This is a genomic window from Bradyrhizobium sp. P3_C3, from assembly GCF_056402655.1.
In genome coordinates, this window is record NZ_JBFUGY010000042.1 from 1 (window position 1) to 57,671 (window position 57,671).

Annotated in this window: 50 protein-coding genes and 2 pseudogenes (1 of these 52 running past the window's edge); 22 read left to right on the forward strand and 30 right to left on the reverse strand. The window is 63.5% G+C overall.

All coding sequences use genetic code 11. The features are described 5' to 3' along the window. The coding region (locus AC1DW2_RS34465) for a DUF736 domain-containing protein (RefSeq protein ID WP_477008218.1) at positions 1–181 on the forward strand (181 nt) is incomplete at its 5' end. 97 nt (positions 182–278) lie between these two features. Here the strand turns inward: AC1DW2_RS34465 and AC1DW2_RS34470 are convergent. Both AC1DW2_RS34470 and AC1DW2_RS34475 read right to left on the reverse strand, forming a co-directional pair. Then, positions 279–851, reverse strand: coding sequence for a GrpB family protein (locus AC1DW2_RS34470; RefSeq protein ID WP_477008219.1), 573 nt, complete (start codon positions 849–851; stop codon positions 279–281). A gap of 156 nt (positions 852–1,007) precedes the next feature. After that, positions 1,008–1,163 (reverse strand): annotated as a pseudogene (locus tag AC1DW2_RS34475) (DUF736 family protein); the annotation flags it as partial. A 418-nt stretch (positions 1,164–1,581) separates the two neighbouring features. Here AC1DW2_RS34475 and AC1DW2_RS34480 point away from each other — a divergent pair. Then, a complete protein-coding gene (locus AC1DW2_RS34480; protein ID WP_477008237.1) occupies positions 1,582–1,707 on the forward strand; it encodes a DUF736 family protein in 126 nt (41 codons plus the stop codon). 13 nt (positions 1,708–1,720) lie between these two features. On the opposite strand, the gene AC1DW2_RS34485 is transcribed toward AC1DW2_RS34480, so the two are convergent. The 6 genes from AC1DW2_RS34485 to AC1DW2_RS34510 all read right to left on the reverse strand — a co-directional run bounded on the left by AC1DW2_RS34485 (position 1,721) and on the right by AC1DW2_RS34510 (position 12,330). Continuing rightward, a complete protein-coding gene (locus tag AC1DW2_RS34485) occupies positions 1,721–2,203 on the reverse strand; it encodes a hypothetical protein (protein ID WP_477008220.1) in 483 nt (160 codons plus the stop codon). Between the two features lie 133 nt (positions 2,204–2,336). Further along, positions 2,337–3,260 carry a DUF2493 domain-containing protein gene (locus tag AC1DW2_RS34490; RefSeq protein ID WP_477008221.1) on the reverse strand — a complete coding sequence of 308 codons (924 nt, stop codon included), beginning with the start codon at positions 3,258–3,260 and terminating at the stop codon, positions 2,337–2,339. 332 nt (positions 3,261–3,592) lie between these two features. Then, positions 3,593–4,654 (reverse strand): DUF7146 domain-containing protein, encoded by a 1,062-nt coding sequence (locus tag AC1DW2_RS34495; protein ID WP_477008222.1) that lies wholly within the window; start codon positions 4,652–4,654, stop codon positions 3,593–3,595. Beyond that, positions 4,654–8,976 (reverse strand): strawberry notch-like NTP hydrolase domain-containing protein, encoded by a 4,323-nt coding sequence (locus AC1DW2_RS34500; RefSeq protein ID WP_477008223.1) that lies wholly within the window; start codon positions 8,974–8,976, stop codon positions 4,654–4,656. Before AC1DW2_RS34500 ends, AC1DW2_RS34495 begins: the two co-directional genes overlap by 1 nt. 184 nt (positions 8,977–9,160) lie before the next feature. Then, positions 9,161–11,278 (reverse strand): ParB/RepB/Spo0J family partition protein, encoded by a 2,118-nt coding sequence (locus tag AC1DW2_RS34505; RefSeq protein ID WP_477008224.1) that lies wholly within the window; start codon positions 11,276–11,278, stop codon positions 9,161–9,163. 107 nt (positions 11,279–11,385) lie between these two features. Then, a complete protein-coding gene (locus AC1DW2_RS34510) occupies positions 11,386–12,330 on the reverse strand; it encodes an ArdC family protein (RefSeq protein WP_477008238.1) in 945 nt (314 codons plus the stop codon). A 1,030-nt stretch (positions 12,331–13,360) separates the two neighbouring features. On the opposite strand from AC1DW2_RS34510, the gene ltrA reads away from it, so the two are divergent. Then, positions 13,361–14,944 (forward strand): group II intron reverse transcriptase/maturase, encoded by a 1,584-nt coding sequence (gene ltrA, locus AC1DW2_RS34515; RefSeq protein ID WP_477008225.1) that lies wholly within the window; start codon positions 13,361–13,363, stop codon positions 14,942–14,944. 72 nt (positions 14,945–15,016) lie between these two features. After that, positions 15,017–15,256 (forward strand): HNH endonuclease, encoded by a 240-nt coding sequence (locus tag AC1DW2_RS34520; RefSeq protein WP_477008239.1) that lies wholly within the window; start codon positions 15,017–15,019, stop codon positions 15,254–15,256. Between the two features lie 341 nt (positions 15,257–15,597). Here the strand turns inward: AC1DW2_RS34520 and AC1DW2_RS34525 are convergent. After that, positions 15,598–16,643: pseudogene (locus tag AC1DW2_RS34525) on the reverse strand (IS110 family RNA-guided transposase). Positions 16,644–17,746: 1,103 nt separating this feature from the next. On the opposite strand from AC1DW2_RS34525, the gene AC1DW2_RS34530 reads away from it, so the two are divergent. Then, complete coding sequence (locus tag AC1DW2_RS34530) at positions 17,747–18,856, forward strand: hypothetical protein (RefSeq protein WP_477008226.1); 1,110 nt, start codon at positions 17,747–17,749, stop codon at positions 18,854–18,856. Positions 18,857–18,906: 50 nt separating this feature from the next. Here AC1DW2_RS34530 and AC1DW2_RS34535 read toward each other — a convergent pair whose 3' ends face one another. Further along, positions 18,907–19,689 (reverse strand): enoyl-CoA hydratase/isomerase family protein, encoded by a 783-nt coding sequence (locus AC1DW2_RS34535; protein ID WP_477008227.1) that lies wholly within the window; start codon positions 19,687–19,689, stop codon positions 18,907–18,909. A gap of 87 nt (positions 19,690–19,776) precedes the next feature. Continuing rightward, positions 19,777–21,909: a molybdopterin oxidoreductase family protein gene (locus AC1DW2_RS34540; RefSeq protein ID WP_477008228.1), complete on the reverse strand. Its 2,133-nt coding sequence runs from the start codon at positions 21,907–21,909 to the stop codon at positions 19,777–19,779. Positions 21,910–22,146: 237 nt separating this feature from the next. On the opposite strand from AC1DW2_RS34540, the gene AC1DW2_RS34545 reads away from it, so the two are divergent. Genes AC1DW2_RS34545 through AC1DW2_RS34560 form a run of 4 tightly spaced genes read left to right on the forward strand, consistent with a single transcriptional unit; the run spans position 22,147 to position 26,428 of the window. Continuing rightward, on the forward strand, positions 22,147–23,118 hold the full coding sequence (locus tag AC1DW2_RS34545) for a Bug family tripartite tricarboxylate transporter substrate binding protein (RefSeq protein ID WP_477008229.1): 972 nt from the start codon (positions 22,147–22,149) through the stop codon (positions 23,116–23,118). Positions 23,119–23,133: 15 nt separating this feature from the next. Then, a complete protein-coding gene (locus tag AC1DW2_RS34550; protein WP_063982107.1) occupies positions 23,134–23,604 on the forward strand; it encodes a (2Fe-2S)-binding protein in 471 nt (156 codons plus the stop codon). A 2-nt stretch (positions 23,605–23,606) separates the two neighbouring features. Further along, the gene (locus tag AC1DW2_RS34555; protein WP_477008240.1) at positions 23,607–25,733 is read left to right on the forward strand and encodes a xanthine dehydrogenase family protein molybdopterin-binding subunit; all 2,127 of its coding nucleotides are present in this window, start codon (positions 23,607–23,609) and stop codon (positions 25,731–25,733) included. Next, positions 25,730–26,428, forward strand: a complete 699-nt coding sequence (locus AC1DW2_RS34560; RefSeq protein ID WP_439035315.1) for a molybdate ABC transporter substrate-binding protein — start codon at positions 25,730–25,732, stop codon at positions 26,426–26,428. The genes AC1DW2_RS34555 and AC1DW2_RS34560 overlap by 4 nt, the downstream gene beginning before the upstream one ends. Before the next feature lie 15 nt (positions 26,429–26,443). Here AC1DW2_RS34560 and AC1DW2_RS34565 read toward each other — a convergent pair whose 3' ends face one another. The 5 genes from AC1DW2_RS34565 to AC1DW2_RS34585 form a co-directional block, all read right to left on the reverse strand. Next, on the reverse strand, positions 26,444–27,250 hold the full coding sequence (locus tag AC1DW2_RS34565) for an SDR family NAD(P)-dependent oxidoreductase (RefSeq protein ID WP_247303232.1): 807 nt from the start codon (positions 27,248–27,250) through the stop codon (positions 26,444–26,446). Positions 27,251–27,272: 22 nt separating this feature from the next. After that, complete coding sequence (locus AC1DW2_RS34570; RefSeq protein ID WP_014493780.1) at positions 27,273–28,565, reverse strand: TRAP transporter large permease; 1,293 nt, start codon at positions 28,563–28,565, stop codon at positions 27,273–27,275. Further along, positions 28,556–29,104 (reverse strand): TRAP transporter small permease, encoded by a 549-nt coding sequence (locus tag AC1DW2_RS34575; RefSeq protein ID WP_014493779.1) that lies wholly within the window; start codon positions 29,102–29,104, stop codon positions 28,556–28,558. The genes AC1DW2_RS34570 and AC1DW2_RS34575 overlap by 10 nt, the downstream gene beginning before the upstream one ends. Positions 29,105–29,179: 75 nt before the next feature. Next, a complete protein-coding gene (locus AC1DW2_RS34580; protein ID WP_439035316.1) occupies positions 29,180–30,151 on the reverse strand; it encodes a TRAP transporter substrate-binding protein in 972 nt (323 codons plus the stop codon). Positions 30,152–30,173: 22 nt separating this feature from the next. Then, complete coding sequence (locus AC1DW2_RS34585; RefSeq protein WP_439035317.1) at positions 30,174–30,332, reverse strand: hypothetical protein; 159 nt, start codon at positions 30,330–30,332, stop codon at positions 30,174–30,176. 429 nt (positions 30,333–30,761) lie between these two features. Here AC1DW2_RS34585 and AC1DW2_RS34590 point away from each other — a divergent pair, with 429 nt between their 5' ends. After that, positions 30,762–31,544, forward strand: a complete 783-nt coding sequence (locus AC1DW2_RS34590; RefSeq protein ID WP_028149679.1) for a cyclase family protein — start codon at positions 30,762–30,764, stop codon at positions 31,542–31,544. Positions 31,545–31,548: 4 nt separating this feature from the next. Here the strand turns inward: AC1DW2_RS34590 and AC1DW2_RS34595 are convergent, their stop codons facing one another. From AC1DW2_RS34595 to AC1DW2_RS34620, 6 genes are all read right to left on the reverse strand, one after another. After that, complete coding sequence (locus AC1DW2_RS34595; RefSeq protein ID WP_028149678.1) at positions 31,549–32,277, reverse strand: Crp/Fnr family transcriptional regulator; 729 nt, start codon at positions 32,275–32,277, stop codon at positions 31,549–31,551. A gap of 280 nt (positions 32,278–32,557) precedes the next feature. Next, positions 32,558–32,683 carry a hypothetical protein gene (locus AC1DW2_RS34600; RefSeq protein WP_256376474.1) on the reverse strand — a complete coding sequence of 42 codons (126 nt, stop codon included), beginning with the start codon at positions 32,681–32,683 and terminating at the stop codon, positions 32,558–32,560. An 83-nt stretch (positions 32,684–32,766) separates the two neighbouring features. Beyond that, positions 32,767–33,480 carry a helix-turn-helix domain-containing protein gene (locus AC1DW2_RS34605; protein ID WP_477008230.1) on the reverse strand — a complete coding sequence of 238 codons (714 nt, stop codon included), beginning with the start codon at positions 33,478–33,480 and terminating at the stop codon, positions 32,767–32,769. A gap of 127 nt (positions 33,481–33,607) precedes the next feature. Further along, positions 33,608–34,711: an ABC-type transport auxiliary lipoprotein family protein gene (locus AC1DW2_RS34610; protein ID WP_439035318.1), complete on the reverse strand. Its 1,104-nt coding sequence runs from the start codon at positions 34,709–34,711 to the stop codon at positions 33,608–33,610. Between the two features lie 3 nt (positions 34,712–34,714). Next, complete coding sequence (locus AC1DW2_RS34615; protein ID WP_167768084.1) at positions 34,715–35,482, reverse strand: ABC transporter ATP-binding protein; 768 nt, start codon at positions 35,480–35,482, stop codon at positions 34,715–34,717. A 2-nt stretch (positions 35,483–35,484) separates the two neighbouring features. Then, the gene (locus AC1DW2_RS34620; protein WP_135215101.1) at positions 35,485–36,621 is read right to left on the reverse strand and encodes an ABC transporter permease; all 1,137 of its coding nucleotides are present in this window, start codon (positions 36,619–36,621) and stop codon (positions 35,485–35,487) included. A 176-nt stretch (positions 36,622–36,797) separates the two neighbouring features. On the opposite strand from AC1DW2_RS34620, the gene AC1DW2_RS34625 reads away from it, so the two are divergent. Further along, positions 36,798–37,073 (forward strand): hypothetical protein, encoded by a 276-nt coding sequence (locus AC1DW2_RS34625; protein ID WP_354134238.1) that lies wholly within the window; start codon positions 36,798–36,800, stop codon positions 37,071–37,073. Then, positions 37,074–37,556 (forward strand): phage holin family protein, encoded by a 483-nt coding sequence (locus AC1DW2_RS34630; RefSeq protein ID WP_439035319.1) that lies wholly within the window; start codon positions 37,074–37,076, stop codon positions 37,554–37,556. Positions 37,557–37,565: 9 nt separating this feature from the next. Here AC1DW2_RS34630 and AC1DW2_RS34635 read toward each other — a convergent pair whose 3' ends face one another. Together AC1DW2_RS34635 and AC1DW2_RS34640 are read right to left on the reverse strand one after the other, a co-directional pair. Continuing rightward, a complete protein-coding gene (locus AC1DW2_RS34635; protein WP_477008231.1) occupies positions 37,566–40,259 on the reverse strand; it encodes a bifunctional acetate--CoA ligase family protein/GNAT family N-acetyltransferase in 2,694 nt (897 codons plus the stop codon). Between the two features lie 68 nt (positions 40,260–40,327). Then, positions 40,328–41,167: a universal stress protein gene (locus AC1DW2_RS34640; protein WP_135215105.1), complete on the reverse strand. Its 840-nt coding sequence runs from the start codon at positions 41,165–41,167 to the stop codon at positions 40,328–40,330. Between the two features lie 183 nt (positions 41,168–41,350). On the opposite strand from AC1DW2_RS34640, the gene AC1DW2_RS34645 reads away from it, so the two are divergent. From AC1DW2_RS34645 to AC1DW2_RS34655, 3 genes are all read left to right on the forward strand, one after another. Continuing rightward, positions 41,351–42,874, forward strand: coding sequence for a bifunctional aminoglycoside phosphotransferase/ATP-binding protein (locus AC1DW2_RS34645; protein WP_354126133.1), 1,524 nt, complete (start codon positions 41,351–41,353; stop codon positions 42,872–42,874). 25 nt (positions 42,875–42,899) lie between these two features. Beyond that, positions 42,900–43,874: a CHAD domain-containing protein gene (locus tag AC1DW2_RS34650; protein WP_135215107.1), complete on the forward strand. Its 975-nt coding sequence runs from the start codon at positions 42,900–42,902 to the stop codon at positions 43,872–43,874. 91 nt (positions 43,875–43,965) lie between these two features. Then, a complete protein-coding gene (locus AC1DW2_RS34655; RefSeq protein ID WP_439035324.1) occupies positions 43,966–44,694 on the forward strand; it encodes a CBS domain-containing protein in 729 nt (242 codons plus the stop codon). Between the two features lie 18 nt (positions 44,695–44,712). Here the strand turns inward: AC1DW2_RS34655 and AC1DW2_RS34660 are convergent, their stop codons facing one another. The 3 genes from AC1DW2_RS34660 to AC1DW2_RS34670 form a co-directional block, all read right to left on the reverse strand. After that, positions 44,713–45,171 (reverse strand): RidA family protein, encoded by a 459-nt coding sequence (locus tag AC1DW2_RS34660; RefSeq protein ID WP_354123911.1) that lies wholly within the window; start codon positions 45,169–45,171, stop codon positions 44,713–44,715. A gap of 21 nt (positions 45,172–45,192) precedes the next feature. Next, complete coding sequence (locus tag AC1DW2_RS34665) at positions 45,193–46,884, reverse strand: benzoate-CoA ligase family protein (protein ID WP_439035325.1); 1,692 nt, start codon at positions 46,882–46,884, stop codon at positions 45,193–45,195. A 151-nt stretch (positions 46,885–47,035) separates the two neighbouring features. Then, positions 47,036–47,545: a MarR family winged helix-turn-helix transcriptional regulator gene (locus tag AC1DW2_RS34670; RefSeq protein WP_231142628.1), complete on the reverse strand. Its 510-nt coding sequence runs from the start codon at positions 47,543–47,545 to the stop codon at positions 47,036–47,038. Positions 47,546–47,803: 258 nt separating this feature from the next. On the opposite strand from AC1DW2_RS34670, the gene AC1DW2_RS34675 reads away from it, so the two are divergent. Beyond that, positions 47,804–48,979, forward strand: a complete 1,176-nt coding sequence (locus AC1DW2_RS34675) for an ABC transporter substrate-binding protein (protein ID WP_477008232.1) — start codon at positions 47,804–47,806, stop codon at positions 48,977–48,979. A gap of 27 nt (positions 48,980–49,006) precedes the next feature. After that, positions 49,007–49,462 (forward strand): cupin domain-containing protein, encoded by a 456-nt coding sequence (locus AC1DW2_RS34680; protein WP_007601580.1) that lies wholly within the window; start codon positions 49,007–49,009, stop codon positions 49,460–49,462. Positions 49,463–49,471: 9 nt separating this feature from the next. Here AC1DW2_RS34680 and AC1DW2_RS34685 read toward each other — a convergent pair whose 3' ends face one another. From AC1DW2_RS34685 to AC1DW2_RS34695, 3 genes are all read right to left on the reverse strand, one after another. After that, positions 49,472–50,722 carry a flavin-dependent oxidoreductase gene (locus AC1DW2_RS34685; RefSeq protein ID WP_477008233.1) on the reverse strand — a complete coding sequence of 417 codons (1,251 nt, stop codon included), beginning with the start codon at positions 50,720–50,722 and terminating at the stop codon, positions 49,472–49,474. 241 nt (positions 50,723–50,963) lie between these two features. Beyond that, positions 50,964–51,800 carry an enoyl-CoA hydratase family protein gene (locus AC1DW2_RS34690; RefSeq protein ID WP_014493756.1) on the reverse strand — a complete coding sequence of 279 codons (837 nt, stop codon included), beginning with the start codon at positions 51,798–51,800 and terminating at the stop codon, positions 50,964–50,966. Between the two features lie 31 nt (positions 51,801–51,831). Continuing rightward, positions 51,832–52,593 (reverse strand): SDR family NAD(P)-dependent oxidoreductase, encoded by a 762-nt coding sequence (locus AC1DW2_RS34695; RefSeq protein ID WP_085405773.1) that lies wholly within the window; start codon positions 52,591–52,593, stop codon positions 51,832–51,834. A gap of 210 nt (positions 52,594–52,803) precedes the next feature. Between AC1DW2_RS34695 and AC1DW2_RS34700 the strand changes: the two genes are divergently transcribed. The 5 genes in view from AC1DW2_RS34700 to AC1DW2_RS34720 are tightly spaced (at most 12 nt apart) and all read left to right on the forward strand, a layout consistent with a single transcriptional unit that may run on beyond the window. Further along, complete coding sequence (locus AC1DW2_RS34700; RefSeq protein ID WP_439035329.1) at positions 52,804–53,601, forward strand: alpha/beta fold hydrolase; 798 nt, start codon at positions 52,804–52,806, stop codon at positions 53,599–53,601. A 12-nt stretch (positions 53,602–53,613) separates the two neighbouring features. Further along, complete coding sequence (locus AC1DW2_RS34705; RefSeq protein ID WP_085405771.1) at positions 53,614–54,903, forward strand: acyl-CoA dehydrogenase family protein; 1,290 nt, start codon at positions 53,614–53,616, stop codon at positions 54,901–54,903. 2 nt (positions 54,904–54,905) lie between these two features. Further along, the gene (locus AC1DW2_RS34710) at positions 54,906–56,432 is read left to right on the forward strand and encodes a class I adenylate-forming enzyme family protein (protein WP_477008234.1); all 1,527 of its coding nucleotides are present in this window, start codon (positions 54,906–54,908) and stop codon (positions 56,430–56,432) included. After that, positions 56,429–57,517 (forward strand): NAD/NADP octopine/nopaline dehydrogenase family protein, encoded by a 1,089-nt coding sequence (locus tag AC1DW2_RS34715; RefSeq protein ID WP_439036983.1) that lies wholly within the window; start codon positions 56,429–56,431, stop codon positions 57,515–57,517. The genes AC1DW2_RS34710 and AC1DW2_RS34715 overlap by 4 nt, the downstream gene beginning before the upstream one ends. Before the next feature lie 3 nt (positions 57,518–57,520). After that, positions 57,521–57,671: the 5' end (the start) of a 3-hydroxybutyryl-CoA dehydrogenase gene (locus tag AC1DW2_RS34720; protein WP_439036984.1), read on the forward strand. The gene runs 842 nt beyond the window's last position; 151 of the gene's 993 nt are visible here — the first part of the coding sequence; the start codon lies at positions 57,521–57,523; its stop codon lies off the right edge, out of view.

Genomic DNA, 57,671 nt, shown 5'->3' on the forward strand with positions numbered 1-57,671 from the left:
GGCGCCGGACCTCAGGGTCGTCGTCTCGGGCGTCGAGATCGGTGCCGCATGGCGCCGCACCTCGAAGGACGACCGGGTCTATCACTCGGTCAAGCTCGACGATCCGTCGTTCACCGCCCCCATCTACGCCAACCTCTTCGAAGGCGAAGATGGCGAACATGCGCTGATCTGGTCGCGGTGACCGCAGCGCCCGCGGCGCCCCGCCACCCGGCGAGGCGCCGCGGCACCACCGCTGATATTATGTGGAGCAATGTCGCCGACAACTATCGACGCTGGCCTTAGTCTGCGGGTGGCTCGCTCCATCCGATCCGCGCGGCCCACTCGTTCGCACCCTCCATGATGATATCGAACACCGGGTCCTTGATCTCGTAATATGCATCCTGGTCGTTGGGCGTCCGATCGGCGAGCCGTTCCTTGATCAAGACATATGCACCGGCCGCAACGGGGTGAGAGCGCAGGTATTCGCGGCAGAGAAGTGCATAGCGCTGGTTAAAACGGCCAACTTCACGAACATGAAGATTAGCTGGTCGGCTCTGACTTCTATAGAAGCGCTTTTTCAGATCGTTCTCGCCCAGCTCTAAACCCGGTGGGCAGTGGTCGGACAAGCCGTCGATACGCTTAAATCCTGCCGCTTCGAAAGCCATGTCATCAAGGTTACCCAAGGACTCGACGGTAAGTTGGATGTCGATCACGTCTTTTGCGGCAAGCCCTGGAACGGCGGTTGAGCCGATGTGATGGAAGTACGATCCAAGACGTGCGGCCCGCATTAAGGCAATCTTTAACGCCTCGAAGTCGCTTCGCCAGCTTGGCTGCGCAGGCACTATCTCTATACGCGAAGGCATTACCCACATACGCCTAGAACCCGCGAATTGACAATGGACTGAGCGCGCGCGTTCTGTTTGTCAGCGGGACCAAGCATCGCGATTATGCGAAGCGCTATCACCACCAATAGGCCGGAAAACCAGCACTTTCGCTACCAGACTCCGCATAATCACGCGCTACGCATAATCCGCGCGGCCCACGTAGATTCGGTGGCTGGGAGCGTTGTCGTTGGAGCGGTTAGTCTCGGCGACGATACGGACGCCCTTGGCTTGCAGGCTCAGGGTGACAATCTCACCCTGGAAATCGTTGCCGACTTTCTTGAAAGAACCGATGTTAGCCATGTCACTTCTCCTGTTGTGTTTCGAGCCCGCGACCACCGCGGCCTCGATGGCGATCTAGAGGCCGAGGACGATTGGCGACGCACCCGCTTGCGGGCCGGAGCGCAGCGGAGGACGCCGTTGTTGCGACTTTCTTGCCTCGCGAGGAATGGGCGTAAGCCCAGGGGAAGAAAGTCGCATCAACGGCGTTGCGGCTCAGACGATCGAGGCGCAGCCGGTCTTCGGCCAGATCAAGCCATCAAAGAGGCCACGTGCGTCCGCGTGCTGAACCGCAATCTTAAGGAGAAGACTTGGCGAAGCTCGGTTGAACTGCACAAGAGGTCGATACGGTTCGGCGCAGAAAGAGAAACGTTCTGCCGCAAAGGGCGGTATCGTCCCGGAAGGAATTATTGAGCGAGGCGCGTCGCTCTACCGCAACTATGTGGACCAGACAGAGATTGGTCCGGCTTGCTTAAAGCGCTCCGAGGAGAAGTGCGGTTACCTCTCGCTCAAGCTCGACGACCCCTCGTTCAACGTAACGCGTCCTGCGGTCTTGCTCGACCGATGATGGCGACGAAGCTTCATCGCTCGTGCGTGGCGGCTGTAAGCACTGGTCGAGGCGTATTCTCCACCACCCCGGCAGACTCCGACGGGCGGGTTTTTGCGAAAACGGTCAAACGCGCCCATGCCGTGCCACCGATGCAAACTGCACCCAGGCAAGCGAAGGCCTCACGCCAAGCCAGCGAAGGCATCCCGATCAGCGACATTGCAAACACCATGTGATAGCCCGCGATTGCCGCGGGGACCGCGAATGCGGTCGCGATCGCGATGCGCAAGGTCCAGGATCGACTAGCGGCAACGGCAACCTGACCGATCGCGAGCGTCAGCGCGGCAGAGGCCATGCCGACGAGTAGTGCGCCGACTATCCCGGCACCACTCTGAAAGGCCATCATCCCGACGGTGAGCGCAATGAAGAACGGCAGGGCATACACAGCGAGCACAAAGATCGCCCAGCAGAACAAGCCAATGCCGAGTGTGTTGAGAGCAAGCCCAAGGGCGAGCATGGTGGTGGCTCCAATGCATAGATGTACTGGTCGCGCCTTCCACCACCACCGCGGCGCGGCTTCGGCGTAAAATCGAAACGAGGCGGAGTTGCGGCGTGCAACTCAACATTGCCTAGAGGCGAGCAGACGGCGCTCATGCGCCGCCGAACTTCCAGACGGGCATGCCGAGCCGCTTCGCCTTGTCGGCCAGGTTGTCCTGGATCCCCGTGCCCGGAAAGTGCATGACGCCGATCGGCAGGAGTTCGAGCATCGCGTCGTTGCGCTTGAATGGTGCTGCCTTGGCATGCTTGGTCCAGTCGGGCTTGAAGGCGATTTGTGGCACTTTGCGGTTGGTCGCCCATTTCGAGGCGATCAGTTCGGCGCCTTTCGGGGAGCCGCCATGGAGGAGGACCATGTCGGGGTGCTTGGCATGAACCTTGTCGAGACGGTCCCAGATGAGGTGGTGGTCATTGAAGTCGAGCCCACCGGTGAGTGCGATTTTCGGCCCTGGTGGCAACAAGACCTCCGTCTCGGAACGACGCTTGGCGGCGATGAAGTCGCGGGAGTCGATCATTGCCGCGGTGAGCGTGCGGTGATTGACCAACGATCCTGACCGCGGACGCCAGGACGCGCCGGTGTGGACCTCAAATCGGTCAATGGCCTGGTCGCGGAAGAGCTCCAGGCAATTGCGGCGCTCGATCAGCGAGATGCCTTCAGCCGTCAGGCGCTCGAGTTCGACCGATCGCACTTCCGAGCCATTCTGCTCGCGCTGGCTCTTGTGCTGAGCCTGCTCGTTGTCGTCGAGCTGGCGTTCGATGCGGTCGACGGCGCGATGGAACAGGTTGACTGTCGACCAGAGCAGATCGTCAAGGTCCGGCTCAAGCCGCGTGTCGTTCAGGGTCGCAACCAAGGCGTCAAAGATATCGATCACGGCGCCGACGATCATCTTGCCCTCGGGGAGCGGTCTCGGATCGGGTTGATCGTCGAAGGGACGGTAGCCGAAGAGCTGTAATTCGGTGAGGACGTGGTCGGTCGGAGATGTGGCGTGCGGCGGTTCGATGTCGTCATGGTCGGTCATGGGAAGAGGTCCTTTGCCGGATCGGCCGCGACCATCGCGGCCTTCGGGGCGATCCTCTGACGGCAGACGGAACGGACCAGAACCCGACAGGGCCGAAGCGGCAGCGGAGGATGGCGGAGGCCGGCTATTTTGCTTCGCGATGCAAAGCGCGCTGGCCAAACGTACGATGTTTCTTCACATCGCCGGCGCGCGGCGGAAAATAGCCGGACGCAGCCATTGCCGGCCCGGGCCGCTTGCCGTCCGATCGCCCTCTAGAAGGCCGAGGTCGCGCCCTCTTCCGCTATCGGCCTCGCCCATGAGCGACCTGTCGCCGTCGATCGAACAGTCGTGACCTACTCGGCGGGCACCGTCGACGAATGCAGGAAGCGGACGACATCCTCAGGTACGAGCTGACTCCGCAAGGCCGCACGGAGATCGTCAAGACCGAAGACGTGCAGATCTTCGTTGAAATCGCCCAACCGTGGCGACAGCGCGATCGCTTCAATGCCGGAGTCTGCTGCGCGCTGGGTCAGAACGGCGAGCACCGTATCACCGGCGGCATCGGCATCGCGAGCGATATAGAGCCGGCGAAGGCCCGACGGCAGCAACATGGCAGCGAGGTGATTAGCCGAAAGCGCAGCGGCCATCGGCATCGTCGGCAGCACGTAGCGCAGCGAGAGCATGGTCTCGATGCCCTCGCCGGCGGCGAGCACGTCGTCCACTACGCCGAAACGAACAGCATTGCAGAGAAGGTCGCCCATCGCGCGTCGCGGCGTATCGATCGGAGCCTTGCCCAGTCGAACGCGATCAAAGCCGTCCGGGTCGAGCCAGGTACGGTGTACGCCGGTGATCCTGCCATCGAGGTCAGTGACAGAAGCGATCATCGCCGGCCAGGTCTCCGTCGGCAGGTGCTCGTCCGGCCGATAGTAGCAGCGTGGGTGGAAACGTAAGCTGCCATCATGATGTACGCGGGCGATCCCGCGACGCTGCAGATATGTCTCAACCACGGTCCCGTGGATCGGGCTGGATATCGCAAAGAGCCGGCGGGCGGCCTCTTGGGATCCGGCTGGCACCGCTGGACGATCGGCTTTCGAGACCAATTCAGGCTCGATACGAGGCAACTTCAGAAAGCGCTCTGCCTCCTGGGCGGCTTCGCGGAAATCGCGAAAACCGAGGCTTTCGCGGATGACGTCCAGGAGATCGCCATGCTCGCCAGTCGCAGCGTCCGTCCATTTGCCCGCAGGGCCCTTCGGCGATTCCTGAAGCCGCACGAACAGTGAGCGGCCTGGCGTATTGTGGACGTCGCCGACCACCCAGTACCGCCCCGCCCGCTTGCCGTGGGAGAGATAATGTCGGCACACCGCCTCGGCCTCGCGCGCGAGGCGCCGTGCCAGTTCGCTGGCATCGCGGGGCATCAGGCGGCCTCCCGCTCACTGATGCGCGCGACCGGATAGCGGTCGAGCACCTTCGCCAGGATCTCGACACTGCTCACGTCCGCGGGCACGAACATGCGCAACTTCCAGGAGATGATCTCTCCGAAGAGGCCGTAAGCCCGCAGTCTATCGCGCATCTTGTCGTTGAAGCCCGAGAGTTCAATGCGATGTGCGCCCATCACCCGGACACGGCGAAGCCGGAGCCCCTCCACAAGCTCGAGGACAGTCCGACCCTCCATGAGCGCGGCGAAGGCAGCCTCGGGCGTCAACGCCGGCGCATCAGCCGCAAGGACGTTCGCGACCCAGGTCGCCGAGACCTTGCGGCCAATGATCCGCTCGCCCGCGTCCGTCTGCAGTCGATACACCCGGGTCGACTCATTCGGCAGCCGCTTCCAGATGGGCAGCAGCAAGCCGGCCACGACGTGGATCGTGCTTTCCGTGAACTCGGGGATCTCGGCAAGCTCCGCCAGCCAGACTGCGGCAAAACGCTTACTATCCGCCTCGGCCCAATGGCTTTCCGCCATGATCTTCAAGGGAACGCTATGCTGTTCCATGGGCCGGATCAGGCGGACGCGCTGCTCGATCTCACCGTCATCAAGCATGAAGCTCAGGGCTGAGACCTGCACCGCGGCTCGTCCCGAGCGCTCATTGATCAACAGGATTGCGCGAGGATCGGAAAGACGACCAAGGGCGTCATCCAGGCTCACAGGATGATTGCGCTGGCACTGGCTGATCGTGAGCAGCCGGGTCTCGGCGCTAGTGCCCGGATGGACGTAAATGGTCCGCCGGTCGGCGACGGCAAAGCTCTCGGCGCGGAGCGTTTCCAGTCCGGCGTCATAGGTGCCAGACGCGACCGCGCCCTCGATCCGAGCGGTCAATAGCTGCTCGAAGACGGTGAACAAGATATTCTGAAGCTCAATCGTGAGCGCGAGCAACCTGTTCAGGAAAGTCGTGATCGGCGGCAGGTCATCCCTGAGCCCATTGGCATCCGTGAGCTTCAGGCCGGTCGCATCCTCGAACCTATCGAGCGTGCAGCCCTCGACCTTGCCGCGCGCGAGTAGCGTATAGAGCTGACGCAACGCGTCGCGGCCATACTGACTCTCGAGATTGTCCTCGGGCCGGAACAGGCCCTGCCCTCCGGTCTGGCGCTGGCCGCGCGTGATGGCTCCCAAGGTGTCGAGCCGGCGGGCAATGGTGCTGAGGAAGCGCTTTTCGGCCTTCACGTCGGTCGCAATGGGACGAAACAGCGGCGGCTGCGCCTGGTTGGTCCGGTTGGTGCGGCCGAGCCCCTGGATCGCGGCGTCCGCCTTCCAGCCGGGCTCGAGCAAATAGTGGACCCGCAGGCGGCGATTCCGCGCCGACAGTTCGGCATGGTAGCTCCTCCCCGTGCCGCCCGCGTCGGAGAACACAAGGATGCGCTTGGCGTCATCCATGAAGGCCGAGGTCTCGGCGAGATTGGCCGAACCGGCCCGGTTTTCGACCACCAGACAGTCGCCCTTGCGAACGATGCGGCGCGAGCGGCCGGTCACTTCGGCGACCATATCGGTACCAAAGCGCTGGACGATCTGATCCAGCGCCCCAGGCACCGGCGGCAGCGAGGCCAGCTTCTCGATGAGGCGGTCGCGGCGGGCGACCGCCTCCCGGCTCTCGACCGGCTGCCCATCACGGTAGACAGGCCGGGAGCAGAGGTTACCCTCCGAGTCCGTGAAGGGCTCATAGAGCTGGACCGGAAAGGCATGGGCGAGATAGTCGAGCACATACTCGCGCGGGGTGATGTCGGCCTGGACGTCGCCCCAGTCCTCCGTTGGTATCTCGACCAGCCGGCGCTCCATCAGCGCTTCACCGGTCGAAACGATCTGGATGACGGCGGCATGGCCGGCGTCGAGATCGCACTCGATCGAGCGGACCAGCGACGGCGTCTTCATCGAAGTCAGGAGGTGGCCAAAAAAGCGCTGCTTGGCACTCTCGAAAGCGGATCGCGCCGCCGATTTAGCCTGGCCGTTCAGCGTGCCGATCTCGCCGGTGATGTTCGCGGCCCGCATTGCCGCATCGAGATTGTTATGGATGACGCTGAACGCGCCGGCGTAGGCGTCATAGATGCGTACTTGCTCTGGCGTGAGCTGGTGCTCGATGAGCTCGTACTCGACGCCCTCGTAAGATAGAGACCTCGCCGCGTAGAGACCGAGCGCCTTAAGGTCGCGCGCAAGTACCTCCATCGTCGCGACGCCGCCCTCCTCGATCGCCTCGACGAACTCGGCGCGGGTGGCAAACGGGAAATCGGTGCCGCCCCACAACCCTAGGCGCTGTGCATAAGCCAGATTGTGCACGGTCGTGGCACCGGTCGCCGAGACGTAGACAACGCGGGCATGCGCCAATGCGTGCTGGAGCCTAAGCCCCGCCCGCCCCTGCTGGGAGGCCGCCTGGTCGCCGCGCTCGCCCTTCTGGCCTGCCGCGTTCTGCATGGCGTGGCTCTCGTCGAAGACGATCACTCCGTCGAAGTCGGAGCCCAACCATTCAACGATCTGCCGCACGCGCGAAAGCTTCTCGTCCCGCTCGTCGGTGCGCAGCGTAGCGTAGGTGGTGAAAAGGACGCCTTCCGCGAGCCGGATCGGTGTGCCCTGCCGGAAACGTGACAGCGGCGTCACGAGCAACCGCTCCATTCCGAGCGCGGACCAGTCGCGCTGCGCATCCTCGATTAGCTTGTCGGACTTACTGATCCAGACCGCGCGACGGCGGCCCTTGAGCCAGTTGTCGAGCAGGATGCCGGCGACCTGCCGCCCCTTGCCCGCACCAGTGCCGTCGCCCAAAAACCAGCCCCGGCGAAAGCGGACAGCATTATCTGCATCGTCGCGTGCGGCCGCCACAACATCAAAGGTCGCATCGACCGTCCAGGTACCCGCAAGAAACTCGGAATGCGCCTCGCCCGCATAGATGACGCTCTCAAGCTGGGCGTCGGACAGGATGCCATCCGCCACGACATTGGCCGGCAGATGTGGCCGGTAAGATGGCTTCGGCGGAGCGACCGAGGCCATCGCGGCGGACTGCACGAGTTTGGTCGGATGCGCATGCACGTCCCGAATACGGATCGCCTGCAGCGCGTATTCCTCATAAAGCGCGTCGGTGAGCCCAGCGCCTTCCGGAGGCGTCCACGCGACCGTCTTGTAGGTGAGTTCGACGCCCTCTGGCGCGCCGTCTCCCGAAGTGGACGATGGGCGTGGTGCAAAGGCGCCTGCCGGCCGCGACGCAGCGGGGCGTCTGATGACGTCGACCACGACAGGATTGGCAATGCGCAGCCTCGGGGGCACACGCTGGCTCACCCAGTCGAGCAACGTGGCGACATCGCCCGCCATGCCCAGCGAGGCCTCAAAGACCTTCGGATCTGCGGCAGGCTGCTTGTCAATCACAAGCAGCCTTGTGTCGGTCTGCGTTCCGTGTTTCGCATAGATCGCGCCATCGATGGCGGCAGAAAACACCACCCGCCCGCGCTCCTGGAGGCGAACGAAGGCGTCGCGCCATACCGGATTGTCTGGCGCAAGACTTGCGGCGGTGATGGCGACCAGACGCCCACCGTCGCAAAGACGCGCCAAGGATGAGGCGATGTGCCGGAAAGCCGCTTCCGCCATCCGTCGATCGACGTTCGCCAATGCCGAGAACGGCGGGTTCATCAGGACGACGCTCGGCATGACACCCGCATCGAGATGATCATCGATCTGGGCAGCGTCGAACCGCGTCACCTCAACGTTGAGGAACAGTTGATCGAGCAAGGCCGCGCGACCCACGGCCAGTTCGTTCAACACCAAGGCGCCGCCAGCAAGCTCGGCAAAGACGGCGAGCAAGCCGGTTCCCGCGGAGGGCTCCAAAACCCGGTCGGACGGCGTGACGCCGGCCGCGGTGCATGCGGTGAGCCCAAGCGGGATCGGCGTCGAGAATTGTTGAAGGGCTTGGCTGTCCTCGGAGCGCCGCGTGTGGGTCGGCAGACAGCGCGCGATTCTCGCGAGCATCGGCAGCATCGCGGCCGTCGAGCCGGCCTTGACACGGATAGCCGGGCCAAACTTGCGAAGGAACAGAACGGTTGCCGCCTCGCAGACATCATAGGCGGTCTTCCAGTTCCAGACGCCAGTGGCGTCGGAAGCGCCGAAGGCAACTTCCATGGCGTTACGCAGGACAGCGGCATCGATGCGACGGCCGCGCTCGAGATCAATCACGAGCTGTCGCGCGGCCTTGACGGCGGCGGAGGTGAGAGTTGCAGCGGCGCGCATCGAGAGCGGCGCGGCGGCAGCGCCGCCGGCGAGAGATTCGGTCATGACAGGGTTCTTTCGGAGAGCAGGAATGGGTCGAACCGCCCGTCGCTCTCCTTAAGACCACGGCGATTCAAACCCTTCCCGGTCCGGCTCTCCCTCTCAGCCCTCGCCCATAAGAATGGGGACCGGCGCGACACACCGGTCCCCAAGCAATTGCCGGACGGCCGGAGCCGTCCCTTCTACGATGTCACTCAGCCGCGTCGAGTTGTTGCGGATCATCGTCGTTCGCGTTGTCCCGATCCTCGTCCTCGCCGAGGAATTCGGGCAGCGGGCCCGCTTCACTTTCCTGCTCCTCTGACACCGCATTGGGATCGACGAGACGGAGCGGCTCCGGCAACCAGCCCGAACCATCGAGAAGACGCTCGGCCTCCCTGGCCATGTCGGCTTTCTTCAGGTGGTCGATCAATTGCACGGACGACTCGCCCTTGGCTTCCCGCACCGCCTCCAGAATGCGCGGCTTGGTGACCCGGCCGAGATAGTTGTCGACGGAAGGCCTCCAGCCCGCTCGAACCATGTCGAGCTCGACAGCGCGCGCCAGCACATCGGCCTGGTCGAGTCGGGTGCGGACGCCTTGGGCGGAGACGCGGCCCTGATTGTAGCGGTTGGCCGGCTCATAGACGGCGTTGACCGCAAATGACGCGCAGTGAGCAAACAGGGATGCCTGTGCGTCGCCATCGAGGGCTGAAAGAGCATCCCAGAGATCGTTCTCGCCCTTCGGCAAACGTGCCTTCCAGGACTCATGCCGCGCCTCAACGGCCTTCGCTGAGGCACTTTCCCTCAGGCCGGGAGCTTGAGCCGGAAAGGCCGGCGTGCGAAGTCCGATCTCGAGGCAGCTCCCGGACGATGCGAACCGGTAAAAGGCCGTCAGTACGAAGTTGTGCAGCACCGCTTGAAACGTGATCGCAGGATTTTTTGCCAGCGCATCCCGCAACGTCAGTGTGCGATGCGCTGTCAGCTCGGTGATCAGCCGATCAGGCAGAGGTTTTGTCCCGTCTTCGTCATCTTCTTCCGCGTCGGCGGCGCCGCCGGCCACCGCGATGGACGTGCGCTGGACGGAAGTCCCAGCCGCGTTCCCCTCGATCGACTGTGTATCGCCGCCCTGCCCGACATCAGGATCGTCTGCCGACACGTCGTCTTCCGGACGGACGTAACCCCGATCTACCGAAAGGCGGCCTTCGGAATCGATGCTGACGAAGACGCCGGCGCGGACGATATCGGCCGGATCGTAAATCATCGGCCGCTCTTCGAACGCCACCAGAGCCGCCTCGATTTCCCCCAGACGCTGATCGACCTCATCGGGCAGCTCGTCGGCATCCTGATAATCGGATTCAAGCTTGGCTTGCTCGGCGTTGAGTGCGTCGATGGTGGTCTGCTCCTCTGGGGAGAGATCGACAGGTTTGCCCTCCAGCTCACGCAGGCCATCCGTGTGGCCGTAGGGGAATTCGACGGCGAGCGAAATCCACTTCCAGCCCTCGGCTGCAATCGTCTCGGCTTCGGCTTTGAGCTTTTCTGTAACGAGACGATCGAGCAAAGCAACGTCCTGTAGCCAGCCGCCATCATCGTGCTCGAACAGATCCCGCAAAACGCCACCACCAGCCTGCTCGTAAGCATCCAGTCCAATGAACTGAACGCGGCGATCGGACGCGCGCACGGTATTTTCCGTGAGCATTCGCCGGATCTGATAGGGTTCATCATAGCCGGATCGGCTGACGTTCTCCCAGACCTGCTCCTGCCTGGCGTGGTCGGCTGTCACAGAGAAGGCCATGAGTTGCTCGAGAGTCATGCCGTCTTCGGCATAGACGTCGTGTAGCTTTGGCGACACGGACGCCAGCCGGAGTCGTTGCTTCACGACGGCCGGTGTCACGAAGTGCCGGGCAGCGATATCCTCGTCGGATAAACCGGCGCCACTCAATGTCTGGAATGCTCGGAACTGATCGAGCGGATGAAGCCCTACCCGCTCGTCATTCTCTGCAAGCGAGTCGTCTTCAGCGATGCCCCCCTCGCGCACGACACAAGGAACCGCCTGCGTCTTCGCCATGCGCTTCTGCTTTACGAGAAGTTCCAGCGCGCGATAGCGCCGGCCGCCTGCCGGGACCTCGAACATGCCGGTCTCATTGCCTTCGGCGTCCACAACCGCCCGCACGTTGAGACTTTGCAGGAGCGTACGCTGCGCGATGCTTTCGGCGAGTTGCTCGATGGAAATGCCCGCCTTCACATGCCGGACGTTGGACTGGCTGAGGATCAGTTTGTTGAACGGAATGTCTCGCGAGGGGGACAGCGTGATCTTTTGGACAGCCTTCGTCATATCGATTCTCCACGACGGGCAGCCGAGAGCCTCTCTCTCGGCCTCCAACCCGTCATGGAAACGCCCCTGCCCTCTCACTCTCGTGCCCGCGGCCACCGAGCAGAACCTCAGGCCGCCTGCTGGTCCTCCGGCATATCGACAGCGGGTTCTGGGAGAAAGCCAAGGAGATAGTCCGCGACCTTGCTCGCCTGGGAAGCGGCCCGGATAATTGCACGATTGTCCTCGCGCAGCACGTCAAGCCACGAGGCGATATAGTCGGCGTGCCGCACCGTGGGCACGATACCGAGCGAAGCACAACCGAACGCAGACGAGATCTCCGCAACCAGCTCCTCAAACGCGTACTTCTTGGTACCAAAGCTGCCCGACAAGTCGCGATTGAGACGTGATGGATGGCCGCTGGCATGCGCCAACTCGTGGAGGGCCGTGCGATGCCAATTGATCGGTTCGAAATAGGCTTGCGGTGGCGGCACCTGCACATAATCTTCTGTGGGCGCATAGAAGGCCCGGTTACCACCGATGCGGAAGTCGATGCCGGTCGCCTTGATCAGGTATTCGACCCGTGGCTCGATCAGGCCTGGCGGCGGAGGCGGCGCCGTTGTTGCGATCTCTGGAGGCAGGCCGTCGCATTGATCGCTGTTGAAGACCGTGAAGCGCTTGAGGAACGGAACGGCCTGCGCTTCCTCGCCGTTCTCGTGTGCGCGGCGCTGTTCGTCGACTGGGACAAACCGGTCGGCATAGACGACGGTCGTGCCGCGCTCGCCCTTGCGGACGTGACCGCCGAGCGATAGCGCTTGGCGGAAGGTAAGCCAGCTCTGACCGGTGAATGCGCGCTCAGTGGCGGCCCCCCAGAGGATCAGAATGTTGATGCCGCTATATTGACGGCCGGTCGCTGCGCTCTTCGGCAGTGCCAAAGGCGCCTTCGCCGCCGTGCCCCAAGGCTGCACCCACGGCACTCGGCCAGCCTCCAGCTCGGCGATGATCTTGTTGGTGATGTCGTCATAAAGGCTTGTCCGGTCCTCACCGGTGCGCGCCCGATAATATTGTCTGGACATCGCGGATCTCCGCGACGGGCGCCGCGAGCCTCTCTCGCAGCCTGTCACCCGTCACGGCAAAACCGCGCGACACTCTTACTCTCAGCCTCTAAGTGAGAATGCGAAATCGGCGACGCGGCCCGCCTTCCGTCCAATTTTTCATGGCACTTGGCATTAAGGTGCCCAGGGCCGAAGGCCCGACCAGGCGTGCGCCCAGGGCGCATCGCCTCAACGGGAAATGGCACCCGGAGAGCGTGAGCATAGCGACCCGAAGGGGCACGCGGGTCCGAGTGCAGCGACGAGACCGGTTAACAGCGGCACCCGGGAACGGGGCAGTGATAGCGATCGCCGAAGGCGAGCCCCTTTCACGAGTGCCCCCGGCGAGGAGCTCCGAAAGTCCTTGCGCGAGGGATCGAAGCCGGATGGCGTGCGCCGTTGTGGCGTGAAGAAGAAGGGAGTGTTCGAAAGAATAGAGCCTACTGGTTTGGCTCTTATCTGCCCGACTTACCGGTGTCGGAAACGACTGAGACCTCGAAAGAGGAACGGGACCAGAGCATGTCGGGAAACGTCTCGAAATCGGGCGCCGCAGCCCGGTGGAGAGCACAAGGTAAGGTGTGCATGGTTAAAGCTGTATTGCCTGAATCCCAGTTTCCAGTTGCCAAAGGGCTGGCGGTAGCGAACGCGGCTGACACGCTACGCCACGCGGGGCAAATCGCACCGGCCAGTGCGATCCGCCACCAGTCTGCGTGGGACGACCTCCGTCGGAGGGTCAAGGAAGCGAATGGGACACCTAAACACACCGTAACTCCCTACACACGCAACTACGGGATCGCCTGCAGCAGGTTCGTTCGCGAACCTGTATGGCGACGGAGCCGTCGTAGTACCCAAATGCCCGGCGTAACGGCCGGGACAGCCGCCGCGAGGCGGACGATCACGCGTATAAGGCCGGGTGACCGGTTCGAAAGCGCCTCCGATCGGGGGAAGGACGATGCCGCTAACAACGGCATATGCAGTATGCGTAGAAGAGATTCTTCACGGAGAGGTTCTGCTGATGCAGGCCGTTACCATCCAGAGGAGAATTGAATCACTTCCGACCTTGTCGCGGTCGGGCAAGCGGATCAATGGCCTTCACCGCCTGATGAGATCTCCATTTCTCTTCGAGCGGGCCTACGAAAAGGTCTCCCAAAATAAGGGAGCCTTGACGCCCGGTGTTGACGGCAAGACCTTCGACGGCATGTCGCTGGCGAAGCTCGCCGACCTCGCTTGTCGCGTGGCAGAGGGCACATATCGCTTCCGACCTGTCCGCCGGGTTTACATCCCGAAGGGCAACGGCAAGACACGACCGCTGGGAATTCCCACGGTGGAGGACCGACTCGTTCAGGAGGCGGTCAGGACCATCCTCCAGGCAATCTATGAACCTGTGTTCCTGGATGAGTCGCATGGGTTCCGCCCCAGGCGGTCCTGTCACACCGCGCTAAATCTCATCAAGAAGACTTGGACGGGTTGCAAGTGGCTGATCGAAGTGGACGTGCGTGGGTTCTTTGACAACATCGACCATGACGTCCTGCTCAGGCTTCTCAAGAAGCGGATCGATGATGACAGATTCATCGGTCTGATCGAAGGAATGCTGAAAGCGGGCTACATGGAAGATTGGGTCTATGGACGCACATACAGCGGTACACCACAGGGCGGAGTCGTATCGCCCTTGCTCGCCAACATCTATCTGCATGAGCTGGATCAGCACATGCAGGCGTTGAGGGCGGGATTCGATAGAGGCCGCGACCGACGCGCATTCCCGCCCTATGCGGCGTTGCAAAGGCGCGTCCTTGGCCTCCGCCGGAAGATTGAGCGGCTGCGCGCCAACGGCGCGGAACTGGCCGAGATCAATGCCGCAATGGCAGAGATCAAAGCCATTAATAAGGAGAGACGGAAACTACCTTCCGTCGATCCCATGGACCCCAACTTCAAAAGGCTCCGCTACTGTCGATACGCCGACGACTTCCTGATCGGCATCATCGGCAGCAAGGAGGAGGCTCGTGAGACCATGGCCTCTGTCGAGCGATTCTTGACAGAGACGCTGAAGCTCGCGATCTCGCCCGAGAAGAGTGGGATTCAGGCCGCCTCAAAGGGAGTGACCTTCCTCGGCTACCGCATTGTGGCGTACACGTCCTACGGGGGTGGACGAAAGTCCAACCGCAAGGGACCGGCAGCACGGACATGGCGCGTTACGCGTCGGCCGACTACCGGCAATATCAGTCTGCGTGTGCCACGCAAGCGGATAACCGAGTTCTGCAAACGGCATGGCTATGGCGACCTCGCCAGGAAGACCGGCCGCGCTCGTGAGCAGTTCTTGGTCACCAGCGACACTGCGACCGTGCTCGCCTATAACTCAGAGTTCCGTGGTTTTGCCAACTACTACTCGTTTGCCGATGACAACAAACGTGCCTTGGGAGTGCTGGAGCTCGTTGTGTTCCGCAGCCTCATCAAGACGCTGCCGTTGCGCCATCGAACGACGAGGGCACAGATCATGGCCCGTCTGTGGAAAGGGTCGGATTACGAGGTGTCCTCCGTAGTCCGAGGCAAGCTTCGCACGATCAAACTGTGGAGACTGAAGCACCTCACGCGAACCTTTTGAATAAGTCAAGGAATTGACGATCTCACAAGAGGCGCGTGGTGGGTCACAAACTCGAATGACCTAATCGATCGCCTGCATGCTCGCCGATGCGAAGCATGTGGCGGTACGACAGGACCATTCGAGATGCATCACCTCCGCCGCGTGCGAGACCTGCAGAGTGGGTCGCTGATAGTCTGGAAACGGTCCGGTTGGCGGCGCAAGACGATCGTCCTGTGCCCGTCGTGCCGGGTGGCCGTCTCCAATCGAGAGCATACGCATATGGAAAGCCGTGTGCATCGCAAAGGTGCCCGCACGGTTTGGGGGGAGGCGTAGGGACATCCTCCGCGGAGGTGTCCCACGCCTACCCTACCGAGACGCAAGGCGGCTCGGTTCATATGTGGACGGCCCCCGACTTGCAAGGATTGGCTCGGGCAGCATGTTCGGATCGCTTGCGCTCATATGTCCGGCCTACGATTGGGTCTGCGACCACTGGCCAAGATGGGCTTCGCGGACAGTGAGTTCCAAACACGAGAGCGGCATTTGCTACCGGTAAACCGAGCGGAAACTCTCCCTGTTCGGCTTGCGCCGATCACACCACCTCTTCCTATCCTGCAAGTTCCGGCCTCAGCGTCAGTCCTGCGGGGCTGACACCAAACTTTGCATTTCGTTTATGCCTATGTCGGTGTCGCCATTGGAACAGCGTTGCCAATGGATCGATAACGTTCCCCGCTGATCATCAATTTCCAAGCGATCCGCGCCATCTTATTGGCCAATGCTATCGCGACGAGTTTTGGCGGCTTCCGCGCGATTAAAGCTTTTAGCCATGGCCACATCCGACTGCCGCCCCGGCGTAGGTCGCCGATGACCGCGGTGGCGCCTGCGACTAAGACGCTTCGCAACATCTCATCACCGGCGCGCGTGATAACGCCGAGCCGGTTCTTGCCTGCCGTCGAGTGGTCTTTCGGCGTCAAGCCAAGCCACGCCGCAAAGTTTCTCGCCGACTTGAAGCCGCGCGCATCCACGACCTTGATTGACAGCAGCGTCGCGCCGATCGGACCAACCACTGGAATAGTCGCCAGTCGTCGGCTCATCTCGTTACCCCGATAGAGTTGCATGAGCTTCTTGTCGAGCGTGGCGATCTGATCATCAACGCGTGCCAATTCTGTCGCCAACGCCTCCATCAACTCCATTGCCAAGTCGGGGACTGTCGCGTCGGCCCGAATATCGATCAGCAATTGCTGAAGCCGCGAGAGCCCCTTGGGCGCGGTAAAGCCGAACTCTGCGGCGTAGCCGCGGATCGAATTGGCGAGCTGGGTGCGCCTGCCGATGAACTGGGTGCGCACACGGGTCAACATCTGTGCGCCCTGCTGCTCGGGACTTTTGATCGGCACAAAGTTCTTGCGCAGTTTCGGCCGACTCGCCGCCTCGCAAATCGCCTCGGCATCCGCAGCGTCGGATTTCCCGCGCTGCACGTACGGTTTGACATATTGCGGCGGGATCATCGCTACCTCATGCCCCAGCGATCGCAGCTCCCGCGCCCAATAGTGCGATGCTCCGCAAGCCTCCATCGCGACTAACGCAGGCGGCAAACGGCCGAAGAACGCCAGAACCTGGCCCCGTCTCAACTTACGTTGCAAGACCGGCCGCTCCATCCGTCAACGCCATGCAACTGAAATACGCTCTTTGACGTGTCCAAACCAATGCGAACAATCGTTTCCACGGGCGGCTCCTTCGTTTGAGGTCATCGACGACCCCATCCTGCCACGCAGACCGGCGGAAGGGGGCCGTCCACCCCAACACGAGAGCCCGATGCGGCGAAAGCCACACGCGCGCAAGCGGGAGCATCCACCAGCCGAAGGATCTAGATTTCCTCGCGCGCATTCGTCTGCGCGTCAAAGATCCTCACTGGCCCTGCGTGGATTAGGCCGGTCTTGTGTAGCGCGCATCCGCATTCCGACACCTGAAACTGGTCCGAGACCTTCGATGCAAGTCCGGCACCGAATCTGTCGGATCGCCCGTTGATGATGCACTTAGAGCAGTTGACTGCCTGCTAGCGGTCCCCCGACGAGTGCGAACGGAGCACCTGAATAGTTTCCCGTTTAGATTTCGCCGATCGAAATTGGTCTCCTCGAAAATTGCACGCTAAGACCGGCTTTTCGCGCGCAAACTTGGCCTATCACCGCCAAGCCCCGCTGCGCAGTAGAGACAAAGACTCTTTCACCATAAAATTCTCTTCTGACCCACGTTGTCGCTCTCTACAGCCCACAAGCCGGCGGCAATCTAGACCTTTCAGACCGGCGTCGTTCTTCTGCAAATTCAGCTCTTGTTGCACCTAAGCGGCCACGCATCAGTGAGATCAGACCGCCCCTCTTCACCACGCGCAGCGCTGCCTGCTCGCTACCCACCCGCCGGAACTTGGCCCGCGATGATGAGAGCGGACATGGCAGCCGCCTACCTAGATTTTGAAAACACAGCCGAGCTGATTCGCGCAATTCGTCTAGGAGAAGCACCGCCTTCGGTCAGCTGTCGCGGAAAAGGACGGTTGCGGCAGCCGGTTTGGTCGAAAGCGAGCCTGGACCACTTTGCAGCACCCATTGGAACAAGAGATGCCAAGGAACCGGAAGACCTCTTATGCCTAGTATGATATCGCTTGATACCGCACCAAGACTTCCTCGATATTGTCGACGAAAGCTTTTGGCGAGCAATCAGGTGGCTTATTATTTTGCGCCGCCAACCTGGGCTCGTCGACAAGGCTGCGATCTAGGACCTGAAGCTTTAGGAACCGATTACGCGGCTGCCCTCGAGCGAGTGGAGAACGTTCTCTTGCCCGCCTTCGATAGTTGGCGCTCGCAAGGCCTCAGTGAATTAGTGCTGGCCTCTCCCGAACTCGGCACCTTCGATTGGCTAGTCGGCGTCTTCCAAGCTCACCAGAAGTGGAACGAAATCGACAGCAACACTCAGCGTCAGTACAGGAAAAGCCTTGCCCTCTTCGCCAACCATGAGTTGAAAGATGGAAATCGCGTTGGCTCGAAGCAACTCTTTGATTTCACGAAGGCCTTCGTCGACGCAGTTTATGGAAAGCTGCTAGTAGTAACGAAAGTCGGTAGCAACGGAGAGGTAACCGTCCGCGAGCGTCGTCGTTATGCAAATGTGGCCATGGCGAGCTGCCGGCGCGCTTGGTTTGTCGGTCACCGCGCTCAAGAAAAATTGGTACCGGCGAGCAATCCATTTTCACGGATGGGACTAAAATCAAGTGCACCCGGACGGCCAATACGGCCCACGCCGACAGCAACGTGGGATGAACTTGTCGCTTTCAGAGCCGCCGCGACAAAGCTTGACTACCGCTCGATCGGAACTGCTGCTTTGTTGGCATGGGAGTGGTTACAGCGGGAGCAGCACGTGTTCGGCGCCTTCGACATTTCGCACTATCGCCCAAGCGAGCGGCCAAATAGCGTCAGGATCGTGCATCCAAAGAATGGAGAGGAAGCCTGGTGGCCGCTGCTAGACGAAACGGGCGCCCCTCTCTTTCCCGAACTTATGGAAGAGCTCGACGAGATTAAAAAGACCTCCCTCTCGGGCCTGGTATTCCGACGCGACCATGCGCATCGACGGTCAGAAACCCCGCTTCCATGGATTACCCCACGCAAAGACCTGCGCTATCTGCGCAGCGTAGTAAAGAAGATAATCGCGGAGGCTGGCCTTCGTCAGGAACTTTCCTTTACTTCCTTCCGGCACGGAGGATTCACCGAAGGCGCCGACAGCGATCTCACGGATGCAGAGTTGCGCGCCGCTGGCCGTCATAGATCGAGCCGCCAACTGCCAACCTACGCCAAGCGCACCGGAAAGCAATTGATCAGAGCCACCAAGAAACGTCGCGAGGAGCGGGCAAGATCGCTCTTTGTTCGACTAAACGCCAATCATCCCTTGGAATGAAGGTGTATCGGGCGACCGCGGCATCTAACGAATATAAATGAAATGATCGCCTATTTTCCCGTCCAGACCGGCTTCCTCTTCTCGCCGAAGGCCTTCAGGCCTTCCTTCGCGTCCTCGGTCATTGCGAGCAGCGCGATCTGGCTCTCGGTGTAGGCGATGCTCTCGTCGAACGACATCGAGGCGATCGCGCGCATGGCGTATTTGCCGCGGCGGATCGCGGTCGGGGATTTGTCGACGATGCGGCTGATCAGCCAGTCGACCCTGGCATCGAGTTCGCCGGTGGGCACCACGTAGTTGAGCAGGCCCGCAGCTTGCGCCGCTTTCGCGTCGAACGGCTCGCCGGTGAGCGCCCATTCGTTAACGAGGCGCGGCGGCGCGATGCTCTGCAACAGGCTCAGCACCTGCATCGGGAATACGCCGACCTTCACCTCCGGCAGGCCGAAGATGACGTGATCGGCCGCAATCGCCATGTCGGTCATGCACAACAGGCCCATGCCGCCGGCCATGCAGACGCCGCCGACCCGCGCAATTGCCGGCTTCGTCGCATTCTGCGACAACCGCAGCAGATCGGCATAGTCGACATTCGGCTTGGAATGATCCATCGCGAACGCCGCGCCGGAATTCTGCAAGTCGGCACCGGCGCAGAACGCCTTGTCGCCTGCCCCCGTCAGCACGATGACGCGGACGTCCTTATCGTCATGCGCGTCGCGATAGCCTTTGGTGATGCCGGCGATGACCTCGCCGTTCAACGCGTTGCGTTTCTCCGGCCGGTTGATGGTGATCCAGAACGCCTGCCCACGCTTTTCGGTGATGATTGCTGTGGTGTCGGTCATGGTACGCTCGCTTCCTTGCTCCCGTTCGCAGCCATTTGCGGCAGCTCGGGCGGCAGGCGCAAGGGCAATCTGTAACGAGGCCTTGCTTTAGCGCCTCGACACAAATTGGCGGGCGAGCGAAGCGTGCGCTCGGGCCGAGACCGTTTTCCTGATCCAGACCTTGTTGTCGTGGAATGCAGCTCCCCCGATCGGCGCGATCGTATCGGCTCCAGTCAGCACGTTGATGCCGCGGCCGCCGATATGATTCTTGTTCGGGTGAACGGATTCCGCGATCAGCACGCCGCGCCGCACGCCGTCGAACAGCGTTGCGAGCAGCGTGGTTTCGCCGCGGGTGTTGCCGAGCGTCACGGCGTCGCCGTCGGCGATGTCGAGCGCGGCCGCATCCAGCGGATGGATCATCACGCTMGCTCTGCCTTCGCGCGCCTGCGAGGACGGCGTCTCGTTGAAGGTGGTGTTGAGGAAGCTGCGCGAGGGACTGGTCGCGAGCCGGAACGGATGGGCTTGATCGGTATGCTCGATCACCGCCCAATGGTCCGGCAGCGACGGCATCTTGTCGAAATCGCCCATCGTCTGGCCGAACGGCGGATGCGCCCAATCCGCCCTAAAATGGAATTTCTTGTCCGCATGGGCAAAGCCGTCGAGATAATGCGAGGTCCGGAAGTCCGGTTGCAGGTCGCGCCAGATGTCGGCTTCGAGACCAGCGATGTCGCCGTGGTTGCTGAGCTTCAGCGTGGCGTCGATCAATTCGCGCGGCGTCATCTCGAAGCCCGGATGCTTCGCGCCAAGCCGCGGCGCCAGCGCCTGCATGACCTGATGGTTGGAGCGGCATTCGCCGGGCGGGTCGATCAGCTTCGGCCCGACTGAGATGTGCTGGTGGCCGCCGCCGTAATAGAGGTCGTCATGCTCCATGAACATGGTCGCCGGCAGCACGATGTCGGCCATCTCGGCCGTCTCGGTCATGAACTGCTCGTGCACCGCCACGAACAGATCCTCGCGCGCAAACCCCTGACGCACCAGCGCCTGCTCCGGTGCCACCGTCATGGGATTGGTGTTCTGGATCAGCATCGCCTTGATCGGCCCCTTGCCGAGCAAGGCTTCGGCGTCGCCGGTGAGGATGCGGCCGACCTGCGACTGGTCGAGCGCCCGCGTGGTCTTATCGATCGCGTCGTGGCCCTCGATGAGGGATTCATTGAAGTGCCACAGCGCGTAATTATTGAAGAAGGCGCCACCGCCTTCATACTGCCAGGCGCCGGTCACCGCGGGAACGCAGAGCGCCGCATGCATTTGCGTGGCGCCGTTGCGCGAGCGGGTGAAGCCGTAGCCGAGCCGGAAGAAGGTCCGCTTGGTCTCCCCGACCAGTTTCGCAAAGGCCTCGATCTCCGATACCGGCACGCCGCAGATCGTGGACGCCCACTCCGGCGTGCGCGTCTTCAGATGCGCCTCGAGCTCATCGGGGCAATCCGTGTACTTGTCCATGTAGGCGCGGTCGGCGTAGCCATCGCGGAACAGGACATGCATCACGCCGCACGCGAAGGCGCCATCGGTGCCGGGCCGCAGGATGATCTTGATGTCAGCCTGCTTCATGGTCTCGTTGTCGTAGATGTCGACGGCGGCAATCTTGGCGCCGCGCTCCTTGCGAGCACGGGCAGCATGCGTCATCACGTTGACCTGCGTGTTGACCGGGTTGGTGCCCCAGATCACGACGAGATCGGAGAGCGCCATCTCGCGCGGATCGACGCCGGCAATCTTGCCGGTGCCGATCGCGAACCCGATGCGCCCGACATTGGCGCAGATGGTCTGATAGAAGCGCGAATATTTCTTCACGTGCGTGAGGCGATTGAGGCCGTCGCGCATCACCAGCCCCATCGTGCCGGCGTAGTAATAAGGCCAGATCGATTCCGCGCCGTACTCGCACTCGGCCTGGTTGAAGCGATCCGCGATCTCGTCCAGCGCCTCGTCCCACGAGATCCGCGCGAACTGCCCGGAGCCCTTCGGCCCGGTGCGGCGCATCGGATACATCAGCCGCTCGGGGTGATGGATGCGCTCGGCGTAACGGGCGACCTTGGCGCAGACGACGCCAGCCGTGTAGGTCTGCTTTTTCGAACCTCGGACGCGGCCAATGCTGCGGCCTTCGACCACCTCGATATCGAGCGCGCAGGCCGAGGGGCAGTCATGCGGACAGGTCGAATGGCGGATTTCGATCTTGGCGTGCTGGTTCATGTCCAAATTCGTAACACCAAATGACCTGCCAGCCGAGGGCATTTATCCGGCAATGCCCATGCGATTTGCTCAAATCGCGCGCGCCCGCGGTTCCTGCCGCGCCTGCGAAATGCTGCGGGATCACACCGAAAACCGCCCGATATTCCCTGTTCGACCAGCTTTGTGAGGCGTCGACAGTCCACGTTCCCTGCCGCTACAGTGCCAGCCAACAAGAACGACATCAGGGAGGTGGGCATAATGGCCCGACGTTTTATGCTGGCGCTGGCCGTAAGCCTGTTCGCCGCACTCTCGGCATCCCCCTCATTGGCACAGGATTACCCGACCCACGCCGTCCGGATCGTGGTGCCCTTTGGCGCCGGCGGGCCCGCGGATGTCGCGGCCCGGCTGATCGGCAACGTGCTCCAGGAGAGCTTTGGCCAGCCCTTCGTGGTCGAGAACCGCACCGGCGCGGGCGGCGTCATCGGCACGGTCGAAGCGGCGAAGTCGCCGGCCGACGGCTACACGCTGCTGATGATGTCCAACACCCAGACCGCGAATGAATCCCTATTGACGCCGGACAAGCGCAAATACGAGTTGATGCGCGACCTCGCGCCGATCGCGCCGGTGAACTACTCCGACCTCGTCATCGTGGTGAACCCGCAGGTTCCGGCGAAGACGCTGCAGGAGTTCATCGCGCTCGCCAAATCGCAGCCGGGCAAGCTGAACTACGCCTCCTCCGGCCAGGGCACACCCTATCACATGGCCGGCGAGCTGTTCAAAGCGATGGCCGGCATCGATGTGGTCCACGTGCCCTACCGCAACAGCGGCGAGGCGCGCAGCGGCGTGATCGGTGGACAGGTGCAGATGATGATCGACGCCGTGCCGGCGATGGCGCCGAATATCGGCGAGAACCAGGTCCGCGCGCTTGCGACCACCGGCAGGGAGCGCTCGGCCGTGCTGCCGAACGTGCCGACCGCGGGCGAAGCCGGCGTCGAAGGCTATGAGGCGACGATCTGGCTTGGCCTGATGGCCCCGGCCGGCACGCCGAAGCCAGTCATCGACAAGCTCAATGCCGCCGTGAACGCAATGTTGAAGCGACCCGACATCGTAAAGCTCTGGACCGAGCAGGGTGCCGTACCCATGTCCATGACGCCGGAGGAATTCGAAAAATTCCTTCGCGGCGATATCGAGAAATGGGCCGATGTCGTCAAGAAGTTCGACAAGTCCTGAGGCCGTAGAGCGATCATGCCGACCATTCAATTTCAGCTCAACGGCGCGGCGATAGCCGTGGATGCCGATCCCGACCAGACGCTGCTCGATGTGCTGCGCGGCCGGCTCGGCGTCACCGGTCCGCATTTCGGCTGCGGGGCCGGTGAGTGCGGGGCCTGTCACGTCATGGTCGGCGACCGCGCGATGGCCTCCTGCGACATGCCGATGTGGTCGGTGGCGGACAAGGACGTCGTCACGGTGGAGGGCCTCGGCACGGCCGAGCAGCCGCATCCGCTGCAACGCGCCTTCGTCTCCGAGCAGGCGATGCAATGCGGTTACTGCGTATCGGGAATCCTCATCAGCGCGGCAGCGCTGCTGAAGCGCAATCCCTCGCCGACGGAGACCGAGGTCAGAGCCGCGCTCGATCGCAATCTGTGCCGCTGCGGATCGCACAATCGCATGGTCCGCGCCGTGCTGCGCGCGGCAGCGGAGACGGCGACGTCATGAGTATGCCCTCCCCCGTCCCGAAACTGCCGGTTAGCCTCGCGGCCAATCCAAAGCTGTCGTCCTGGGTGCGGTTTAGCGGCGAAGGCGGTGTCGCAATCTCGCCCGGCAAGGTCGAGATCGGCCAGGGCATCGTCACGGCGCTGGCGCAGATCGCCGCAGACGAGCTCGACGTCGATATCGGCAGGATCGAGCTGATCCGCGCCTCGACGGCGGCCAGCCCGAACGAGGGTGTCACCTCGGGCAGTCTTTCGGTCCAGCAGTCCGGCCGCGCGCTGCGACACGTCTGCGCCGAGGTGCGCCAGCGCTTCCTCGCAGCCGCATCGGAGCGTCTCGGCGTCGATGCGGCGCTGCTCGATGTCGATGACGGCACGATCTCGGGTCCCGGCAACGTCAGGACCAGCTATTGGGAGCTGGCTGGCGACGTCTCGCTCGACCGCGACGCCACTGCGGGCGCCGTCGCGAAGCCCGCTGCCACACGCGATGTCGCCGGACATTCGGTCCAGCGGGTCGACATTCCCGACAAGGTGTTTGCGCGACCGCGCTTCATTCACGATTGTGCATTGCCGGACCTGGTGCACGGCCGCGTGCTGCGGCCTGACATCTCGGGTGCCAGGCTGATCGCGCTCGACGAGACGGCGGCGCGCGTCGTTCCCGGCCTCGTCGCGATCGTCCGCGACGGCGGCTTTGCCGGCGTGGTTGCCGATAGCGAGGCTTCGGCGGAAGCCGCACTGAAAGCCTTGCGCAAGGGCGCAACCTGGTCGGCCGGCGAGCCGTTGCCCAACGAAGACGATCTCGCAGGCTTTCTGAAGAGCCAGCCGGCCGAAACCACCGTCATCGACACCAGAGCAGCGGCAACGACGAAGAAAGCTGCGCGCACCCTCCGCCGGCAATACACCCGTCCCTACATCGCACACGCCTCGATCGCGCCGTCCTGCGCCATGGCGCAATGGGACGGCGAGCGTGTCCATGTCTGGACACACAGCCAGGGCGTCTATCTGCTGCGCGCCGATCTTGCGATCGTGCTCGAGCTGCCGGCCGAGAACATCGTCGTCGAGCATATGGAGGGGGCCGGCTGCTACGGGCACAATGCGGCCGACGACGTCGCGCTCGATGCCGTGTTGCTGGCGAAAGCCGCCGGCGGCCGCCCGGTGCGGGTGCAGTGGTCGCGCCATGACGAGATGTCTCATGCGCCGTTTGGCGCAGCGATGGCCATCGAGATCGAGGCCGACCTCGATGCGAACAGCGAGATCGTCGGCTGGCGCCATGCGATCTGGAGCAACGGTCACGCCGCCCGGCCGGGACGCGCGGCACAGCCGGCGCTGCTTGCGGCGACCGAGATCGCGAACCCCTACCCGCGCATGATCTCGACGAATCCACCGGCCGCCAATGGCGGGGGCGGCGACCGCAACTCCGTTCCACTCTACGACCTTCCGGCCTGGACCATCACGAGCCACCGGCTGCTGACGATGCCGGTGCGCACGTCGGCGCTGCGGACCCTGGGCGGGCAAGGCAATGTGTTCGCGATCGAATCCATACTCGACGAGATCGCGGTCCTGCGCGGCGAGGACCCGATCGCGTTCCGCCTGCGTCATCTCCGCGACGAGCGCGCCAGCGACGTCATTCGCGCCGCGGCACGGCGCGCGCAGTGGAAACCGCAAAAACAGTCTGGCATCGGCCACGGCGTCGGCTTCGCTCGCTACAAGAACACGGGCGCCTATTGCGCCGCGATCGCCGAGATCGAAGGCACCGACGACATTCGCGTCCGGCGGTTGACGCTTGCGGTCGACGTCGGCGAGGCCATCAATCCGGACGGCGTCATCAACCAGATCGAGGGCGGTGCGATCCAGGCCACGAGCTGGGTGCTGAGGGAGCGCGTGCGCTTCGATCGCACGCACATCACGTCGACATCCTGGACGGACTATCCGATCCTGACCTTCAGCGAGGTGCCGGCGGTGGATGTCGAAATCATCCAGCGGCCGGAGATCGAGCCGGTCGGCGCCGGCGAGGCCGCGCACGGTCCCGTGACGGCGGCGATCGCCAATGCGGTCTACGATTGCCTCGGCGTGCGCGTACGCGACCTGCCGATCACGCGCGACAGGATCATCGCAGCCATGGAGCTTGCATCGTGACGACAGTGACCATTTTGAGCGGCGGCGCGGCGCAAGGCCTGGTGCGCGGCCTCAGCGAGCCCTTCAAGGTGCAGACCGGCCTCAGTATCGACGGCGAGTTCGGCGCGGTCGGCATCATGGCCGACAAGCTGCGCGCCAGCACCCCGGCGGATCTCGTGATCCTGACGCAGGCGCTCCTTGCGAAGCTCGCCGCGGAGAAGCTCGTCGTCCCCTCCTCGATCGCAGATATCGGCCGGGTCGAGACCGCGCTGGCGGTCCGCAACCGCGATCCGAAAGTCACGGTGAAGACTGAAGCCGATCTCCGCGAGGTGCTGCGATCCGCGGATGCCATCTACGTTCCAGACACCAAAGACTCGACCGCGGGACAGCATGTCGCAAAAGTGCTGGATCAGCTCGGCATCGCCTATGAGGTCGCATCGCGTCTCAAGATCTTTCCGAACGGAGCGACCGCGATGCGGGAGCTTGCGTCGTCCACCGCCGCACGGCCAATCGGATGCACGCAGGCGACCGAGATCATCGCGACCGACGGCATCGCGCTATCAGGGTCGCTGCCGCCGGGCTGCGAACTGGTGACGATGTACACGGCCGGCGTCACGGCGCGGGCCGCACACCCGAAGGAGGCGGCCGCGCTGATCGCACTGCTGACCGGCGCAGACCGGAAGGAGCTGCGCCGGAGCATGGGCTTTACCGGCTAGGTGCCGACGGCCGCCTTATTTGTGCAGCTGGGTGAGACCGGTCGGCGGCCCGTCGACCGCGGTCCAGCCGCCGTCGACGAACAGCGTGCTGCCGCTGACATAGCTCGCGGCATCCGAAGCGAGGTAGGCCACGGCGGTCGCGACCTCGTCGGCGCTGCTCCAGCGGTTGAACACGGTGTGGCCGGCGTAGAGATTGTAGATGTCGGGCCGCTGCTTGAACGGGCCGGTCAGCGCGGTCTCCGCAATGCTCGGCGCGATCGCGTTGACGCGGACGCCAGCGTGGCCGACCTCTGAAGCAAAACCCTTCACCAGCAGGCCGATCGCCGCCTTGGTCGAGCCATAGACGCCAAGACCGGGCTCGATGGTCACCGCGCGCACCGAGGAGCAGGCGATGATGCTGCCGCCTTTCTGCTCGACCATGATGCGGCCGAAGGCCTGGAAGAACCAGACGGTGCCCTTGATGTTGAGGTTGAGGACGCGGTCGAGATCCTCCTCGGTGTAGTCGAGGATGGTCTTGCGGATGTTGAGCCCGGGCGTCGTCACGGCGATGTCGAGCCGCGAGAATTTCTGCATCACGATCTTGGCGAGCGCATTGACGTCAGCAGCGCTCGCGGCGTCGCAGCTGGCTGCTTCCGCCCAGCCGCCCTTATCGCGAATTCCGGCTGCCGTCGCCTCGGCGGCGTCAAGCGCACGATCTGCGCAAACGACGCGGGCGCCGAGCCCGGCCAGCGCCTCGGCCGACGATTTGCCGATGCCCGAGGCGGCGCCGAGCACCACGGCGGTCTTGCCGGTGAGATCGAAGAGCTTGCGATAGTCAGTCACGAACGGATTCTCCCTGTTGCTGCTATCCCTTGTAGCCCATCAGCAGGCGGGGCAGCCACAGCGAGAACGCGGGGACGTAGGTCACGAACATCAGAGCTGCGATCAGGGCGGCATAGAACGGCAGGATGGTGCGCATCACCGCGCCAACCGAGATGCCGCCGATAGCGCAGCCGACGAATTGCGTCGTTCCGACCGGCGGGGTGTTCAGCCCCAGCGCGCAGTTGATCAGCATCAGCATGCCGAACTGCACTGGGTCCATACCGGCCTTCATCGCGATCGGCAGGAAGATCGGGGTGCAGATCAGGATGGTCGCCGCCATGTCCATGAAGGTGCCGAGCACGAACAGGATGACGTTGATGAGCAGGAAGATGACCCAGGGTTGCGACGATACCTTGCTCATGAGGTCACCGGCGAAGTCGGCGACCTCGTAGAGCCCCATCAGATACTGGAACATGGTGGAGACGCCGATCAGCAGCAGCACCACGCCTGTCGTCTTCACGGCCTTGGCGGCAGCCCGCAGGAAGTTCGGCAAGGTCATCGTGCGGTAGATGAAGAACGTCAGCAGGATCGTGTAGGTGACCGCGACGGCTGCGGATTCAGTTGCCGTGAAGACGCCGGACAGGATGCCCGCCAGGATGATGCCGACGATCAGCAGGCCGGGCAGCGCGGCCGCGAACGAGCGGAAAACCTCGGCCCAGCCCGGGAACTTGCCGGCCGGATAGCCGCGCTTCACCGCGACCGCGTAGGCGGCAACCAGCATGCACACCATCAGCACGAGCGCCGGCAGGAGGCCGGCCGCGATCAGCGCGCCGATCGAGACCTTGCCGCCCGCGGCGAGCGCATAGATGATCATGTTGTGGCTGGTCGGCATGAGCGCGCCCACCAGAGAGGCATGGGTGGTGACGTTGACGGCGTAGTCGGTATCGAACCCTTCCTTCTTCATCATCGGGATCATCACCGCGCCCATCGCCGACACGTCGGCCACGGGCGAGCCGGAGACGCCGCCGAACAGCGTGCAGGCGACCACGTTCGACATGCCGAGCCCGCCGCGGATGTGTCCGACGAGATTCTTGGCAAGCTGCACGATCTTGTCGGCGACCCCGCCATGCAGCATCAGCTCACCGCTGAAGACGAAGAACGGGATGGCCAGGAAGGAGAAGATGTTCATCCCCGACATCATCTGCTGAAAGATGACGGCGACCGGCAGGCCTTCGTAGAGGATGGTGCAAATCGCCGAGAGGCCGATCGCGAAGGCGACGGGTACGCCGAGGATCAGGAAGCCGAAGAAGGTCGCGCCGAGAATGATCAGTTCCATGAGGGGACGACCTCTTCGCCGCGCAGGAGCGCAATGATGTGCTCGATTGAAAAGGAGACGATCAGGACGCCGGAGGCGATCAGCGGGACGTAGCGGATGACCTCGGGGAGCCCGAGATTGGGGATCTTCACGGTTCCGACCGACGCTCCGAGGATCCAGCCGTTATAGGCCATCGCAATGCCGAACACGGCCACCAGAACGTGGATCACGAGCTCGATCTTCTCTCGCAGATGATCCGGAAGCATCACCAGCAAACTGTCCATGCCGATGTGTCCGGCGTCGCGAACGCCGACGGCGGCGCCGATCAGCGTGACATACAGGATCAGGACCAGCGCAAGGTTCTCCGTCCAGGTCGGGCTGGAATTGAGCACGTAACGTCCGAACACCTGGTAGAACACGATGGTGACGATGACGAGCAGGCCGGTCACGGACAGATACATGCCGAGGCGAGCAACGACGGCATTGATCCGCGACAGCAAGCCGGTCGACGGTCGGCCGGTTACCTCCTGCTCGTGGCTTGCGACATGTGGGTCTGTCATCGGCGTCTCCTTGCGCGTCCCCTTCGCGAGGGTCCGGTGCCGCCTCGCGGCGACGCCGGACCCGACGCTGTGGCCCTACTTCGTGTCCTGGATCCGCTTGACGAGGCCCTTCAGCTTTTCGTCACCTGCGAACTTGTCGTACACCGGCTTCATCGCGTCGACGAATTCCGCCTTGTTGGCGATCGTGACGACCTGAACGCCGGCAGCCTCGACGGTCTTGCGCGAGGCCTGCTCACGCTCGTCCCAGAGCTTGCGCATGACGGGCACCGATTCCTTGGCCGCCTTGCGGATCATCGCCTGATCCTCCTTGCTCAACGTGTCCCAGACCGTCTTGGACATCACGAGAACTTCCGGCGCGAGCGAGTGCTCGGTGACGTTGTAGAACTTGGCGGCCTCGAAGTGACGCGAGGATTCGTAGGACGGCCAGTTGTTCTCGGCGGCGTCCACGAGGCCGGTCTTGAGCGCGGTATAGACCTCGCCATACGGCATCGGTGTCGGGTTGGCGCCGAGGCTCTGGATCATGCCGACCCAGAGGTCGGACTGCTGGACGCGGATCTTCAGGCCCTTGAGGTCGGCGAGCGATTTGACCGGCGCCTTGACGGTGTAAATGGACCGGGCGCCGCTGTCGTAATAGGCAAGGCCGATCAGGCCCGCGGGCGCCATGGACGCCAGGATTTCGTCGCCGATCGGACCATCGAGAACCGCGCGCATGTGCTGCGTGTCCCGGAACACGAAGGGCAGGCACAACGCGATGGTCTCGGGCACGAAGTTGTTCAGCGGCGATGCGTTGATCCGCATCATGTCGAGCGCGCCGATCTTCAGCTGCTCGATGGTGTCCTTCTCCGAGCCCAGAGCTCCGTTGGGAAACACCTTCACACCGAGCTTGCCGCCGCTCGCGGCTGCGAGCTGCTTGCCCATGAACTTGACGGCTTCGACGGTCGGATAATCGACGGGGTGGATGTCGGCCGAGCGGAAATCGCGTGCGGTCGCCAGCGGCGCTGAGACCGCCAGTACGGCGGCTGCGATGATGCCGGTGAGTGTCTTCATCTGGGGCTTCCTCCTGAGTTAATTATGTCGTTGTCGGGCCGATGCTGCAGGCCGCCTTGGGTCGCTCCACTTCAGGTGTAAAGTCAAGCGTTACAAACGCACCACCTTGGTAGGATTGCGCGGCGGAGTCGAGCGGATTTGACTGGTGGATGATCACGGCGAGGGAAGGTGCGAGCTTCATCGCGCCCTCCCCGGCGGCGACTTGCACGGCAGGTGCCGGCTTCCCTTTAATCCCGCCTCGCCGTCGGCCAATGCCGGACGCGAGGTGACGATGCTCGTCATATCCATGGACGTTCCTCTGGTTTTAGAATCGACCGCTATTGGTTGCGGCTTGGAGGTGCAGACGTGACGGTCGCCCCATCCTTGTGCGATGCGCGCTGATCAGCGCGATGTCGCCAACGTCGTCCCTAGGGCGGGCGGCATTCTGAGTCCAAGCCAAATCCGGCATCGATCAATGCTGGAGTTGCATCGATCGGTCATGCATCACTTCGAGGGCGCGACCGGCGAATGGCCCCGTTTTTCCGAAATCGCCTGCACCGGGGCGTTACTTGACGCCACAGGGAGAGCCCGCCCAAGATGCGCCGAAACTGAACATCGCGAGGAAATTCCCATGCCGCGGAAGCTGATCGATATTTCCGTGCCGCTCAGAAACGACGTGACGGCCGATCCGCCGGGCAATCACCCGACGATCCAGTATATTGATCACCAGCAGGGCCTGCCCCGCATGCTGCAGTTCTTCGACGGCCTCAAGGCGGAGGATTTGCCAGATGGCCAGGGCTGGGCGGTCGAGCAGGTCTCGCTGTCCACCCACAACGGCACGCATCTCGACGCGCCCTGGCACTTCCACCCGACCATGAATCGCGGCGAGCGGTCATGGACGATCGACGAGGTGCCGCTCGAATGGTGCCTGCAGCCCGGCGTGAAGCTCGACTTCCGCCACCTGCCCGATGGGTACGTGGTGACTGCCGACGATGTCGAGAAGGAGCTGAAACGGATCGGGCACACGCTGTCGCCGCTGGAGATCGTGGTCGTCAACACCAGCGCCGGCGCCAAATTCGGCCAGGCCGATTACGTCAACTCCGGCTGCGGCATGGGCTATGAGGCCACCATGTACCTGCTCGAACGCGGCGTGCGGCTGACCGGCACCGACGGCTGGAGCTGGGACGCGCCGTTCGTCTACACCGCGAAGAAATATGCCGAAACAAAAGATGCCGGCCTGATCTGGGAAGGTCACAAGGCGGGACGACACATCGGCTATTGCCATCTCGAGAAGCTGCACAATCTCGACAAGCTGCCGTCGACCGGATTCACGGTCTCATGCTTCCCGGTAAAGATCGAGCGAGCGTCCGCAGGGTGGACCCGAGCGGTCGCCATCGTCGACAATCAGGTCTGATGCCTCACTCGCCGTCGAGGCCGCTCGCGGCGAGGTCGCGCAACGCATCGGTATCCAGCACGACGATGGCGCCGTGCTCGAGACGGACCCAGTTGCGGCCGGCCCAGGCGCGCAATTGCTTGTTGATGCTCTCGCGCGTCATCCCCACCATCTCGCTGATCTCCTGCTGCGTGATGGCGAGCGTGCCGCTTCCGGAGTCGAACTTGCGCTCTTCGGTGAGACCGAGCAGCGCGCTCGCAAGCCGGCCCGGCAGATTTTGCAGGATTACCTGCTCGACCTGCTGGCTGGTCCAGCGCAGGCGCGCGCAAAGCAACTCGATGAATTTCATCGCCAGCGCCGGCTGGCTCTTCACGAATGGCAGGAAGTCGCGACGGTCGATGATGTAGAGTTCGCAATTGGTGTTGGCAGTCGCGTCGGCCGAGCGCGGCGCGCCGTCGAGAACCGCGATCTCGCCAAAGATTTCTCCAGGACCGATCAGATTGAGAATAGCGTTCCTTCCATCCGGCGACGAAGAGGAAATCTTCACTGTTCCCGTGATCACGGCGAACAGGTTGTTGCCGGGATCGCCCTTGGCGGCGATCGTCGCACCGCGCTTCACCGTGGTGTGCTTGGCGTAGCGGCAGAGCTGATCGAGCGCATCTGGCTCCAGATCCGCGAAGATCGGGTGCTTGCGCAGGACCGATAATTTGTTGCCCGCCGCTTGTCGGGGGTCGCCGGTCTTGTCCTGAGGCACGCCGCTCGGCTCCTAAGACTGCGAGGCACTGGAGTTCCTGCGTAGTCAACGTTAGCAGGCTTTTCAACCGGAAAGCATGTGCACGGTTTGAGCCAAATACGGCGAAAATGCCGCGGTCGGGCGCCAAAGCGGCATCCGGGGGATGAGCCAATGTGTCCCGGTCGATGCAGAGTTGCACTATCGCGCGCACCATTGCGTTGAGGCGCTGCCGCCGGCCGCGAGCTGGCCGTGGAAGCCTCCGCGGCAAGCACGGTAAAACGCGATTGTGATCTCAGGACCGTCAGTGCTTGGCCTCCGAATCGGGCCGACCTGCGCTGGTTTGCCGGTCTGCCCATGCCAAAGCCCCGGCGAATGTGACAAAAACGACCACGACAGCGATCGTCACCAGCAGTGCGTCAGTCGGCATGATGCCCTCCCCTGTTATTTTGGGCATTATTGGCGGCGCACGACCGCCGTCATTGATTGGGATCAAAATTGGCGAGCGCCGGATCAGGCCGCAGCCAAGGCCTCGACCTTCGCCGGATCGAGCAGGCTGATGCCGCCTTGAACGATCTCGATCACCCCATGTCGTTCCAGCTTGGTGAAGGTGCGACTGACGGTTTCGATGGTCAGGCCGAGATAATCGGCGATGTCCTGACGACTCATCGGCAGCTGAACCGTGTCCGACGCCCCCTTCAGCGAGAATAGCCGCTCGCGCCAGGCGAGCAGAAACGTCGCAACTTTCTCGTCCGCCGATCGGCGGCCGAGCAGGACCATGTGGTCGCGCGCCTGGCTCAACTCGCGAATCGCCAGCTCGTTGATCCGCCTGAGCAGATGCGGCCGGCTCTCGACGAAGCGGCCGAAGGGCGCCTTTGCGAACTGGCACAGTGTGACGCCACCGATCGCATCGGCCGAAAAATTGTGACGGCCGGAAATATTCATCCCCAGGAAATCGCCTGGTAACGCAAATCCCACGATCTGCCGCCGACCGTCGGGCAACAGCTTGTAGAGCCGCATGACGCCGTCGAGGAGATTGTAGAACGAGGTCGTGGTGTCCTCCTCGGAGAAGACGGTCTCGCCCCCCTCAAAGAGGACGAGGCGTCCCAGATGCTCGAATTCCCTGAGCTCGGCCGGGTCCAGCGACGAACACACCGCGAAGTCGCGGACCGCACAATCGCTGCAGAAATGCCCGTTCGGCTCGATCGTCACCACGGAAGCCTTCATCTACCGCTCCAAGCACCGGCTGCCCCGCATCAGGCCGAGCCCACCGCGCGGGCTGCATTTTACTGCACTGCGCCAAAGCCGATTGACCCAGATCAATTTTGGCGGGCATGGCCGTCTTGTGCTGTTGCTAGACCGCCTGCACCGTCCAGCCGATCAGCTCCTTTGCAATGCGGGCGAAAGCTGTGTCGAACGCTGCGACCGCTGCGGCCGGCTCGACCTTGTCAAGCGTCTCGCTGGTCTCGACGAGGCGCGACGCCACCACCTTGCCGTTCTTGTCGACGATGCGTGCCGACAGTCCGATCTCGACCCGAGCCTCGCCTTCCGTGGCGATCCGGAAGCGCCTGATGTCGATCAGGAGCTGGTAGTCCGCCTGGCCGAGATCGCTCGTGCGCAACGGCGCGTGAACGATGTCGTAATTCTCAAAACTGTCGATCAGCCGCGCCTGCACCAGTTTTGGAATGCTGTCGGCCCAGAGGAATTCCGCAAAGCCCGGATTATCCCCGCTGGGTGCAAACAACATCCGCTGGGTCTGGAGCATCGCGACCGCGGTCGGCTCGGGAATCGCCAGTGACGCCGAAAGCGTCTTGCCGGCCGGCCCAAAATTCTGCGGCGTGCGCAGGTCGTAGGTGATCTTCTGCGCCGGCGTCCCGCCGCCGGTCATCTTTTCGAGGCCTGCCAGAATACCGTCGATTTTGCCGGTGTTGCGCGCGAGCCCGTCGGAGAATGTCTTGAGGTTCGCGATGGTGTCCTTCAGCGGACCGGAATTGTCCTCCAGCACGGTGTCGACCCGTCGCAGCGCATCGCGCGCAGCCTGCGTCATGCTCTGGCCTGCACCGGCTTCGGCGATCAGGGTCACGGGCTCGCCGGCCTTGGCAACGATCATGCCGCCCTCCAGCGTCACCACCGGCACGCCGGTCAGCCCCTGGAAATCCAGCCCGACCTTCGTGTCGGTACGCACGGGTGTCGTCGAGGCAACCGAGATCGTCGCATTGACAAAGCGCGGATTATCCGGCGCGAGGCCGATCTGCGTCACCTCGCCGACCCGGATGCCGTTGAACAGCACACCGGCACCGACCAGCAGGCCCGGCACCGGCCCCTGGAATTGCACATGATAGTTTGCGCGCGGCCCGATGCCGCCCGTGTTGTTCAGCCAATAGACGAAGCCGAACACCGCGAGGATAGCGGCCAGCACGAAGCTGCCGATCAGCACGTAGGGAGCGCGGGTTTCCATGTCTCATCTCATCTGGTGTTGCAGCATCTGCGAGCGCTTGCCGTGGAAATAGGCGCGCACCCAGGGATGCTCGGATTGCAGCAATTCGTGCATCGGGCCGATCGCCACGATCTTGCCGTCGGCGAGCGCGGCGACGCGGTCGCAGACTGTGGTGAGGCTCGCAAGATCATGGGTGACCATGAACACGGTGAGGCCGAGGGTCTTCTGCAGCGTCCCGATCAGCGCGTCAAAATCGCCGGCGGCGATCGGGTCGAGACCGGAGGTCGGCTCGTCCAGGAACAGGATCGGCGGATCGAGCGCGAGTGCGCGGGCCAGCGCCACGCGTTTGGTCATGCCGCCCGAGAGCTCGGACGGATATTTGTCGGCGTCCTGCGCCCGCAGCCCGACCATCTCGAGCTTGGCGATCGCGATCTCGTCCATCAGCTCTTGCGACAACACCAGATTTTCGCGCAACGGAAACTGGACGTTCTGCCGGACCGTCAGCGAGGAGAACAGCGCACCCTGCTGGAAAAGGATGCCCCATGTCGTGGCTGCGCCCTCCTTGCGACCGCCGACGGGCTGTCCCATCACGTCGATGGTGCCGGCCTGGCGTGGGATCAGGCCGATGATGGTGCGCATCAACACCGACTTGCCGCCGCCGGACGCACCGACGAGCCCTAGGATTTCGCCCCGGCGGACGTCGAGCGAGAGATGATCGAGCACGGTCTGGCGGCCAAAGCCGACCACGAGGTCGCGGACGCGGATCGCGAACTCCTCTTGCGACTGCTCCATCGTCACATTCCGATCGAGGCAAAGAAGATCGCGAAGAGGCCGTCGAGAACGATCACCAGGAAGATCGACTTCACCACTGACGTCGTGGTTTGCCGCCCCAGCGACTCGGCGCTGCCCTTCACGCGCAATCCTTCGCTGCAGGCGACGATCCCGATCACCAGAGCCATGAAGGGCGCCTTCAGGATGCCGACCTCGAAATGGGTGACGGAGATGGCCTCATGCAGCCGCGCGATATAGATCGCCGGCGCCATGCCGCCGTAGAATTGCGCGACCAGCCCTCCGCCATAAAGCGCCGCAACTGCCCCAATGAACGCGAGGATCGGCAGCGCGATGACGAGGGCTGCTACTCGCGGCAGTATCAGGACATGGACGGGATCGAGGCCCATGGTCGAGAGCGCGTCGATCTCCTCGCGCATCTTCATCGAGCCGAGCTCGGCGGTGTACGCGCTCCCCGACCGGCCGGCGACCATGATGGCGACGATCAGCACACCCAGCTCGCGCAGCACCAGGATTCCGACCATGTCGACAGTGTAGGACTCCGCACCGAACCTACGGAAATGAAAGAACCCCTGCTGGGCGATGATGGCACCGATCAGGAAGGTAATGAGAACGACAATCGGAATGGCCTGCCAGCCGATCCGGTAGAGCTGATAGACAAGCGATGTCAGCCGCAGCGAGCGTGGCCGGCGCAGCACGCCGATCACGGCGATGAACAATGCACCGAGCATTTGAAGAAAAATCGTGACGTCTTCGCGCGCGCCAACCGTGGATTTGCCGAGATCGCCGAGCCTGAGCAGGACCGGGTTTGGCGCGGCCGCAACCGCCGGGGTGTGGCGGTTGACCTGGCGCACCTCGTCCATCAGGCCGCTGAAATGATCGGCGACGCCGACGAATTCGGCCGATCTGCCGGATGATGCGGCCCGTCGCGACAGCTTCTCCAACACCCAGGCGCCGAGCGTGTCGAGCGCACTGACGCCGGACATGTCCAGCGTCACGGCGCTGGATCGATCGACATCGGCCCCGACCGAACGGGACAGCGTCTCGAGCGCCGAGACGTTGGCTGCCGTCCACGGCCCTTCCGGGCGCAATTTCAGCGCATCGCCGGAGGGCGTTGCCAGCAACAGCGGTTCGGAGTTCACGCATCCACCTCATCGGGACAATTGGCCCCCATTCAGCCGCCACTTCTAGGCCAGCATATGGCGGCCGGGTTGACCTGTCTCAACACCAGGACCGCGCGCCGTCCCTTGACGCAAATCAAGCGCGGCCGCGCCGCCGGGCCTTAGGGTCTCTTCCATTCAAGGGAGTTCTCAAATCCATGTTCAACAGCGACAGGATGAGCGAAGAACTGCGAGCGCTGAAGGTTGACGTCACGCGTCTGCTGAGCACCGCAGGCGAAGAGATGTTCGACAGCTCGAAAGACCGGACCGAGGCTCTGGCCGATCAGATCAAGGCTGCGCTTGCCGAGCTCGGAGAAACCGTCAGCGACGAGCAGGAGCAGCTTCAGCGCCTCATTGCGGAACGCCCGGTCACGTCGCTGGCCTCGGCTTTCGCGCTCGGCGTGGTCGTCGGCGTCATGCTGAGGAGTCACTAGGTGAACACGGAAAATGTCGTCAAACATCTGCGTGCACTGTGGCGCACCGACAGGATCATCGCGGACATCAGGCTGCGCCATCTGTTGATCGGTCTCGGCCTGCGGGCCTTCGCGGCGCTGATCGCGACATTCGGGCTCCTGATGCTGGAGCTGTCGGCCTATTTCGCCCTGGTCCAGATCTGGAGCGCAATTGCGGCGGCCGCCATCCTCGGCACCGTCAATTTCGCCATCGCGGCGATTCTCCTCATCGTTGCCGGCCGTCCTCCATCCGGCCGCGACATCGAGCTCGCCAATGAAATTCACGGCGCATCTATCGAAGCCTTGCAGCTCGAGGCGCGGGCGCTCCAAGCCCAGGTGTCAGGCGCGGTCCATCATCCGCTCAGCACGATTGTGCCGGTGCTGGTGCCGCTGATCGCGATCATCGTCAAGAGTCTGCGGAAAACGGCCACGGAATCCGCCGCATCGCGCGAAGCGCACTCGTGATCGGAACGCTCAGAGCTTGAGCCTGACGTCACAGAGGTCGGGCTCGGTCGAATCCGGCTTCACGTCGAAGCCGAGCTGGCGGCACATCTCAAGCATTGTGGTGTTCTCCCTGAGAACATCACCCGAGATGGTCTTCAGCCCCTCCGACCTCGCATAGTCGATGATCAACTGCATCAACGCCCATCCGAGCCCCCTGCCCTTGAGGTCCGACCGCAGCAGGATYGCATATTCGCCGCTCTCATAGACCGAGTCCGAATGGAGCCGGACCGCGCCGACCATCTCGCCGGTCGCTTCGTCGAATGCGATGAAGGCCATTGCGCGCGCATAGTCGAGCTGGGTCAGGCGCGCGATGAACTCGTGGGTGAACTCCTTCATCGGCGCGAAGAAGCGCAGGCGGAGGTCGTGCGCCGTGACGTGACGCAGGAATTCGTGGATGGTCGGCTCGTCCTCGGGACGCAAGGGCCGTACGAAGATGCGCCAGTCGTCCTTGAGCGCCAGGCGGCGCTCCCACTGCGACGGATAGGCCCGGACGGCGAAGTTGGCCGGGCCGGAGCCGGCGAATTTGCGCTGCGGCGGCCCCACCGCGACGCGGGCGTCGACCGCAGTCACGCCGGTCTCGTCCGCAAGCAGTGGGTTGATGTCGAATTCACGGATCTCGGGAATGTCAGCGGCCATCTGGGCGAGCTTGACCAACACCATCGCGACGGCGTCCTGCTCGACCGCGGGTACGTCGCGATAGGCCTGCAGCAGCCGTGATACGCGCGTGCGGCCGATCAGGTCGCGGGCGAGCTGCAGATCAAGCGGCGGAAGCGCCAGTGCCTTGTCGTTGATGATCTCGACCGCCGTCCCGCCCCGGCCGAAGACGACGACGGTGCCAAAGGTGGGATCGTCGGCAAGACCCAGGATCAGCTCACGCGCCTTCGCCTTGACGACCATCGCCTGCACGATGACGCCCTCGATGCGGGCTTCGGGACGGAGCTTCCTCGCCCGCGCGAGAATGTCGGTGGCAGCCGCGCGCACGGCCTCCGGCGTGGTCAGATTGAGGACGACGCCGCCGACGTCCGATTTGTGGACAATGTCGCGCGACATGATCTTCAGCACGACCGTGACGCCCTGCACGAACATCTCGCTGGCGTAGGCGACGGCCTGCTCGACATCGGTCGCAGCACGAGTCGGTACCATCGCGATATCATAGGCTCCGAGCAGGTGCTTGATCTCGACGGGATCGAGCCATTTGCGGCCGTCCGCGATCGCAGCGGCGACGATCTGCCTGGCAGCCCGGGCGTCAGGCACGAACGTGTCGGGCATCGCGGGAGGGACCTGGCTCAGCTCCTCTACGACCTCGCGATGCCTCACGAGATGCATGAAGCCGCGCACCGCATCATCTTCGGTCGGATAATTCGGAATGCCCGCGCCGGAGAGCGCCTGAATGATGTTCTGATCGGCTCCGACCCAAGCCGCCAGCACGGGCTTCGCCCATCGGCGCTGCTGCTCGCGATATTTGCCGACGAGCTCGGTCACGGTCGCGGCGATGTCGGCCGCCGGGGCGATCGCGGTCTGCACGTTGAGGACGAGGACGGCATCATTATCAGGGTCCGCGAGCAGCACCTCCAGCGCCGCCGCGTAGCGCGATGCATCGGCATCACCGACGATGTCGACGGGATTCGCACCGGACCAGGTCGGCGGCAGCACCGCATCGAGGCTCTTGCGCGTCGCGGCCGAGATGGACGCCGGGATTCCACCAAGGTCCACCAGCCGATCCACGGCCAGGACACCGATGCCGCCGCCATTGGTGAGGATAGCGAGACGCTTTCCCGCCGGCGGCTCGACGCGACCGAGCGTCTCGGCGCAATCGAACAGCTCGCGCAGATCGGAGACTCGCAGGACGCCCGCACGGCGGAACGCGGCATCATAGACGGCGTCGGCGCCGGCGAGCGCGCCCGTATGGGTTGCCGCGGCTTTGGCACCCTGCGCCATGCGGCCGGACTTGACCACGACGACCGGCTTCACGCGCGCCGCGGCCCGTGCCGCCGACATGAACTTGCGCGCGTCCTTGATGGCTTCGATATAAAGCAGGATCGCGCGGGTCTTGTGATCCATCGCGAAATGGTCGAGCAGGTCGGCAATATCGACATCGATCTGATCGCCGATCGTGACAATGCCGGAGAACCCGACGCCGCGCTGCGCAGCCCAATCCACCATTCCGGCCGCGATCGCGCCGGACTGCGAGATCAGCGCGAGGTTGCCCGCCCCCGGCATGTGTGCGGCAAAGCTGGCATTGAGGCTGACGCCGGGCATCATGATGCCGAGACAGTTCGGCCCAATCAGCCGCATCCCGTATTTGCGTGCCGCAGTGATCGCGGCCTCGTGCAGGGATCCCGGTCCGTGACCGAGGCCCGCCGAGACGATCAGCGCGCCGGCCGAGCCGCGACGTCCGGCCTGGTCGATGATGCCGGGAACCTCTCGCGCCGGCGCGGTGATGACCACGAGCTCGGGCACGAAGTCCAACCTGTCCAGACTGCCCACCGCAGCGATGCCGCCGATCTCGGCGTGGCGCGGATTGACGAGGCCGAACCGACCCTTGAACTCGGCCTTGTGAATGTTCTCGAGAACGGCGCGTCCAACCGAGACCGGGCGGGCGCTCGCGCCGACGAGCGCAACCGAACGCGGCGACAGCAGATTCTTCAAGCGATAGGTTGACATGGAAGCATATGCGCCCGGTCGTTGGCGGTTCCGATGGTTGACGATCGGCCGATAAACTGGCGATGCGCCTAGTGCGAGATCATAACCCAGCACGGCGGCTGGCCAATGACGGTCTTTGTCACACCACCCCAGACGATCTCGTTCAGGCGTGAATGATGGTAGGCGCCCATCACGATCGCATCCATGGCATGGGAATTCGCCCAGCTTCCGAGCACCTTGCCGATCGAGCTGCCGCCGCCCTTCGTCGTTTCGAACGAGGCGTAGACCCCGTGTTCCCTCAGATGGTCGACGAGCGCGGTTCCGGATTGCACGACCGCATCGGCCTTGTCGTCCGCCACCGTGACCACCCGGACGGATGCCGCAGCCTGAAGAATGGGCAGCGCGTCGCCGACCGCCCGCGCGGCACGGGCTGAGTGATCCCAGGCGATCATGACGTTCTCGAACTCCGGTCGCAGCTCGTCCACATGCTGTTCCGGGCAGAGCAGCAGCGGCCGGCCGGATTCGAACAGGAGCGTTTCGATGATGCGCTCCGTTCGACTGTCATGCGGCCTCACGGGGACCAGCGTCAGATCGCTGAAGCGGGCATGCTCGGCCAGGATCGACGCGATCTGGTCCGCCGGCACCTTACCCGATCGGCTTTGGGCGCGAATGTTGGCGCGGGAGGCTGCATTGGTGAAGGCGTTGAGGAGTTGCTGCACGTCGCTTACCTCACGCGAACCGCTCGCCTCCGCGGAATCCAGATCGCCAGGGCTGATGACCGTCGGTCGCGCGAAAACATCTTCCTCGAGCGCGAGCGCGGTGATCCTGGCGCCGAGGTCGGCGGCGACAGCCACGCATGTCGCGATCGCAGCGAGGGCCGGCCCGCGCGGTTGGCCGACAAGCGGCAGAAAGACATCCTTGATGGGCATCGGGATTCTCCTTACCGGTCAGGATAAGCCACCTTTCGCCGGGAAGCTTGATCCTCCTCAAGGCGGGAACACCGCGCAGCCAGCCGACGACAGACTTTGACCGATGTCAAGGACTGGCCCCGATCCGCCTCTAGGAGTTAGCCTGCTGCCTCACCGCCGATGCATCTGGATTTGCTCGCAGAGATGACGGACGATTCTGCAACCCAGGAACGGGTCTTCCAGGCGCTGAGCGCGCGTCCCGGCGTGAAGCGGATCGACACGCACGCAGCCTCGGTGCTTCTGGACGGGACACGCGCGCTGAAGATCAAGCGGGCTGTCAAATTTCCATTCCTCGACTATTCGACGCTCGAAAAGCGCGAGGCGGCCTGCGAAGAGGAGATCAGGATCAACCGGCCGCTCGCGCCGCAAATCTATCACCGCGTCGTGGCGATCACGGAGGAGCCGGATGGATCGATCAAGATCGACGGTCGCGGCCGGCCGGTCGAGTATGCGGTCGACATGTCCCGCTTCGACGAAAATCGGACGCTGGACCATGTGGCAAAAGCCGGCCCGCTGGATGCAGAGCTCGCCCCGGACATCGCGGATGCGATCGCAGCATCGCATGCGAGAGCGCCCGTCGCGGACGGCACCGCATGGATTGCCTCCATTCCTGAGCTGATCGATGGCAACAGCACCGGGCTGCTCAATGGCGATCATTTCGAAGCCGCCCAGATCGAGCAACTCTGCGAAGCCTCGCATCAGGCATTCCTGCGCGTCCGCGCTACACTGGAACAACGCGCGCGCCACGGTTTCGTGCGCCGCTGTCACGGCGATTTGCATCTTGCCAATATCGTGCTGATCGACCGGCAGCCTGTCCTGTTCGACGCGATCGAATTCGACGCGCAGATGGCGACCGTGGACATGCTCTACGATCTTGCCTTCACGCTGATGGACCTGCTGCGCCATGACCAGCCGGTCGCGGCCAATGCCGTCCTGAACCAGTATCTGATGACGGCGCCCGGCGAAACGCTCGACGCCCTGGCGGCGCTGCCACTGTTCATGTCCATTCGCGCGGCGATCCGTGCGCAGGTGGCGCTGGCGCGACTGAGGCGGCCTGATGCCGACGGCCCCGGCACTCTCGGCGAGGCGCGCCGCTATTTCGAGCTCGCCCAGGCTTTGATTCATCCCCCCGCCCCTCGCCTGATCGCGGTTGGCGGACTGTCGGGCACCGGCAAATCCGTGCTCGCGCGCGCGCTGGCGCCCGCCGTGGCGCCACAGCCGGGCGCCGTCGTGCTGCGCAGCGACGTCATTCGCAAGCAGCTGTTTCAGGTGGGACACACCGAACGGCTACCGCCGTCCACGTACCGGCCTGACGTGACGGCACAGGTCTACGAGGTGCTGATGCAGCGCGCCCGCCAGGTTCTGGCGCAAGGCCATTCGGCAATCGTCGACGCCGTCTTTGCGCGTGAGTCCGAGCGAGACGAGATGGCCGCCCTGGCACGCGAGTGCGGCGTACCGCTCAATGGACTATTCCTCGTCGCCGACCTCGCCACCCGCAAGGCGCGAATCGGCGGTCGCCGGGGCGACGCGTCCGACGCCACGCAAGAGGTTGCCGCGCAGCAAGAGCACTATAATATCGGCCATGTCGGTTGGGCGACCATCGATGCATCCGGGACACAAGCGCAGACGCTCCAGAACTGCCGCGACGTAGTCGCTGAGGGCAAATAAGGCAATCCGATTGGCGCGGGCTAGGATGGCGCGACCCACCACGAGTTCGATGGCGACCGCTCGCGCCAAGCCTGCGGCGCGGCGCAATGTTCTGCCCGGCCGCCTCAGCCCCGGCATGGCCTGCGACACCGCGTTCCGGATCATCGCCCGCCGCCACCTCGATGCCGTCCTCGCCCAGCACGATGGCACCTGCCACGGCGATCCGGAGGCGCTGCATCAGATCCGGATCGCACTGACGCATCTGCGCACCGCCATCCGCTTCTTCTCGCCCATGGTCGACGATGCCCTGCGGCCGAATGTCTGGGCCGAATTGAAATGGCTGAACAGCCAGCTCGGCATGGTGCGCGACCTCGACGTGGCGATCGAGCGAGTTATCGCCGAGAGCGGGGGCGAGCTTGACGTGATCGCCGAGCTTCAGCATTGGGACGAGAAGCGCGCCGAGAGCCACCGCCTGCTGGCGCGCGCGCTGCAATCGGCGCGGTATCGCCGTCTTGTCGAGCAGACCTCGGCCTGGATCGAGAGCGGTCCTTGGTCGACCCGGCGCAGCAAGGAAGCCATCCGATTGCGCCGCTGCCCGCTTGCCGACCACGCGACGGCGCAGCTCACGGAATGGGAAACGGCGCTGCTCAGGAAGGCGCGGAAACTGCGCAAGCTCGACGTCGAAAAACGGCACAAGCTGCGGCTCCTCAACAAGCGGCTGACCTATTCGATCGAATCGCTGGAGGATTTGTTTGCAGACGAATCGCTGACCAAACAGAAGTCGATCCTCAAGCAATTGCGCAAGGCGCAGAAGTCCCTCGGGCAATTGAACGACGATGCGCGAGGGCAAACCCTGGCAGCGTCACTGAACGAGGCCGTCCCAGAGGCGGGCATTCGCTTCCTCAACCGGAAGCGTCAAAAGAAGCTGTTGCGGACCGCCTCGAACGCCTACCGGAAACTGGACAAGGCCAAGCCGTTCCGCTCCTCCGACCTCGCCCCGAATGCAGAGCCCGAGGATTAGGTGCGACCAGCTTGACTTGGGTCAAATCAGCTTCCTGCCGGTGACCTAAGCTCCACACATCGATATTCGTGTGAACTTGCGGAGCTTCCCCATGCGCGCCCACCAGATCATGACCCGCTCGGTCATCTCGGTTGCCCCCCACACCAGCATCGTCGAGGCGGCAAACATCATGCTGAAGCGGCACGTCAGCGGCCTCACCGTGGTCGACGATGCCGGCAAGCTGGTCGGCGTGGTCTCCGAGGGGGATTTCGTCCGCCGCAGCGAAATCGGCACCGGGCGCAAGCGAGGCCGCTGGCTGCGGTTCATCCTCGGCCCCGGCGCATCCGCCAGCGATTTCGTCCACGAACATGGCCGCACGGTCTCGGAGGTGATGACCGCCTCGGTCGTGACCATCACCGAGGATACGGCGCTCGCGGAGATCGTTGATCTCATGGAACGGAACAACGTAAAGCGGTTGCCGGTGGTGCGCGGCGACAAGGTCGTCGGCATCGTCTCCCGCGCGAATCTGTTGCAGGCGGTGGCGGGGCTCGCCCGCGAGGTACCGGATCCGACGGCCGACGACGATCACATTCGCGGCCGTATCATCGACACCATGGAGAAAAACGACTGGTGCCCGTTCGGACTGAACGTCATCGTCCGGGGCGGCATCGTTCATCTCAGCGGCGTCATCACCGAGGAACGCGCGCGTCAGGCCGCCGTCGTTGCGGCGGAGAACGTCGAGGGTGTCAAGAAGGTGCACGACCATCTGTGCTGGGTCGACACCGTATCGGGCGTCTATCTGAATTCGCCCGAGGACGACGATCTCGCCAAGGCCAGCTAGGTGCGAACCAAAGGCGGCTTAGCGGGGAATGACGGCGGTGGCTTCGATCTCGACGCGCGCCGCCTTCTCGACGAGGCGGACGACCTGCACCAGTGCCATCGCAGGATAGTGCGCACCGAAGGTGGCGCGGTAGCTCTTGCCGAGCTCCCTCAGGTTCGCCAGGTATTCGTCCATGTCGACGACGTACCAGGTCAGGCGCACGAGGTGCTCGGGCCGCGCACCCGCCTCCGCCAATATCTCGGCGATGTTGCTCAGGGCTTGGCGCACCTGCGCGACAAAGCCGTCCGCGAGACGCTCCTCGGCGTCCCAGCCGATCACGCCGCCGGTGACGACGATGCGTCCCTCGGCGGCCATGCCGTTGGCATAGCCTTTCGGTAGCGGCCAGCCAGACGGTTGGAGCACCTGCGCCCTGGAGCCGGTTTCGTCCTCGGCTGCTGTCGGCAGCACCGCGAGGTGCGGACCTTTCGGCGTCGTCACGGACAATTCTTCATCCTTCTCTTATTCCGCCGCAACGCCAGAGGACGTCGCTGCAGCCTGCGCCAACTGCCGCAGGGCAAATCGCTTCAACTTGCCGGTCTCGGTCTTCGGCAGTTGCGCCACGAACTCGATCGCGCGCGGATATTTGTAAGGCGCAATCTCACGTTTGACATGCTCCTGCAACTCCGCTGCGAGTTGAGCGTCCGGCGTCACGCCGGGGGCGGCGATGACATAGGCCTTCACGATCATGCCACGCGCCTCGTCCGGCGCACCGACGACGCCGCACTCGGCTACGGATGGATGCGTCAGCAGCGCTGCCTCCACATCCGTGCCCGCGATGTTGTACCCGGCTGACACGATCATGTCGTCGGAGCGCGACTGGTACCAGAAGTAGCCGTCGCTATCCATCAGATAGGTATCGCCGGTGATGTTCCAGCCGTTCTGGACGTATTTGCGCTGCCGCTCGTCGGCGAGATAGCGGCAGCCGGTCGGACCGCGCACCGCGAGCCGCCCTATCGTGCCCGGCGGCAGGTCATTGCCGTCGTCATCGACGATTTTTGCTTCGTAACCCGGCACGGGTTTGCCGGTTGCGCCGGGACGGATCTCGTCCTCGGTCGCGCTGATGAAGATGTGCAGCAGCTCGGTCGAACCGATGCCGTCCATCAGCTTGATGCCGGTGGCCTTGAGCCAGGCATCGAATGTCGGCTTGGGGAGGGTCTCGCCGGCAGAGACGCACTTTCGCAGCGAGGAAATGTCGCGACCTGCGAGCTTGCCGATCATGGCGCGATAGGCGGTTGGCGCGGTGAAGCAGACCGAGGTCTTGTATTGCTCGATCGCCGTCAGCATGTCGTCCGGCGTCGTCTTCTCCAGCACGACGAAGGAAGCGCCGATATGCATCGGAAACAACACGCCGCCGAAGCCGAAGGTAAAGGCGAGCGGCGCTGAACCGACGAAGCGATCCTTCTGCTCCGCCCTCAAGATGTTGTGCGCATAACCGTCGCAGACCGCCAGCATATCCCGATGGAAATGCATGGTGCCCTTGGGATCGCCCGTCGTGCCCGACGTGAAGGCGATCAGGCAGATGTCATCGGCGGCGGTATCGACCGCCTTGAACTCCGGGCTCGCATCAGCAATCAGCGCCTCGAGCGAGTCCGACGCGCCGTTGCCCCAATAGACCACGTGCTTGAGGCCGGGCGCCGCCGCTTTCGCCTTCTCCATCTCCTCCGAGAGTTTTCCATCGCAGAGCGCGAGTGCAATCTCCGCCTTCTGGATCGGATAAGATAGTTCCTTGGCGCGCAGCAGAGGCATGGTCGCCACGACGATGCCGCCAGCCTTGATCACCGCGAGATAGGTCGCAACCATCATCGGATTGTTGGCGGAGCGCAGCAGCACGCGTCCGCCGGTTACGAGACCTTGCTTGCGAACCAGCACGTTGGCGATGCGGTTCACGAGCGCTTGCAGCTCGCGATAGGTGTAGCTGACGGCCGGACTGATGACGCACGGCGCGTCGCCGTGGCCCTGCTCGACCCAGCGGTCGAGAAAATAGCTGACGCAGTTCAATCGCGGCGGGTAGTGCAGCTCCGGCCGCGTGAAGATGAATTCAGGCCAGAACTCTCGCGGCGGCAGATGCTGCCGTGCGAATGTATCGACGTGGGCTGTCGCGGCGTTGCCGTCATACGAGCCCGACTCTTGAGCCTTAGCGGCGTTGGCCATCGCACGCTCCTTTCAGCATGGAAAGCACCCGGCAGCATCACCTGGGAAACATTTTAGGCTTAAAACAATTCGGCGCAATAGCGGATTTTGGGCATCCCATGCATTTTCCTGCGGCAAGGTGGTGGGACTGGCGGGGTGCCCCGCTGGCGGACTACGGCCGGCGGCGAGCGGCCGATTTCTGCGCCGACGCCTTTGTCTTGGCCAGGAGCCGCATCAATTCGCGGACGTCCTTCGGGGTCAGGTCGGCGAAGAGATCGGCGATCCAGGTCTCGTGCTCCGCAGCCATCCTGCGAAACTCGGCGCGACCCAGCTTTGTGAGGCGGATCACCTGGACGCGGCGGTCCGTCTCCGAGGTGCGCCGGTCGAGATGGCCCGATTCCACCAGCCGTTCGACGAGGCCGGTGACGTTGCCGTTGGACACCATCATGCGCTTGGAGACGTCGGACAGCGTCATGCCGTCGGGCGCCTTGTCGAGCTGCGCCATCAGGTCAAACCGGGGCAGCGTGACGTCGAAGCGCTGTCGCAGGCGGCCACGGACTTCGCCTTCGATCAGGGTGGTGCAGGTGAGCAGACGCAGCCACAGCCGAAGCTCTTCGGCGTGGTCCTCCGGCGTCTCGACGGCCTTGGTCTCGGAATCGAGCATCTCGATGCAGTCACTCATGGCCGGCCTGGCGCCAGCACGGATTCCCCAACGTTTTGAGCTTCAAATAAATCGGCCCCGGCCGCAAGCCTAAAGCTGCAACAATCGACCACACTCGAATTTCTTTAGGCTTCAAATAATTGGCGCGCCACTTGCATGCGCACTGCCCGCAGGATGGCCACGCCTTGAGCTTGCTTGCCGCGGCCGCCATCATCTGCATAAGCTTGAATTGGAGTACGCGGCTTGCTGCGCAAGCCCGATCGTCACGGGGGACACATCATGAAGACGCAAACGACCTTGGCCGCCGCCGCCCTGCTGCTCGGCACCGCGGTGAGCCCTTCCTTCGCCCAGGAGAAGATCAAGCTGGGCGTGATCGTGACCCTGTCGGGCCCCGCCGCCGCGCTTGGCCAGCAGGTCCGCGACGGCTTTGCGCTCGCCGTGAAAGATCTCGGCGGCAAGATGGGGGGCCGAGATGTCGAGGTGATCGTCGCCGATGACGAGTTGAAGCCCGACGCAGCGGTCACGAAGGTCAAGGGCCTTCTGGAGCGCGACAAGGTCGACTTCGTGGTGGGCCCGATCTTCTCCAACATCCTCCAGGCGATCCACCGCCCCATCACGGAGTCCAAGACGTTCCTGATCAGCCCCAACGCCGGCCCATCGACTTTCGCCGRCAAAGACTGCAACCCCTTCTTCTATGTGACGTCGTATCAGAACGACCAGGTCCACGAGATCCTCGGTAAGGTCGCGCAGGATCGCGGTTACAAGCGCATGTATCTGATGGTGCCGAACTATCAGGCCGGCAAGGATTCAGTGGCGGGCTTCAAGCTCGACTACAAGGGCGAGATCGTCGAAGAATCCTACATGCCGCTGAACACGCTGGACTTCCAGCCGGAACTTTCCAAGATCTCGTCGCAGAAGCCCGATGCGCTGTTCACGTTCATGCCGGGCGGCCTCGGCGTCAATCTCGTCAAGCAATATCGGCAGGCTGGCCTTGCCGACAGCATTCCGGTGCTCTCGGCTTTCACGGTGGATGAATCGACCTTGCCGGCGCAGCAGGATGCGGCCGTCGGCATGTTTGGCGGCGCGAACTGGGCGCCCAATCTCGACAACCCCCAGAACAAGAAGTTCGTCGCGGCCTATGAAGCCGCCTACAACGTCGTGCCCGGCACCTACGCTTTCCAGGCCTATGACGCCGCGATGCTGATCGACAGCGCGGTCAAGGCCGTGAAAGGCGATCTCTCGAACAAGGATGCGGTTGGAGCTGCGCTGAAGAAGGCCGACTTCACCTCTCTGCGCGGCGCCTTCAAGTTCAACACCAACGGCTATCCGATCCAGGATTTCTATCTGACCAAGGTCGCCAAGCGTGCGGACGGCAAGTTCCAGACCGAGATCGTTCAGAAAGTCTTTGAGAACTATGGCGACCGCTATGCCAAGGACTGCAAGGCGGCAAACTAAGCCGCACCGCATTACGGGAGGACTGCAATGAAAAGCGAAATCACCGGCATCACACGGGCCAATGAAGGGATCCAGGGCATTTCCTGGAACATCCTCGGCCAGACCTACGTGCCGAAGAGCAATACCGAGCACAGCTTCTCCTGGCACGCGACATTGCCGCCGGGCACATTCGTGCCGCCGCACATCCATCCCGACCAGGATGAGTATCTCTACATGCTCGAGGGCAAGCTCGACTTCATGCTCGGCAATTCGGAGTCGCAGGCGACCGCGGGCGATCTGATCCGCCTCGGCATGGGTGTGCCGCACGGCATCTTCAACAAGTCGGAGCAGACCGCAAAGGTGCTGTTCTGGGTGTCGCCGACCCGCAAGCTGTTCGACCTGTTCTGGGGCCTTCACAATATGAAGGAACAGAAGCCCGAGGACGTGGTGGCGATGGCCGCCGAGTTCAACATCCACTTCCTGCCGCCGCCGCCCGGCGGCTAGCAGCGAGTCCTAAGCGCGCACCGCCGCCAGACCCGGCACTGCGGCGAAGCCGGCCTTGGTGGCGTAGCCGCGGACGATCGCCTCGCGCTGGGAATAGCTCAGCACGTTATCGACGTTGTCGAAGCCATCGGGCGCAAGCTGCTCGACTGCGTCGATGACGCCCTCGGGACCGCCGCGCCGGTTGGATCGGACGATGTCAGCGGTCATCGGCAGACGCTTCTTCTCATATTCAAGCAAAGCCTGGCGCGGATGCTCGGCGCGCACCAGCGCATCGGCAAGGCAGCGCGCGTCGAGGATCGCCTGAGATGCGCCGTTGGAGCCGACCGGATACATCGGATGCGCGGCGTCACCGAGCAGCGTAACGCGCCCGGACGACCAGCAAGGCAAGGGATCGCGGTCGCAGGTCGGATATTCGTAGAATTCCGGCGTTGCCGAGATCAGGCTCTTGACGTCGATATAAGGCACCGAGAAGCGCGCGACATGCGGCATCAACTCCTCGCGCCGGCCGGGCCGCGACCAGTCTTCCTTCCGGGGCGGCGGGGCATTACCTTCGCCGACCTTCACCAGCACCGCCCAGTTGGTGAGACGGCTCGCCGGGCTCGATCCCTCTGCGATCGGATAGATCACCACCTTGGCGTTGAGGCCGCCGGCCACGATCATCGACTTGCCGGTGAGGAACAGCGGCCAATCGCGCGCACCGCGCCATAGCATCAGGCCGTTCCAGCACGGCGGTCCCTCGTTCGGGAACAGCGTGTCGCGAATGCGTGAATGGATGCCGTCAGCGCCGATCAGGATATCGCCGCGCGCAGTATGGATGTGCGCGCCCGAGCGGTCGAAGAAATAAGCGGTGACGCCGCCCTCGTCCTGCGTGAAGGCGCCGAGGCGGCAGCCGGTGTGAATTGCCTCCGGTCCGAGCCGCTCCTCGACGGCGCGATGGATGACGCCCTGAAGGCGGCCGCGGTGAATCGAGAATTGCGGCACGTCATGGCCGGCGTCGATGCCGCGGGCTTCACGCCAGACCTCCTGGCCGTGGCGATTGAGGTAATAGAGCTGGTCGGTGCGGATCGCGACGTCGTCGAGCTGCTGGAGGAGACCGAGGCCGGCAAGCTCCCGCATCGCATGCGGCAGCGTGTTGATGCCGACGCCGAGTTCGCGGATGGTGTCGGCCTGCTCGAAAATCTCGCATCCGATGCCGCGCGAGCGCAGCATCAATGCCGTGGTGAGACCACCGATACCGCCACCGACGATAATCGCCTTCATCGCCCTTACTCCACTCGAAAATACGCCAGGCAATGGGGTTAAAGTCGCACGGGCGGTCACTCCGCCGCAAGCGGCTTTGTCGCCTCCGCCTTGAGCTCGGCCCGGGTCTTGGGCTTAGCCTTAATTCTCAGCTTCTCGAGATCCCGCCGGTCGCGCACGTCGTTGCAGAAAATCTGATCTGTTCCGGGCAAGTACTGCGGCGCAAATCCCCATTGCTGGCTTCCCGCAGCAAGTCCGGGGCTCAGTCGCCCCTGAAGACCGGCTTGACCTTGTTGGCGAACGCTTCAAAGGCGCGCTCGAAATCCGCTGTGGTCATGCACAAGGCCTGGGCAACGGCTTCCGCTTCGATCGCCTCTTCAATCGACATCGCCCATTCCATCGCCAGCATCCGCTTGGTCATGGTGTTGCCGAAGGTCGGGCCTTCCGCGACCTGCTTGGCCAGCAACTGCGCCTGGGGCAGCACCTGCTCGGGCGTGACGATGCGGCTGAAAAAGCCCCAGCGCTCGCCCTCCTCCGCCGTCATGAACCGGCCGGTGTAGAGCAGCTCGGAGGCGCGGGACTGTCCAATGATCCGCGGCAGGATCGCGCAGGCGCCCATGTCGCAGCCGCCAAGGCCGACCTTGTTGAAGAGGAACGCGACCTTCGCGCCGCTCGCCGCGAGCCGCATATCCGATGCCATCGCGATGATCGCGCCGGCGCCGGCGCAGATGCCTTCGACCGCGGCCACAATGGGTTGAGGGCAGGCCCGCATCGCTTTGACGAGGTCGCCGGTCATCCGCGTGAAGGCGGTCAGCCCCTTGGTGTCCATCTTCACGAGCGGGCCGATGATCTCGAACACATCGCCGCCGGACGAGAAGTTACCGCCGGCGCCGGTGACGATGATGGCCTTGACTGCATCATCGAAAGCGCAGGCGCGGAAGAAATCCGTCAGTTCCCGATAGCTCTCGAAGGTCAGTGGATTCTTCCGCTCGGGACGGTTGAGCGTCACCGTGGCAACGCTGTCGACCACCGCCAGCAGGAAGTGCTGCGGCGAATAATCCGCGAGCGGCACGGTCACAGGATTGGCTGGTCTGCTCATGCGATCTCCTAACTATGTTTGTTCCGCGCTACTAGATTTCGCCGCCTGCGACTGCAATCGCCTGCCCGGTGATCGCACCGGCGCCTTCGCCGCACAACCAAAGCACTGCGTCAGCCACCTCTTGAGGCGTGATCAGCCGTCCCTGCGGATTGTGCTTCGCGAGCTCGGCGATCGCCTGCTCGCGGCTCCTGCCGGTCTTCCTCATGATGTTTTCAATGCTGCCGGCGACCAGATCGGTGTCGGTGAAGCCCGGACACACCGCATTCACAGTCACATTGCTTCCGGCCGTCTCGAGGGCAAGAGAGCGCACGAGACCGACGACGGCGTGCTTCGCCGCCGTATACGCGCTGACATAGGCGTAGCCCTTGAGCCCCGCCGTCGAGGCAATCGCGACGATGCGGCCATAGGGACGATCCTTCATGCCCGGCAGAACGCCCTGGATGGCATGGACAACGCCCATGAAATTGACGTCCATCATGCGCGCAAACAGGGCAGCGTCCGATTTCGCGAACGGCGCGGATTCTGCACTTCCCGCGTTGGCGATCAGGATGTCGATCGGCTTTCGCGCGCTCGCTTCAGCGATAGCGGCTTTCAGTGATAATTCGTTCGAGACGTCGGCGACCGCAGCAAAATGCGCGGCACCTGCGCTGACCGCCTCTTCTAGAACAGCCGCGTTCCGGCCGAGCACCGTCACGGTTGCACCTACCCCGACAAGAGAGGCTGCGATGGCGCGGCCAATGCCGCGACCGCCACCGGTCACGAGCGCGTGCGGCGAGTGCGGCAATCCGGACATGCGCTGGCTCCTTGGCTCTGCTGATCGTTCCTCGATATATTTTAACCTTCAAGTTTTTGCAACGAAGCTGCCGCAGCGCCGCGAACGCCTTCGCGCGAGAGACCGGCCCGAAAATTGCTTTAAGTATAAAATTATCGCTTCCCATCCCCCACAGGCCTGTTAGCATCGCCCGGCCGAGCAAAAGGATGTCGCGTGTCGCAGCCTGCGCCAATGATAACAAAAGACGGCCGCTTCGCCTATGAAGCCGCGGGCGATCTGGACGCGACGCCCCTGATCTTCCTGCATGGCATTGGCGGCGCGGCACGGGCCTGGCGGCAGCAGCTTGCCAGATTCAGCAACCAGTTCCGCGCGATTGCGTGGGACATGCCGGGCTACGGCGGATCGGCGCCACTCGCCACCGTCAGCATCACGGCCCTTGCCGATGTGCTCCAGCAATTCATTGAGCAGCTTGGTGCAAGCAAGCCAATTCTGGTCGGCCATTCGATCGGTGGCATGATCGTGCAGAAATGGCTGGCGCAATTTCCGAAGCTGGCCCGCGCGGTCGTCCTCGCGCAGACCAGCCCGGCCTTCGGCAAGGCCGATGGCGATTGGCAAAAATCGTTCATCGCGGCGCGGCTTGGGCCGCTCGATCGCGGTGAGACCATGAAGTCGCTGGCTCCCTCCCTGGTGAAGGAGCTTGTCGGCGACGATCCCGATCCGAAGGGAATGGAGCTTGCGCGCGAGTGCATGGCAAGCGTGCCCGAGGCGAGCTATCGCGCCATGATGCTGGCTTTGATGGGCTTCGATCAGCGCAGCACACTCAAGGACATTTCCGTCCCGACGCTGTTGTTGTCCGGCTCCAAGGACAATAATGCGCCTGCCCCCATGATGGCAAAGACGGCAACATTCATTCCCTCTGCCGAATATGTCGAGCTGGCTGGGGTCGGCCATCTCGCCAATCTTGAACGCCCTGACGCGTTCGACGAAGCCCTCGGCCGGTTCCTGAATTCCGTCGCAACCAAAACGTAAGGTGGCTGCGCAATGACCATGCAAGTCAGCAAGAACATCGGCGTAACCGACAAGGTCGCACTGGATACGCCGATCTTCGATCCCGTCGCATTCCGCCTGAACGACGAGCAGGCCGGCATCATCGCGCGCGCCCGCGAGATCGGCCAAAGCGTGTTCGCTGGTCGCGCGGCGACTTACGATCGCGAGGCGATTTTCCCGACTGAGAACTATCGCGACCTGCATCGCGTCGGCCTGCTCGGCATCGCGGTACCCAAGAAGCATGGCGGGCTCGGCGCGAACTATCAAACCTACGCACTGGCGGCAGCGGAAATCGGCCGCTATTGCGGCGCGACCGCCCTCACCTGGAACATGCACGTCTGCTCGACCCTGTGGTCCGGTCCGCTCGCCGACGATCTCGACATGGACGCGGAGACCCGCGCCGAGCACGAGCGGCGGCGCGCGGTGCATTACAAGCGTATCGTCGAGGATGGCGCGATCTACTCGCAGCCCTTTTCCGAGGGTGGAGCGGCCGCGGCCGGCGGCGTCGCGTTCGGCACGGAAGCAAAGCCCGTGAAGGGCGGTTGGATCGTCAACGGCAGGAAGATCTTTGCATCGCTGTCCGGTCATGCCGACTATTACGGCGTGCTCTGCACCGAGATCGAGGAGGGCGAAAAAGCCTCGCGCCGCAACACCCTTTACCTCGCGATCTCCGCGAAATCGGACGGTGTCTCGGTGGTCGGCGACTGGGATCCACTCGGCATGCGCGGCACAGTCTCTCGCACGCTGCTGTTCAAGGATGTGTTCGTCCCTGAGGATTCCGCGCTGATGCCGCGCGGCGTCTATTTCCAGGCGGCGATGCGCTGGCCTCATATGTTCCTGACGCTGTCGCCGACCTATATGGGCCTGGCGCAAGCCGCCTATGATTTCACCGTGCGCTATCTTCGCGGCGAGGTACCGGGCATGCCGCCGGTCAAGCGCCGGATGTACCCGACCAAACAGATCGCGGTCGCGCAGATGCAGATCAAGCTCGAGCAGATCAAGGCGATCTGGTTCCAGGCCGTCACCGAGGCCCGCGCCAATCCAAGCAAGGAGCAGGTGCTGCGCGCCTATGCCGCGCAATATTCGGTGATGGAGGGCGCCAATGAGCTCGCCGCGCTCGCGATCCGCACCTGCGGCGGTCAGGCCATGCTCCGCTCGCTGCCGCTGGAGCGCATCTATCGCGACAGCCGCTGCGGCTCGCTGATGCTGCCCTGGACCGCCGAGCTCTGCCTCGACCGGATCGGGCGCGAGGCGCTGTACGAGGCCGGTGAAACGGACGACTGACGGTGGACCTCTGTAGTCTGATCGATCGCAACGCGGCGTTCGCGCCAGACAAGACGGCGATCGCCTTCGAAGGTGAGCGGCTGAGCTACGGCGCACTCGCCGCGCGCATCGAACGGACCGCCACGGCGTTGAAGCAGGAGTTCGGCGTCGGCCGAGGCGACCGCGTCGCAATCCTGAGCCTGAACCGACCGGACTATCTGGTTCTGCTCTACGCATGCGCGCGACTTGGTGCGATTCTGGTGCCGCTGAACTGGCGGCTGGCGGTTGCCGAGCAGCGCTTTATTCTCACCGATGCGGGCGCAAAGGTCCTGGTATTCGAGCAGGCATTTGCGGGAGTTCTCCCGGAGCTTGCGCCGKGGACGGCCGTCATCGGACTCGACTTCACGCCACCTCGTGGCGCGATATTCGAGGCGTTGCTGGCTCGCAGCGAAGGCAGCGGCCGCAATCCGCACACTGATCTCTCCTGCCCGCTTCTGATCGTCTACACGTCAGGAACGACGGGACGGCCGAAGGGCGCAGTTCTGCGGCAAGAAGCCTTGTTCTGGAACGGCGTCATGAGCCAGCACATGCACAACATGACGTCGGATGATCACGTGCTGACGGTGCTGCCGTTCTTCCATGTCGGCGGCCTCAACATCCAGACCACGCCGGCGCTGCAGCTTGGTGCGACCGTCACGATCCACGCCCGCTTCACGCCGGATACCGCGCTCGCGGCCATTGAACGGGAAAGACCGACCCTGACGGTGATGGTGCCTGCAATCCTCCAGGCCGTGAGCGAGCATCCCGCCTGGACAACGACCGATCTCTCGTCGCTCAAAGCCGTCTCGACCGGCTCGACCATCGTGCCACCGCACCTGATCGATCGCTTCGTGGCGCGCGATGTTCCGGTGCTTCAGGTTTATGGATCGACGGAAACCTGCCCCATCGCAGTCTACACCCGGCTTGGCGGCGATCTTTCGCGCGCGGGATCGACCGGACTTGCCGGCCTGTGCTGCGAAGCGAAGGTGATCGATCAGGCCGGCAATGAGGTCCCTGCGGGTACGCCGGGCGAAATCGCCGTGCGCGGGCCCAACGTGTTCTTCGAATATTGGGGCAATGCGGATGCCACGCACGATGCGCTGCACGACGGTTGGTATCGCACCGGCGATATCGGCCTGTGCGATGCCGACGGGTATTTCTGGGTCCGCGACCGCAAGAAGAATGTGATCATTTCCGGCGGCGAGAACGTCTATCCGGCCGAGGTCGAGCGCGTCCTGCTCGAACATCCCGATGTCAGCGAATGCGCCGTGATCGGCCGGCCGGACCCGCGCTGGGACGAGGTACCGGTCGCCTATGTCATCGGGCGGTCCGGCTCCCGGCTCGAAGTGGACGAGCTGAGAGCGCATCTTCAGACGCAGCTCGCCCGTTACAAGGTTCCGCGCGACATCGTCTTCGTCGACGACCTGCCGCGCACGGCACTGGGCAAGGTCCAGCATTTCCTGCTGAAGCAGCTTGATGCGCAGTCGCGCGCGCAAGGAGAAGCATCTTGAAGATTGCAGTTCTGGGTGGGGGAAACGGCTCTTTCGCGGCCGCGGGCGATTTTGCGCTGTCGGGACATGAGGTCCGGCTCTGGCGCCGCGACACCGATCAGGTGACGGCGCATCGCGCGGCCGGCTCGCGCATCCTGGTGAAGGATCATAATGGCCGGCACGATGTGAAGCTCGCGCTGGTGACGACGGACATCGCCGAAGCAATTGATGGCACCGAGCTGATTCTGTGCCCCGCCCCTGCCTTCGCGCAGCCGGACATTGCTCGTTTGCTCGCTCCGCATTTGCGGGACGGCCAGGTCGTATTCCTGCCGCCCGCCACATTCGGCTCGATGATCTTCGCCCAAGCCGCGCGGGATGCCGGAAACCACGCCAAGGCAAGCTTTGCCGAGACCGGCACGCTGCCTTGGCTGACCCGCAAGCACGGGCCGTTCGAGGTCGCAATCACCATCCGTGCCAAGCGGCTGCCGGTCGGCGTGTTTCCGCTCGATCAGGCCGCGCATGCACTCGAAGTGATCGGACGCGCTTTCCCTGATGCGATCGAACCCTGCGGCGATGCGCTCTCCGGCGCGCTGATGAATGCTGGGCCCATTATTCACCCGCCGCTGATCGTGATGAACGCGGGCGCGATCGAGCATTTCGAACGATGGGACATCCACAAGGAAGGAACGCAGGCCGCGATCCGCCGGGTGACCGACGCGTTCGACGCAGAACGGATCGCGGTGCGCGAAGCGCTTGGCTATGGCGCACCGCATTTTCCGCTGGCCCACCACTACGCCAAAGAAGGCGAGATCTGGATGTATGGCCGTGGCTCGCACGACCGGCTGACCGATTCCGGCGACTGGCGTGAGCGGATCATGCTGACCGAGCACCGCTATATGCGTGAGGATCTGCGGCTTGGGCTGTCGCTGCTGGTCTCAGTCGCTGCCCTGGCGGGCACGCCCACGCCGTTGGCCAAGGCCTTTCTGGCCATCGGCGGCGCGATTTGCGGCGAGGATTTTGCACAGGGCGGCCGAACGCTCGAGACGCTGGGGCTTGGTAATCTTGGCAAGGCCGAGCTCCAGGCGCTTCTTCGCAGGGGATTTTGACCGATGACCAGCCGCGCCAACATTGCCTGCCTCGGGGCCGGCCGCATGGGGCGCGGCATCGCCGTCGCGTTCGCCTACGCAGGGCATACGGTCACGATGATCGATATCAAGGGCCGTTCCGCGGAAGATTTCGCCAGGCTGGAGGCGGACGCGC

What these genes read in the sequence shown, in the direction of transcription:
- AC1DW2_RS34470 (WP_477008219.1), bottom strand. Translation starts at nt 851, where the DNA reads ATGTGGGTAATGCCTTCGCGTATAGAGATAGTGCCTGCGCAGCCAAGC.
- AC1DW2_RS34485 (WP_477008220.1), bottom strand. Translation starts at nt 2,203, where the DNA reads ATGCTCGCCCTTGGGCTTGCTCTCAACACACTCGGCATTGGCTTGTTC.
- AC1DW2_RS34490 (WP_477008221.1), bottom strand. Translation starts at nt 3,260, where the DNA reads ATGACCGACCATGACGACATCGAACCGCCGCACGCCACATCTCCGACC.
- AC1DW2_RS34495 (WP_477008222.1), bottom strand. Translation starts at nt 4,654, where the DNA reads ATGCCCCGCGATGCCAGCGAACTGGCACGGCGCCTCGCGCGCGAGGCC.
- AC1DW2_RS34500 (WP_477008223.1), bottom strand. Translation starts at nt 8,976, where the DNA reads ATGACCGAATCTCTCGCCGGCGGCGCTGCCGCCGCGCCGCTCTCGATG.
- AC1DW2_RS34505 (WP_477008224.1), bottom strand. Translation starts at nt 11,278, where the DNA reads ATGACGAAGGCTGTCCAAAAGATCACGCTGTCCCCCTCGCGAGACATT.
- AC1DW2_RS34510 (WP_477008238.1), bottom strand. Translation starts at nt 12,330, where the DNA reads ATGTCCAGACAATATTATCGGGCGCGCACCGGTGAGGACCGGACAAGC.
- ltrA (WP_477008225.1), top strand. Translation starts at nt 13,361, where the DNA reads ATGCAGGCCGTTACCATCCAGAGGAGAATTGAATCACTTCCGACCTTG.
- AC1DW2_RS34535 (WP_477008227.1), bottom strand. Translation starts at nt 19,689, where the DNA reads ATGACCGACACCACAGCAATCATCACCGAAAAGCGTGGGCAGGCGTTC.
- AC1DW2_RS34545 (WP_477008229.1), top strand. Translation starts at nt 22,147, where the DNA reads ATGGCCCGACGTTTTATGCTGGCGCTGGCCGTAAGCCTGTTCGCCGCA.
- AC1DW2_RS34550 (WP_063982107.1), top strand. Translation starts at nt 23,134, where the DNA reads ATGCCGACCATTCAATTTCAGCTCAACGGCGCGGCGATAGCCGTGGAT.
- AC1DW2_RS34555 (WP_477008240.1), top strand. Translation starts at nt 23,607, where the DNA reads ATGCCCTCCCCCGTCCCGAAACTGCCGGTTAGCCTCGCGGCCAATCCA.
- AC1DW2_RS34570 (WP_014493780.1), bottom strand. Translation starts at nt 28,565, where the DNA reads ATGGAACTGATCATTCTCGGCGCGACCTTCTTCGGCTTCCTGATCCTC.
- AC1DW2_RS34575 (WP_014493779.1), bottom strand. Translation starts at nt 29,104, where the DNA reads ATGACAGACCCACATGTCGCAAGCCACGAGCAGGAGGTAACCGGCCGA.
- AC1DW2_RS34580 (WP_439035316.1), bottom strand. Translation starts at nt 30,151, where the DNA reads ATGAAGACACTCACCGGCATCATCGCAGCCGCCGTACTGGCGGTCTCA.
- AC1DW2_RS34585 (WP_439035317.1), bottom strand. Translation starts at nt 30,332, where the DNA reads ATGAAGCTCGCACCTTCCCTCGCCGTGATCATCCACCAGTCAAATCCG.
- AC1DW2_RS34590 (WP_028149679.1), top strand. Translation starts at nt 30,762, where the DNA reads ATGCCGCGGAAGCTGATCGATATTTCCGTGCCGCTCAGAAACGACGTG.
- AC1DW2_RS34600 (WP_256376474.1), bottom strand. Translation starts at nt 32,683, where the DNA reads ATGCCGACTGACGCACTGCTGGTGACGATCGCTGTCGTGGTCGTTTTT.
- AC1DW2_RS34605 (WP_477008230.1), bottom strand. Translation starts at nt 33,480, where the DNA reads ATGAAGGCTTCCGTGGTGACGATCGAGCCGAACGGGCATTTCTGCAGC.
- AC1DW2_RS34610 (WP_439035318.1), bottom strand. Translation starts at nt 34,711, where the DNA reads ATGGAAACCCGCGCTCCCTACGTGCTGATCGGCAGCTTCGTGCTGGCC.
- AC1DW2_RS34615 (WP_167768084.1), bottom strand. Translation starts at nt 35,482, where the DNA reads ATGGAGCAGTCGCAAGAGGAGTTCGCGATCCGCGTCCGCGACCTCGTG.
- AC1DW2_RS34625 (WP_354134238.1), top strand. Translation starts at nt 36,798, where the DNA reads ATGTTCAACAGCGACAGGATGAGCGAAGAACTGCGAGCGCTGAAGGTT.
- AC1DW2_RS34640 (WP_135215105.1), bottom strand. Translation starts at nt 41,167, where the DNA reads ATGCCCATCAAGGATGTCTTTCTGCCGCTTGTCGGCCAACCGCGCGGG.
- AC1DW2_RS34645 (WP_354126133.1), top strand. Translation starts at nt 41,351, where the DNA reads ATGACGGACGATTCTGCAACCCAGGAACGGGTCTTCCAGGCGCTGAGC.
- AC1DW2_RS34650 (WP_135215107.1), top strand. Translation starts at nt 42,900, where the DNA reads ATGGCGCGACCCACCACGAGTTCGATGGCGACCGCTCGCGCCAAGCCT.
- AC1DW2_RS34655 (WP_439035324.1), top strand. Translation starts at nt 43,966, where the DNA reads ATGCGCGCCCACCAGATCATGACCCGCTCGGTCATCTCGGTTGCCCCC.
- AC1DW2_RS34665 (WP_439035325.1), bottom strand. Translation starts at nt 46,884, where the DNA reads ATGGCCAACGCCGCTAAGGCTCAAGAGTCGGGCTCGTATGACGGCAAC.
- AC1DW2_RS34670 (WP_231142628.1), bottom strand. Translation starts at nt 47,545, where the DNA reads ATGAGTGACTGCATCGAGATGCTCGATTCCGAGACCAAGGCCGTCGAG.
- AC1DW2_RS34680 (WP_007601580.1), top strand. Translation starts at nt 49,007, where the DNA reads ATGAAAAGCGAAATCACCGGCATCACACGGGCCAATGAAGGGATCCAG.
- AC1DW2_RS34685 (WP_477008233.1), bottom strand. Translation starts at nt 50,722, where the DNA reads ATGAAGGCGATTATCGTCGGTGGCGGTATCGGTGGTCTCACCACGGCA.
- AC1DW2_RS34690 (WP_014493756.1), bottom strand. Translation starts at nt 51,800, where the DNA reads ATGAGCAGACCAGCCAATCCTGTGACCGTGCCGCTCGCGGATTATTCG.
- AC1DW2_RS34695 (WP_085405773.1), bottom strand. Translation starts at nt 52,593, where the DNA reads ATGTCCGGATTGCCGCACTCGCCGCACGCGCTCGTGACCGGTGGCGGT.
- AC1DW2_RS34700 (WP_439035329.1), top strand. Translation starts at nt 52,804, where the DNA reads ATGATAACAAAAGACGGCCGCTTCGCCTATGAAGCCGCGGGCGATCTG.
- AC1DW2_RS34705 (WP_085405771.1), top strand. Translation starts at nt 53,614, where the DNA reads ATGACCATGCAAGTCAGCAAGAACATCGGCGTAACCGACAAGGTCGCA.